General features: G+C 71.5%; 51 protein-coding genes, 1 tRNA gene and 1 pseudogene (2 of these 53 only partly in view). 26 read left to right on the forward strand and 27 right to left on the reverse strand.

Features of this window, described 5'->3' with window-relative positions; translation table 11 throughout:
- Positions 1-92, forward strand: the 3' end of a protein-coding gene (locus ABZU91_RS13255) for a phosphatase PAP2 family protein (RefSeq protein WP_355238593.1). 604 nt of this gene lie to the left of the window's left edge; the window shows 92 of its 696 coding nt (coding positions 605-696); its start codon lies off the left edge, out of view; it ends in the stop codon at positions 90-92.
- Between the two features lie 13 nt (positions 93-105).
- Here ABZU91_RS13255 and ABZU91_RS13260 read toward each other — a convergent pair whose 3' ends face one another.
- From ABZU91_RS13260 to ABZU91_RS13285, 6 genes are all read right to left on the reverse strand, one after another.
- Complete coding sequence (locus ABZU91_RS13260; RefSeq protein ID WP_355238596.1) at positions 106-1,284, reverse strand: MarP family serine protease; 1,179 nt, start codon at positions 1,282-1,284, stop codon at positions 106-108.
- Between the two features lie 64 nt (positions 1,285-1,348).
- Complete coding sequence (locus tag ABZU91_RS13265) at positions 1,349-2,041, reverse strand: CoA pyrophosphatase (RefSeq protein WP_355238599.1); 693 nt, start codon at positions 2,039-2,041, stop codon at positions 1,349-1,351.
- A complete protein-coding gene (locus tag ABZU91_RS13270; protein WP_355238602.1) occupies positions 2,038-2,748 on the reverse strand; it encodes a TlpA disulfide reductase family protein in 711 nt (236 codons plus the stop codon). The genes ABZU91_RS13265 and ABZU91_RS13270 overlap by 4 nt, the downstream gene beginning before the upstream one ends.
- A complete protein-coding gene (gene nth / locus ABZU91_RS13275) occupies positions 2,745-3,533 on the reverse strand; it encodes an endonuclease III (protein ID WP_355238605.1) in 789 nt (262 codons plus the stop codon). The genes ABZU91_RS13270 and nth overlap by 4 nt, the downstream gene beginning before the upstream one ends.
- A 41-nt stretch (positions 3,534-3,574) precedes the next feature.
- On the reverse strand, positions 3,575-4,744 hold the full coding sequence (locus ABZU91_RS13280; RefSeq protein WP_355238607.1) for a CapA family protein: 1,170 nt from the start codon (positions 4,742-4,744) through the stop codon (positions 3,575-3,577).
- Between the two features lie 56 nt (positions 4,745-4,800).
- The gene (locus tag ABZU91_RS13285; RefSeq protein ID WP_355238610.1) at positions 4,801-5,463 is read right to left on the reverse strand and encodes an adenosylcobinamide amidohydrolase; all 663 of its coding nucleotides are present in this window, start codon (positions 5,461-5,463) and stop codon (positions 4,801-4,803) included.
- A gap of 144 nt (positions 5,464-5,607) precedes the next feature.
- Here ABZU91_RS13285 and ABZU91_RS13290 point away from each other — a divergent pair, with 144 nt between their 5' ends.
- Both ABZU91_RS13290 and ABZU91_RS13295 read left to right on the forward strand, forming a co-directional pair.
- Entirely contained in the window at positions 5,608-6,285 is a 678-nt protein-coding gene (locus ABZU91_RS13290; RefSeq protein ID WP_007466162.1) for a Crp/Fnr family transcriptional regulator, read from the forward strand.
- Between the two features lie 140 nt (positions 6,286-6,425).
- Complete coding sequence (locus tag ABZU91_RS13295) at positions 6,426-7,169, forward strand: metallophosphoesterase family protein (RefSeq protein ID WP_355238614.1); 744 nt, start codon at positions 6,426-6,428, stop codon at positions 7,167-7,169.
- 83 nt (positions 7,170-7,252) lie between these two features.
- Here ABZU91_RS13295 and ABZU91_RS13300 read toward each other — a convergent pair whose 3' ends face one another.
- Entirely contained in the window at positions 7,253-7,675 is a 423-nt protein-coding gene (locus ABZU91_RS13300; protein ID WP_355238617.1) for a hypothetical protein, read from the reverse strand.
- A 491-nt stretch (positions 7,676-8,166) separates the two neighbouring features.
- Between ABZU91_RS13300 and ABZU91_RS13305 the strand changes: the two genes are divergently transcribed.
- From ABZU91_RS13305 to ABZU91_RS13340, 8 genes are all read left to right on the forward strand, one after another.
- Complete coding sequence (locus tag ABZU91_RS13305; RefSeq protein WP_355238620.1) at positions 8,167-9,234, forward strand: hypothetical protein; 1,068 nt, start codon at positions 8,167-8,169, stop codon at positions 9,232-9,234.
- Between the two features lie 85 nt (positions 9,235-9,319).
- The gene (locus ABZU91_RS13310; protein ID WP_355238623.1) at positions 9,320-9,925 is read left to right on the forward strand and encodes a TetR/AcrR family transcriptional regulator; all 606 of its coding nucleotides are present in this window, start codon (positions 9,320-9,322) and stop codon (positions 9,923-9,925) included.
- Between the two features lie 36 nt (positions 9,926-9,961).
- Positions 9,962-10,759, forward strand: coding sequence for a TIGR03084 family metal-binding protein (locus ABZU91_RS13315; RefSeq protein WP_355238626.1), 798 nt, complete (start codon positions 9,962-9,964; stop codon positions 10,757-10,759).
- The gene (locus ABZU91_RS13320; RefSeq protein ID WP_355238629.1) at positions 10,756-12,420 is read left to right on the forward strand and encodes an acyclic terpene utilization AtuA family protein; all 1,665 of its coding nucleotides are present in this window, start codon (positions 10,756-10,758) and stop codon (positions 12,418-12,420) included. The genes ABZU91_RS13315 and ABZU91_RS13320 overlap by 4 nt, the downstream gene beginning before the upstream one ends.
- The gene (locus ABZU91_RS13325) at positions 12,417-13,613 is read left to right on the forward strand and encodes an acyl-CoA dehydrogenase family protein (protein WP_355238632.1); all 1,197 of its coding nucleotides are present in this window, start codon (positions 12,417-12,419) and stop codon (positions 13,611-13,613) included. Before ABZU91_RS13320 ends, ABZU91_RS13325 begins: the two co-directional genes overlap by 4 nt.
- Positions 13,610-15,211, forward strand: coding sequence for a carboxyl transferase domain-containing protein (locus tag ABZU91_RS13330; RefSeq protein WP_355238635.1), 1,602 nt, complete (start codon positions 13,610-13,612; stop codon positions 15,209-15,211). The genes ABZU91_RS13325 and ABZU91_RS13330 overlap by 4 nt, the downstream gene beginning before the upstream one ends.
- 127 nt (positions 15,212-15,338) lie before the next feature.
- Entirely contained in the window at positions 15,339-17,336 is a 1,998-nt protein-coding gene (locus ABZU91_RS13335; RefSeq protein ID WP_355238638.1) for a biotin carboxylase N-terminal domain-containing protein, read from the forward strand.
- A complete protein-coding gene (locus tag ABZU91_RS13340; RefSeq protein WP_355238641.1) occupies positions 17,333-18,496 on the forward strand; it encodes an acyl-CoA dehydrogenase in 1,164 nt (387 codons plus the stop codon). The genes ABZU91_RS13335 and ABZU91_RS13340 overlap by 4 nt, the downstream gene beginning before the upstream one ends.
- Before the next feature lie 131 nt (positions 18,497-18,627).
- Here the strand turns inward: ABZU91_RS13340 and ABZU91_RS13345 are convergent, their stop codons facing one another.
- Together ABZU91_RS13345 and ABZU91_RS13350 are read right to left on the reverse strand one after the other, a co-directional pair.
- Positions 18,628-18,822 carry a DUF397 domain-containing protein gene (locus ABZU91_RS13345; RefSeq protein ID WP_355238844.1) on the reverse strand — a complete coding sequence of 65 codons (195 nt, stop codon included), beginning with the start codon at positions 18,820-18,822 and terminating at the stop codon, positions 18,628-18,630.
- A 12-nt stretch (positions 18,823-18,834) separates the two neighbouring features.
- Positions 18,835-19,698, reverse strand: a complete 864-nt coding sequence (locus ABZU91_RS13350; protein WP_355238847.1) for a helix-turn-helix transcriptional regulator — start codon at positions 19,696-19,698, stop codon at positions 18,835-18,837.
- Positions 19,699-20,166: 468 nt separating this feature from the next.
- Between ABZU91_RS13350 and ABZU91_RS13355 the strand changes: the two genes are divergently transcribed.
- Positions 20,167-20,445 (forward strand): hypothetical protein, encoded by a 279-nt coding sequence (locus ABZU91_RS13355; protein WP_355238644.1) that lies wholly within the window; start codon positions 20,167-20,169, stop codon positions 20,443-20,445.
- A 19-nt stretch (positions 20,446-20,464) separates the two neighbouring features.
- On the opposite strand, the gene ABZU91_RS13360 is transcribed toward ABZU91_RS13355, so the two are convergent.
- Positions 20,465-21,601, reverse strand: a complete 1,137-nt coding sequence (locus tag ABZU91_RS13360) for a hypothetical protein (protein ID WP_355238647.1) — start codon at positions 21,599-21,601, stop codon at positions 20,465-20,467.
- The gene (locus tag ABZU91_RS13365) at positions 21,598-22,539 is read right to left on the reverse strand and encodes a transporter substrate-binding domain-containing protein (RefSeq protein WP_355238650.1); all 942 of its coding nucleotides are present in this window, start codon (positions 22,537-22,539) and stop codon (positions 21,598-21,600) included. Before ABZU91_RS13365 ends, ABZU91_RS13360 begins: the two co-directional genes overlap by 4 nt.
- 169 nt (positions 22,540-22,708) lie before the next feature.
- On the opposite strand from ABZU91_RS13365, the gene ABZU91_RS13370 reads away from it, so the two are divergent.
- Positions 22,709-23,050: a hypothetical protein gene (locus tag ABZU91_RS13370; RefSeq protein WP_355238653.1), complete on the forward strand. Its 342-nt coding sequence runs from the start codon at positions 22,709-22,711 to the stop codon at positions 23,048-23,050.
- Here the strand turns inward: ABZU91_RS13370 and ABZU91_RS13375 are convergent.
- From ABZU91_RS13375 to ABZU91_RS13405, 7 genes and pseudogenes are all read right to left on the reverse strand, one after another.
- Positions 23,037-24,542, reverse strand: coding sequence for a protein kinase (locus tag ABZU91_RS13375; RefSeq protein ID WP_355238656.1), 1,506 nt, complete (start codon positions 24,540-24,542; stop codon positions 23,037-23,039). The genes ABZU91_RS13370 and ABZU91_RS13375 overlap by 14 nt on opposite strands.
- Positions 24,543-24,719: 177 nt before the next feature.
- Positions 24,720-25,118 (reverse strand): annotated as a pseudogene (locus ABZU91_RS13380) (hypothetical protein); the annotation flags it as partial.
- Positions 25,119-25,275: 157 nt separating this feature from the next.
- On the reverse strand, positions 25,276-28,851 hold the full coding sequence (locus tag ABZU91_RS13385; protein ID WP_355238659.1) for an adenylate/guanylate cyclase domain-containing protein: 3,576 nt from the start codon (positions 28,849-28,851) through the stop codon (positions 25,276-25,278).
- Complete coding sequence (locus tag ABZU91_RS13390; RefSeq protein ID WP_355238663.1) at positions 28,848-29,678, reverse strand: MBL fold metallo-hydrolase; 831 nt, start codon at positions 29,676-29,678, stop codon at positions 28,848-28,850. Before ABZU91_RS13390 ends, ABZU91_RS13385 begins: the two co-directional genes overlap by 4 nt.
- Before the next feature lie 114 nt (positions 29,679-29,792).
- Positions 29,793-30,254: a RidA family protein gene (locus ABZU91_RS13395; protein WP_266247012.1), complete on the reverse strand. Its 462-nt coding sequence runs from the start codon at positions 30,252-30,254 to the stop codon at positions 29,793-29,795.
- Positions 30,255-30,309: 55 nt separating this feature from the next.
- On the reverse strand, positions 30,310-30,465 hold the full coding sequence (locus tag ABZU91_RS13400) for a DUF4177 domain-containing protein (protein ID WP_007466198.1): 156 nt from the start codon (positions 30,463-30,465) through the stop codon (positions 30,310-30,312).
- A gap of 44 nt (positions 30,466-30,509) precedes the next feature.
- Entirely contained in the window at positions 30,510-30,983 is a 474-nt protein-coding gene (locus ABZU91_RS13405) for a hypothetical protein (protein ID WP_355238667.1), read from the reverse strand.
- A 779-nt stretch (positions 30,984-31,762) separates the two neighbouring features.
- On the opposite strand from ABZU91_RS13405, the gene ABZU91_RS13410 reads away from it, so the two are divergent.
- From ABZU91_RS13410 to ABZU91_RS13420, 3 genes are read left to right on the forward strand one after another with little or no spacing between them, the layout of a single operon-like run.
- Complete coding sequence (locus ABZU91_RS13410; RefSeq protein ID WP_355238850.1) at positions 31,763-32,344, forward strand: hypothetical protein; 582 nt, start codon at positions 31,763-31,765, stop codon at positions 32,342-32,344.
- A gap of 26 nt (positions 32,345-32,370) precedes the next feature.
- A complete protein-coding gene (locus ABZU91_RS13415) occupies positions 32,371-33,348 on the forward strand; it encodes an ArsA-related P-loop ATPase (RefSeq protein WP_355238670.1) in 978 nt (325 codons plus the stop codon).
- A 54-nt stretch (positions 33,349-33,402) separates the two neighbouring features.
- A complete protein-coding gene (locus tag ABZU91_RS13420; protein ID WP_355238673.1) occupies positions 33,403-34,554 on the forward strand; it encodes an ArsA-related P-loop ATPase in 1,152 nt (383 codons plus the stop codon).
- Between the two features lie 6 nt (positions 34,555-34,560).
- Here ABZU91_RS13420 and ABZU91_RS13425 read toward each other — a convergent pair whose 3' ends face one another.
- The gene (locus ABZU91_RS13425; protein WP_355238676.1) at positions 34,561-34,881 is read right to left on the reverse strand and encodes a WhiB family transcriptional regulator; all 321 of its coding nucleotides are present in this window, start codon (positions 34,879-34,881) and stop codon (positions 34,561-34,563) included.
- 402 nt (positions 34,882-35,283) lie between these two features.
- Here ABZU91_RS13425 and ABZU91_RS13430 point away from each other — a divergent pair, with 402 nt between their 5' ends.
- Entirely contained in the window at positions 35,284-37,719 is a 2,436-nt protein-coding gene (locus tag ABZU91_RS13430; RefSeq protein ID WP_355238679.1) for a transglycosylase domain-containing protein, read from the forward strand.
- An 87-nt stretch (positions 37,720-37,806) separates the two neighbouring features.
- On the opposite strand, the gene ABZU91_RS13435 is transcribed toward ABZU91_RS13430, so the two are convergent.
- Entirely contained in the window at positions 37,807-38,262 is a 456-nt protein-coding gene (locus ABZU91_RS13435; protein WP_355238682.1) for a GatB/YqeY domain-containing protein, read from the reverse strand.
- Positions 38,263-38,287: 25 nt separating this feature from the next.
- Here ABZU91_RS13435 and ABZU91_RS13440 point away from each other — a divergent pair, with 25 nt between their 5' ends.
- From ABZU91_RS13440 to ABZU91_RS13450, 3 genes are all read left to right on the forward strand, one after another.
- Positions 38,288-39,181: a metallophosphoesterase gene (locus ABZU91_RS13440; RefSeq protein WP_355238685.1), complete on the forward strand. Its 894-nt coding sequence runs from the start codon at positions 38,288-38,290 to the stop codon at positions 39,179-39,181.
- 232 nt (positions 39,182-39,413) lie between these two features.
- Positions 39,414-39,490, forward strand: a tRNA-Pro gene (locus ABZU91_RS13445).
- A 238-nt stretch (positions 39,491-39,728) separates the two neighbouring features.
- Positions 39,729-41,648, forward strand: a complete 1,920-nt coding sequence (locus tag ABZU91_RS13450; protein WP_355238688.1) for a hypothetical protein — start codon at positions 39,729-39,731, stop codon at positions 41,646-41,648.
- Positions 41,649-41,692: 44 nt separating this feature from the next.
- Here the strand turns inward: ABZU91_RS13450 and ABZU91_RS13455 are convergent, their stop codons facing one another.
- Positions 41,693-42,166: a hypothetical protein gene (locus tag ABZU91_RS13455; RefSeq protein ID WP_355238691.1), complete on the reverse strand. Its 474-nt coding sequence runs from the start codon at positions 42,164-42,166 to the stop codon at positions 41,693-41,695.
- Between the two features lie 119 nt (positions 42,167-42,285).
- On the opposite strand from ABZU91_RS13455, the gene ABZU91_RS13460 reads away from it, so the two are divergent.
- A complete protein-coding gene (locus ABZU91_RS13460) occupies positions 42,286-43,569 on the forward strand; it encodes an MFS transporter (RefSeq protein WP_355238693.1) in 1,284 nt (427 codons plus the stop codon).
- Between the two features lie 383 nt (positions 43,570-43,952).
- Here the strand turns inward: ABZU91_RS13460 and ABZU91_RS13465 are convergent, their stop codons facing one another.
- The 3 genes from ABZU91_RS13465 to ABZU91_RS13475 all read right to left on the reverse strand — a co-directional run bounded on the left by ABZU91_RS13465 (position 43,953) and on the right by ABZU91_RS13475 (position 47,417).
- Positions 43,953-45,680, reverse strand: coding sequence for a bifunctional metallophosphatase/5'-nucleotidase (locus ABZU91_RS13465; protein WP_355238696.1), 1,728 nt, complete (start codon positions 45,678-45,680; stop codon positions 43,953-43,955).
- 293 nt (positions 45,681-45,973) lie between these two features.
- Positions 45,974-46,627, reverse strand: a complete 654-nt coding sequence (locus ABZU91_RS13470) for a histone deacetylase (protein ID WP_355238699.1) — start codon at positions 46,625-46,627, stop codon at positions 45,974-45,976.
- Positions 46,628-46,637: 10 nt separating this feature from the next.
- Positions 46,638-47,417 (reverse strand): phosphodiesterase, encoded by a 780-nt coding sequence (locus ABZU91_RS13475; RefSeq protein ID WP_355238702.1) that lies wholly within the window; start codon positions 47,415-47,417, stop codon positions 46,638-46,640.
- Between the two features lie 168 nt (positions 47,418-47,585).
- On the opposite strand from ABZU91_RS13475, the gene ABZU91_RS13480 reads away from it, so the two are divergent.
- Entirely contained in the window at positions 47,586-48,995 is a 1,410-nt protein-coding gene (locus ABZU91_RS13480; RefSeq protein ID WP_355238705.1) for a sensor domain-containing diguanylate cyclase, read from the forward strand.
- Between the two features lie 229 nt (positions 48,996-49,224).
- On the opposite strand, the gene ABZU91_RS13485 is transcribed toward ABZU91_RS13480, so the two are convergent.
- Positions 49,225-50,286 carry an aspartate-semialdehyde dehydrogenase gene (locus tag ABZU91_RS13485; protein WP_355238708.1) on the reverse strand — a complete coding sequence of 354 codons (1,062 nt, stop codon included), beginning with the start codon at positions 50,284-50,286 and terminating at the stop codon, positions 49,225-49,227.
- Positions 50,287-50,291: 5 nt separating this feature from the next.
- Positions 50,292-51,557, reverse strand: a complete 1,266-nt coding sequence (locus ABZU91_RS13490; protein WP_355238711.1) for an aspartate kinase — start codon at positions 51,555-51,557, stop codon at positions 50,292-50,294.
- A gap of 268 nt (positions 51,558-51,825) precedes the next feature.
- Between ABZU91_RS13490 and ABZU91_RS13495 the strand changes: the two genes are divergently transcribed.
- Both ABZU91_RS13495 and ABZU91_RS13500 read left to right on the forward strand, forming a co-directional pair.
- Positions 51,826-52,611, forward strand: a complete 786-nt coding sequence (locus tag ABZU91_RS13495) for a hypothetical protein (protein ID WP_355238714.1) — start codon at positions 51,826-51,828, stop codon at positions 52,609-52,611.
- Positions 52,612-52,695: 84 nt separating this feature from the next.
- Positions 52,696-53,226, forward strand: coding sequence for a nitroreductase family protein (locus tag ABZU91_RS13500; protein ID WP_355238717.1), 531 nt, complete (start codon positions 52,696-52,698; stop codon positions 53,224-53,226).
- Between the two features lie 2 nt (positions 53,227-53,228).
- Here ABZU91_RS13500 and ABZU91_RS13505 read toward each other — a convergent pair whose 3' ends face one another.
- The gene (locus ABZU91_RS13505; RefSeq protein ID WP_355238720.1) at positions 53,229-54,215 is read right to left on the reverse strand and encodes a MarR family transcriptional regulator; all 987 of its coding nucleotides are present in this window, start codon (positions 54,213-54,215) and stop codon (positions 53,229-53,231) included.
- Between the two features lie 78 nt (positions 54,216-54,293).
- On the opposite strand from ABZU91_RS13505, the gene ABZU91_RS13510 reads away from it, so the two are divergent.
- Together ABZU91_RS13510 and leuA are read left to right on the forward strand one after the other, a co-directional pair.
- Positions 54,294-55,565: an MFS transporter gene (locus tag ABZU91_RS13510; RefSeq protein ID WP_355238723.1), complete on the forward strand. Its 1,272-nt coding sequence runs from the start codon at positions 54,294-54,296 to the stop codon at positions 55,563-55,565.
- A 237-nt stretch (positions 55,566-55,802) separates the two neighbouring features.
- A protein-coding gene (gene leuA / locus ABZU91_RS13515; RefSeq protein ID WP_355238726.1) for a 2-isopropylmalate synthase crosses the window boundary here: on the forward strand, positions 55,803-56,623 show its start. Its footprint extends 931 nt past the window's final position; only the first 821 of its 1,752 coding nucleotides appear in the window; its start codon is at positions 55,803-55,805; its stop codon lies off the right edge, out of view.

Consider the following 56,623-nt stretch of genomic DNA (forward strand, 5'->3'; position numbering starts at 1 on the left):
CCTGCGTGGCGATCATGGCCCGGGCGGTCCTGGACCGGGGACTGCACTGGGGGCGCGCGAAGCTGCCGGCCGCCGCCCCGGCCCGCACCTGATCCGGGGCGGCGCTCAGGTGCACTCGCCGGTGGCGACGGCCCGGTTGCGCTCGGCGCCGGCCAACGCCACCGGACGGGCCTCGGCGGCGGTCACCGCGAAGCCGGTGTTGGGATCGTCGGCCGCCGCCGCGAAGATGACGCCGAGCACGAGGCCGTTGGCGGAGAGCAGCGGCCCGCCGGAGTTACCACTGCGTACCAGCGCCCGGATCGTGTAGATCTCCCGGGTGACGTCGCCGGAGGAGTAGATGTCCGGCCCCTTGATCCGGTCGACGTCACGAACCCGGGCGGACTGCGCGTTGTACGGGCCGTCGAGCGGGAAGCCGAGCACGATGGCGTCCGAGCCACTGCCCGCGTTGCCGGCGGCGAACCGCAGCGACGGGCCGGGGAGCCCCGGGACCAGCAGCACCGCCAGGTCCCGGTTGGGGTCGTACACCACCACCTGACCGTCGTACCGCTCGCCGCCCAACTCCACGGCCACCGAGCGCGTACCGGCGACCACGTGGGCGTTGGTCATGACCCGGTCGTCGGCGTACACGAAGCCGGAGCCCTCGATGCGGCGCGAGCAACTGGGCGCGGAGCCGAGCACCTTGACCACCGAACGCTGACCGTTGACCACCACCTGGGAACCCGCCAGCGCCGGGTCGGGCGGGTCGACCTGCCGGGCCCGGGTGGGCGCGAGGCCGCCGAAGACGTCCGGGAAACCGTCGGTGTCGACGGTGTCCTCCAACGCGGTCGAGAGCCGGTGCGCCTCCTCCGGCAGAACCCCGTTCACCACACTGATCAGCGCGCTGTTGCGCACCGAGGCGGCGAGCCAGGGCACCGACGACGACCCGAGCGGTACGGCGACCAGCCAGGCCAGCAGGAGCACCGCGAACAGCGAGACGAAGGCGCCACCGATGTCGTCGATCCGCCGGCCCACGTCGCTGGTGATCGTCTTGCGCAGGTGCGAGCCGAGCCAGCCGGCGAGCGCCTGCCCGATCACCGCCAATCCGAAGATGGCCACCAGTGAGATGAGCACGCGGGTGCCGGCGTCGACGAACTGCCGGGCGAACAGCGGCCCGAGTTGCAGGCCGAGCAGGAGGCCCAGGAAGAAGCCGGACAGTGACGTGATGCCGATGACGAAACCCTGACGGTATCCGCTGATCGCGAACACGAGCATGAGCAGCAGCAGTACGAGATCCACGACGGACACGGGGTCCAGCGTACGGGCACCGCGCCCAGCGGATGACCATCGCTTGCGGAAGGTGACCGCGTGGTCAGCGCAGGGCGGTCTCGTCGACCTCGTCGGTGCCTGCCGAGGGCGCGGGAGCGGCACCCGTGGGCGGCAGGTCGACCAGCCGACCGGGCGACCACGGGCGGGCCCAGCCGCCCATCTCGAGCAGAGCCGCCAACACTCCGGCGGTGAAGCCCCAGACGAGCATGCCGCGCGAGGAGAACGCCGGACCCACCCAGCCGCTCGGGTGACGGACCCGGAGCCGGTTCGCCGGGTCGACCAGCTCGCGGATCGGCAGTCGTGCCACGTGCGCCACCTCGGCGGGCTCCCGGGGATGCACCGGATGCGGGTCGTGCCACCAGGCCAGCACCGGGGTGACCACGAAATCGCTGACCGGAATCCACAGTTTCGGCAACTCGGCCAGCACGGTCACGCTGGCCGGATCGAGGCCGACCTCCTCGTTCGCCTCGCGGAGCGCGGTGGCACGCGTGTTGGCGTCCTCCGGGTCGGCCGCGCCGCCGGGGAAGGCCGGCTGACCGGCGTGGTTTCGCAGGGTCGCGGCCCGTTGCAGGATCAGTACGTCGGGCCCGGTGTCGGCCTGCTCACCGAGCAGCACCAGCACGGCGCTCTCCCGCCCGCCCTCGGCCGGGGTGGTGAGGCGGGTGAAGTCCTCGACGCGGGCGGTGCCCAGCCGGCTCAGCAGGGGGTCGATCCAGTCCGGAGGTCGACGGGTCACGCCGGCACCGCCACGCCCAGGTGCTGGCGGACCAGCGCGGCGAGCTGGGTGTCGTCGAGCGCACCGGTGGAGTCGATGTGTCGGATGCGGCCCCGCGCGTCGACGAAGAGGGTCAGCGGGAAGGCGTTGCGCCTCAGCTCCCGTTGCAGCGCGTCGCCCTGGTCGACCAGGACCGGAAACCGTACGCCGAAGTCCTCGCCGATGGACTGGGCGCCGCTGCGACTGTCGCGGGTGTTGACCCCGACCACCCGGAGCTGGCCGCCGGTCCGCTCGCTCAGCCGCTGGAACGCGGGCAGTTCCTTGCGGCACGGCCCGCACCAGGAGGCCCAGACGTTGATCACGGCCGGCCCGGCCAGGTCTCGCAGCGCGACCGGCGCACCACCGGTGAAGCAGGCCAGGGTCAGCGCCGGCAGCTCCTGCCCACCCGCAGCCGTCCCGGTCGCGCCGGCGTCGGGCGAACCGGCAGCACCGGGGCTGGGCGTGCCGGAGGCAGCGCCAGCACCGGTCGAGGCAGCAGCAGGGCTGGACGACGCCGGAGGCGCTCCCAACGCGGCGCAGTCCTTGAAGGGCGACGGACGCTCGGCTGCGGCCGACCGCGGCGCGGCGTCGTCGGTCGGGCTGGTGGTGCAGCCACCCACGAACAGCGCCAGCGGCAGAGCGAGCAGGGCGATCCGCCGGTGGAGCGCACCCGTCAGAAGGCGGTTCACGGCACCTCCGCGGCGACCGCCTGCGGCGGCACCAGCTCCGGGTCGATCCCAGCCGCCACGGCCAGGTCACGCGCCCGAGGGCCCTTGAGCAGCTTGGCGGCGGCGGACGGCTCGGTGGGGCCGGTGCCGTACGAGGGGCAGAGCTTCGCGAGCGTGCACGCACCACAGGCGGGTTTACGGGCGTGGCAGACCCGCCGCCCGTGAAAGATGATCCGGTGCGACAGCATGGTCCAGTCGCGCCTGGGGTAGAGCGCGCCGATCGCGTGCTCGATCTTGACCGGATCGGTCTCGGTGGTCAGCCGCCACCGGTGGACCAGCCGCTGGAAGTGCGTGTCGACGGTGATGCCGGGGACGTCGAAGGCGTTGCCGAGGATGACGTTGGCGGTCTTGCGACCGATCCCGGGTAGCGTCACCAGGTCGGCGAGCCGGCCGGGGACCTGACCGTCGTACCGGTCGAGGAGGGCCTGCCCGAGCTTGAGCAGCGAGTCGGTCTTGTTGCGGTAGAAGCCGGTGGGCCGGATCAGCTCCTCCATCTCGCCCCGGTCAGCCCCGGCGTACGCGGCGGCGCTCGGGTAGCGGGCGAAGAGCTTCGGGGTGACCTCGTTGACCTTCTTGTCGGTGCACTGCGCGGACAGGATCGTGGCGACGGACAGCTCCAGCGCGTTGGAGTGGTCCAGCTCACAGTGCGCGTCGGGGTGCGTCTCGGCCAGCACCCGGCCGATCTTGCGGGCGCGGCGTGTGCGCCCGAGGTCGGTCTCGCTGGCACCGGGAGGGCTACTGGTCACGACGGTCAGCCTACGTCGCACCCCGGACGTTCCTCGTCGGGTCAACCGGCGGTCGGCGCGGTGATCCTGCCCTGCCCGTCGATCCGGGCCCCGTTCCTGGGGAAGTCGGTACGGCTCAGCTCGGTGACGAGGCCCAGGCCCCGGCCGTCCGGGTCCATCGTCGGCCTGCCGGCCGAGTTCATGTACGTCGAGGTGAACGAGCCACCGGCCCACGCGCCGTCGGGCTTGAGCGACACCTTCAGGACGCCGCCCCAGCCCAGCCGCCCGGCGTTGCTCAACGAGTTGCCGCCGCCGGCGAAGTTGCCGAGGCTGTACGCGATCAGGCGCCCCCGGTAGAACTCCATCCCGCGCAGCACGTGCGGCCCGTGCCCGACGATCAGATCCGCGCCGGCGTCGATCATCGCGTGCGAGAACCTGACCGGATCGCCCCGGTTCTCGCCGAGGAACAGCTCGGTGCCCGGCTTCACCCGGGTCTTGTCCGCTCCCTCGCCGCCCATGTGCACCTGCACCACGACCACGTCGGCCATGGTGGCGGCCTTGGCGACGACCGTCCTGGCCTTGGCGATGTCGACCAGGCTGTTGGACCAGACGTACGACGAGAAGCCGGCCACGGCGACCTTGACGCCCTTGACGTCGACCACGGTGATCTCGTCCGGCGCGCCGGTGTGCTCCAGGTCGTACTTCTCCAACGCCTTACGCGTGTTCTGGTAGCCCTTCGGCCCGTAGTCGTAGCCGTGGTTGTTGGCCTGGTTGAGCAGCCGGAAGCCGGCGTCGCGCAGGTGCGCGGCGTACTCCGGCGGGGCTCGGAACTGGAAGCAGCGGGTGGAGTTGGGCCCGCACTTGCCGGTGCCGGTGTCCACCGTCAGCGGCTCCTCCAGGTTGCCCATGACCAGGTCGGCCCTGAGTGCCCCGGTGACCGGGTCGAAGAACCCCTTGCCGCCGGCGGCGGGCAGCCGGCTCGGCGCGTTGCCCATGATGATGTCGCCGGTCGCGGAGAGCGAGATGGCGTCGCCCCCGCCGGACGTCGACGCGCCGCCGCTGGCCTTCGGCCCGGCCGTGCTCAGCGGCACGCCCGTGCCACCACCACCGGCGCCGGGCTGCCACACCGAGGCCTCCCCACTGTCGGCGCAGCCTGCGGCGAGCAGGGCGGCCAGCAGCACCACGAGGCCGATGGCGACGCGGCGGGGCGCGAGGGGGGCGGCAGCGTACATCGCTCGCGACCTTATCGAGCCCGGAACGCGCCGACGAGGGCCGATCGGTCGGAGTTTCAGCCGGTCAGCCGGTCTGACCAGGGCACGACCGGCCGCTCGCCGCCCGCCCGCACCGCGGCGTGCACGGCACGGGCCAGCGGGGCGCCCCACGTCGAGCGCGGCCCGCCGTACGCCGCGTCCGGCCCGTCCACCGGGCAGAGCACGGTGACCGCGTCGGTGGGGGTGCCCGTGCCCGGCAACCCCAGTTCGCCGATCGCCTGGGTCTTCGCCTCGGTGGCGGTGGCGACGGCGTTGACGAGCGCCGAGTCGGCGAGCCGGGCCGGCACGTACACCACGATGTTGACCGTGCCCACCCGCTGCGTGAGCGCGCCCGCGGCCGGTGCGGCGGCGGGCACCGGCGTGCCGAGCCCGACGGTCGCCCAGGCCCGCACACCGGTGTCCGTCCGGGCCACCACCTCGGTCACGTCGACGCCGGTCAGCAGGCCCACCCCGGGCCCGTCCAGGGCCAGGTCCGCGGCGACCGCGGCCAGGTGGGCGGCGGGGTCGTCCCGGTCGTACGACATGGGCACCGTCGCGTTCAGCACCCACCGCCGGACGCCGACGCCGCCGCCCAGCGGGCCGCTGCTGACCGCCCGCAGAGGGCCGTCAGCCCGCCAGACGAGCAGCGGCACGGGCCGGCCGCCCTCGATGCGGCTGGTCAGAATCGGGTCCCTCAGCACGTCGGGCAGGTTACGCCCACCGATCAAGATTCCAGGGGCGACCTCTGATTCGTGCTCACGTGCGCCTAGACTTGGCGGCGCGCGAGGGGATCAGCGGACGGCGGCCCCGGGCCGACGGACGGCACGCGCAACCGGAGGTGCGCGATGGATGAGGTACTGGCCCGCAGCGGGATCTTCCAGGGTGTGGACCCGGAAGCTGCCGAGGCGCTCGCCAAGGAGATGGAAACGATCGAGGTCCGCAAGGGCGAGATCGTTTTCAATGAGGGCGAGCCCGGCGACAGCCTCTATATCCTGCTGTCCGGGAAGATCAAGGTCGGCCGCCGGGCGGCGGACGGCCGGCAGAACCTGATCGCGGTGATGGGGCCGTCGGACATGGTCGGTGAGCTGTCGCTCTTCGACCCGGGTCCGCGTACGGCGACCGCCACCGCGGTGACCGACACCCGGCTGGTGCGGCTGCGCAAGCAGGCGCTGCGGCCGTGGCTCAACAACCGCCCGGAGATCGCCGAGCAGCTGCTCCGGGTGCTCGCCCGGCGCCTGCGTCGGACCAACGACTCGCTCGCCGACCTGATCTTCACGGACGTGCCGGGCCGGGTCGCGAAGAACCTGCTCCAGATGGCCGGCCGGTTCGGCACCCGCGACGGCGGTGTCCTGCGCGTGACCCACGACCTCACCCAGGAGGAGATCGCCCAGCTCGTCGGCGCCTCCCGGGAGACGGTCAACAAGGCGCTGGCCGACTTCGCCTCGCGCGGCTGGCTGCGACTGGACGGTAAGAGCATCATCATCCTGGACCCGGAGCGCCTCGCCCGCCGCGCCCGCGTCTGAGCCGTACGTCCCGTCCCCGCCCGCCGTCACCGACGGCAGGCGGGGACGTCGTCGTCCGCCTGATGTTGCGTCTGCCCGGGATACGTCTGCCCGGCGCAGAATCGCTGGCGTACCCGTGCCGGGCCAGCGAGGGTGGGGCCATGCTGAAGCGCGTTGCCGTACTCTCCGACATCCATGGCGTGCTGCCCGCGCTGGAGGCCGTCCTGGCCGAGCCGGACGTCGCCGCCGCCGACCTGCTCGTGCTGACCGGCGATATCGCGGCCGGTCCACAGCCGGTCGAGGTGCTGGATCTGCTCGCCGATCTCGGTGACCGTGCCTGCTGGGTGGGCGGCAACTGCGAACGTGAGCTCGTCGAGGCCCGCGCCGGGCGACCCGCCTCGATCGAGGTGTCGAACTGGGCCGCCGACCAGCTCCGGGACGACCAGGTGGCCCGGCTCGCCGCGTTGCCCGCGACCGTGACGCTGGAGATCGAGGGCCTCGGCCCGACGCTGTTCTGTCACGCGACGCCTCGCGACGACGAGGAACTGGTGCTCGTCGACTCCCGGATGGCTCGCTGGGCCGAGGTGTTCGCCGGCCTGCCGGCCGAGGTCACCACGGTCGTCTGCGGCCACACCCACATGCCCTTCACGCGGCTGGTCGACCGGCGGCTGGTCGTCAACGCGGGCAGCCTCGGCATGCCGTACGGGGGCGCGGGCGCGTGGTGGGCCATGCTCGGGCCGGGCGTCCAGCTCCGCCGCACCGCCTTCGACGTGGACGCGGCCTGCGCCCGGGTGGCGACCGAGTCGACCTTCCCGGACGCCGCCGCCTGGGCGGACGAATACCTACGCTCCCAGCACAGTGACGCCGACGCGCTCGCCGTCTTCGGCCCCCGCGACGGCCGCTGACCCGAGTGGCCGCGCCCACCTGGCTCCGGCCCTTGCGCCACATTGCGACGGAAGGGCCGGAGCCGGGTCGCCGGTCATCGGCGCTATGCCCGACGCCGTGATCGCGGATCGGTGCCGAACATGCGGGCGGCGACCTCGCCCGCGGCGAAGCCGCCGAGACCGGCGCCCGCGACGGCCTCCGTGAGGGTGGCGCCCTGCACGCAGATCACCCCGCCGAACGCGGCGACGGCGAACGCCACGATCATCGTGGGCAGCGGCCCCGCGTCGGCGACGATGCGCCGCGCGACCTGACCGCCGATGAGCGCCAGGCCGCCGGCACCGATCAGTGACTCGTGCAGGGTGTGGCCGGTCGCCAGGAGCCCGGCGGCACCGCCGAGCACCAGGACGACGACGGCGACGGCGGCCCACGTGCCGCCGTTGTGCTGGACCGGCGCGACCTGATCCGACACCCGGTCGCGCGGGGACAGGTCTTCTGTGCCCGCGGGCGGTTCCGTCATACTCGCCATCTGAGCCCCCTTGGGGTTCCGGCAGGGGCGTCTACCTCGATCGTGAGCGCGAGGCGGTAGACGCCCCTGAGCGTTGCCGACGCGTTTGCGGCTGGCCTAGAGATGGCACCACGCCCAAGTGGATCTCCAGAAGACGTGTAAGTTCGCCGATTCCGACTTCCCGACTTCCCTCTGGACGGACCGGAGTTCCGGCCTGTCGGAAGATCGGGAATTGTCGTCGGGACTCGACGCGGACCTGCCGGGATCTCGCCGCTGGCAAGAACACCGATCGATCAGGGCGGTCGAATTCACCCCCGGGCGGATATTCGAGAATCACTCAATTCCGATCGTCGGGAAAGTCACCCCTGCCGTCCGATCAGTCAGCGTCTCATCGACGACAGGTCCTTCAAGGGCGGAAGTTGTCCCTTATGGACCGATCGGCGCGCCGGCACACTTCCTAACAGCCGGAAGTTGACTGCCTTTATCCGGATGCCCCCTGTAAACATACGGTCGTGAGTACCCTCAGGCAGTCGACGAACCCATTGAGCGACGCCCTCCGCGAGCTGATGGAGATTCGACACGGCAAGGGATACGGCTCGATGCGACGCCTGGCGGACAAGGTCCGGGAAGCCACCAACGGCTCAGATCCGTACAAGGCAATCAGTCGGCAGCTCGAAGGTCGGCCCAAGTGGCAGCTCGTCGAGTGGGTGCTCGCTCACTGCGCTCCGGACGACGCCGAGGAGGGCTGGCACGAGCACCACGCCGAACGCCTTGCCGGCATCTACTACGTCCTGCATCGGGAGAGGCCGCCTCGCTACACCGGCAAGCTGATCGTCGACGGGACGACAGTGGAGGACGCGATCTCCTCGCCGGAGGAGGCTCGTGATCCCACCACTCGTGTACTACTGCTGCAGGAGGAGATCGGCCGGCTCCAGGAAAGCTTCGAACGCGGCGAGGAGCTCTCCGCCCGTCTTCGTGATCAGGTCGCCGGTCTTCAGGGTCAGCTCGACTCGCTGCAGAAGGACTACACCACCCTCGAATCGACCCACCAGGTCATCAGACAGACCAAGCAGGAACTCGACGGTCTGGTCGCCATGCTTCAGCAGCGTGTCCGCACCGCCGAAGAGACCGCGGAGTCGCTTGAGCGACGCGTACGTAGTGCCCACGAAGAGGCGATCTACAGTCAGGCGGCTCTGGAGGACAAGAAGCGCGAGTACCAGGAACTCGAGCAGCGGGAGATGCAGACGCGCCTCGATCTGGCGGATGCGCGCGACATCGCGGATCGCCGCTACCAGGAACTCGATCGGTACCGGCAGGAGTCCGATCAGGCCCAGCAGAGGCTGCGGACCCAGATCGTCAACCTCCAGCGGGACATTCTGGATATCCGCGAGCGGTTTCAGGGGCTCAGCCCTCCGACGCCGACCCCATCGCCGCCCGCGCCCCAGCCTCCGAAGAGGGACGCTCCGCCGTCGGCCCCACCTGCGGCCGCCGACCCACCGCGACCTCGGCCGGCGGCCCGCGATGGCCGGCGTGGTCCCGAGTACGACTGGATGGGCGACGACCAGGACTTCTTCGCCTGACGGCAGGAGAGCACGGCCCACGTCGGTCACCAACACCGTAAAAGTCAGTCTTGACTGTTTGTTTCGCGCCCCGCAGGCTGTTCCCGTGTCCACCGCATCGACGCGTGTCCCCCAACAACAGCGCAGTCGCGCCACCCAGGCCCGTCTGATGGAGGCGACCGTCGACTGCCTGATCGAGCACGGCTGGTCCGGCACCACGACCACCGTCGTGGCCGCCCGGGCCGGCGTCTCGCGGGGCGCACAGTTGCACCACTACCCCACGAAGGCCGCGATGGTCACGGCCGCCGTCGAGCACCTCGCGGAGCGTCGGGCCGACGAGCTGCGCACCGAGGCCGAGGCGTTACCGGCCGGCCCGCAGCGGCTGGATCGGGTGATCGACCTGCTCGCGGCGGCGTTCACCGGGCCGCTCTTCGTGGCCGCGCTCGAGCTGTGGGTGGCCGCCCGCACCGACCGGGAGCTTCGCGACGCCCTGGTGCCGCTGGAGGCGACCGTCGGCCGGGAGATGCACCGGCTCACCGTCGCCCTGCTCGGTGTCGACGAGCGCCGCCCCGGCGTCCGCGAGGCGGTGCAGGCCACCCTCGACCTGATGCGCGGCCTCGGGGTGGCCAACCTGCTCAGCGACGACTCGGCCCGCCGTACCGCCCTGCTCGTCACCTGGAAACGCCAACTCTCCACCCTGCTCACGCCCTGACCGCGGCCACACCGGCCCGCACCGACCGGAGGCACCATGGTCGACCTCAGTGACCTGCTCACGGATCTGGCCGACGAATCCGCGGACCTGGACGCGCTGGTGGCACCCCTGTCGGTGGCCGACTGGGCCCGCCCGACGCCGGCCGTGGGCTGGACCATCGCGCACCAGATCGCCCACCTCGCCTGGACCGACCACGTGGCGCTGCTGGCCGCCACCGACGCCGAGGCGTTCTACGCCACGGTGATGACCGCGCCGGACCCGACCCGCATGGTCGACGCCGGTGCCGAGGCGTTCCTCGCCCCACCCGTCGACCTGCTCACCCGCTGGCGGACCGGCCGGACGGCGCTCACCGACGCGCTCGTCGCGGTCCCGACCGGCGAGAAGCTGCCCTGGTACGGCACCCGGATGTCGGCCACCTCGATGGCGACCGCCCGGATCATGGAGACCTGGGCACACGGCGAGGACGTGGCAGACACCCTCGGTGTCGCCCGCGCCCCCAGTGATCGCCTCCGGCACGTGGCGCACCTCGGTGTGCGTACCCTCGGGCACGGTTTCGCCGCCCACGGCCGGGAGGCGCCGACGACGCCGGTCCGGGTCGAGTTGGTCGCGCCGGGCGGCGGCACCTGGACCTGGGGGCCGGAGGACGCCGCCGACCGGCTGAGCGGCCCGGCCCGGGACTTCTGTCTCCTGGTCACCCGGCGCCGACACCGGGCGGACCTCGCCCTGTTGGCCACCGGCCCGGTCGCCGACGAATGGCTCGACGTGGCGCAGGCCTTCGCCGGGCCGCCGGGCGACGGCCGCGAGCCGGCCGGCCGCGGCGGAGGCACGGCGTGATCCGCGTCGGCAACGCCTCCGGCTTCTACGGCGACCGGTTCACCGCCTGGCGGGAGATGCTCGACGGCGGCGAGTTGGACGTGCTGACCGGCGACTACCTGGCCGAGCTGACCATGCTGATCCTCGGCCGGGACCGGCTGCGTGACGCCGACCTCGGGTACGCGAAGACGTTCCTGCGGCAGGTGGAGACGTGCCTCGGCACGGCCCTCGACCGGGGGGTACGGATCGTGACCAACGCCGGCGGGTTGAACCCTGCCGGCCTGGCCGCCGCCATCGAGGCGATCGTCGGCCGCCTGGGCCTGACCGCGAAGATCGGGTACGTCGAGGGCGACGCCCTCCAACGAGCCGACGCGCTCACCGCGAACGCGTACCTGGGCGCGTTCGGGATCGCCGCCTGCCTCGACGCCGGCGCCGACGTCGTGGTGACGGGGCGGGTCACCGACGCGTCGCTGGTGGTCGGTCCGGCCATCGCGCGGTACGGGTGGGGCCGTGACGATCTCGACGAGCTGGCCGGGGCCACCGTCGCGGGGCACCTCGTCGAGTGCGGCGCGCAGGTCACCGGCGGCAACTTCAGCTTCTTCACCGAGCTGCCCGACGGAGGGCGTCGGCCCGGCTTCCCGATCGCCGAGGTGCATTCCGACGGCTCGGCCGTGCTCACCAAGCATCCGGGCACCGGTGGCGCGGTCACCGTGGAGACCGTCACCGCCCAACTGTTGTACGAGGTCGGCGGGCCCGCGTACCTGGGGCCGGACGTGGTCACCCGACTGGACACGGTGACGCTGCACCCCGACGGGCCGGACCGGGTACAGGTCACCGGTGCGCGGGGCACACCGCCGCCGCCCACGCTCAAGGTGGGCGTCAACAACCTCGGTGGCTTCCGGAACTCGATGACGTTCGTCCTCTGCGGCCTGGACATCGAGGCGAAGGCGTCCCTGGTGCGCGGGCAGATCGAGGAGGCGGTGGGCACGGACGGGCTGGAGTTCACCCTCGCCCGCACCGATCACCCGGACGCCGCCGACACCGAGGCGGCCAGCGCCCTGCTGCACGTACACCTGCGCGACAGCGACCGGACGCGGGCCGGGCGGGCGTTCTCGGCCGCCGCCGTGGAGCTGGCGCTGGCCTCGTATCCGGGTTGCACGCTGACCACCCGGCCCGGCGACGCGACACCCTACGGCGTCTTCACGGCCGACACCGTTCCGCAGGGCGAGGTGGGGCACGTGGCGGTCCTGCCCGGTGGCGAGCGGGTACCGATCGCCCCGCCCGTCCGCACGGCACCGATCACGCCGGACGAGACGGCGTCAGGCGGCGACGCGGCGGTCACCGGTCCGACCCGGCGCGGGGCGCTCGGTGAGCTGGTCGGCGCGCGCTCCGGCGACAAGGGTGGGGACGCCAACCTCGGCGTCTGGGCGCGCTCCGATGCCGGATACGCCTGGCTGCGCGCCTGGTTGACCGTCGAACGGTTGGCCGAGCTGCTGCCCGAGACGGCGAACCTGACCGTCCGGCGCTATGAGCTGCCGAACCTGCGCGCGGTGAACTTCGTGATCGAGGGCCTGCTCGGGGCCGGGGTCGCCGCATCCACCCGGTTCGATCCGCAGGCCAAGGCGCTTGGCGAGCTGCTCCGCGCACGGATCGTCGACCTGCCGGCAGGAGTCAGGCCATGAGCATCGCGAACACCCCGGAGCGCCGACAGCTTCGCGAGTTGACCCGGGCGTTCGTCACCCGGGAGGTGCTGCCGCACCTGGACGACTGGGAGCGGGCCGGCGAGGTCCCCCGGGCGCTGCACGCCACGGCCGCGAAGCTGGGCCTGCTCGGCATCGGCTTTCCCGAATCGGTCGGCGGCAGCGGCGGCGACCTGCTCGACTCGATCATCGTGACCGAGGAGCTGATTCGCGCCGGTGGGTCGTCCGGGCTGGTCGCTGCCCTGTTCACGCACGGCATCGCGCTGCCGCACATGGTCGCCGCCGCCGGTGCCCGTACCGGTGGATCGCTGGGCGGTCGACTCACCGGCGCCTCGTCGCCGGGTGACGACAGCTTGATCGAGCGGTACGTCCGACCCACCCTGGCCGGCACGATGATCGGTGCCCTGGCCATCACCGAGCCGGACGGCGGCTCGGACGTGGCCGCCATCCGCACGACCGCCATCCGGGACGGCGACCACTACGTGGTGAACGGGTCGAAGACCTACATCACCAGCGGTCACCGGGCCGACTTCGTGACGACGGCGGTGTGCACCGACTTCCCCGGCAGCGGTGAGCTGACCCTGCTCGTGATCGACAAGGACTCGCCCGGGTTCACCGTGGGACGCCGGCTGGAGAAACTGGGCTGGCACTGCTCGGACACGGCCGAGCTGTCCTTCGTGGACGTGCGGGTACCGGTGACCAACCGGATCGGCGCGGAGAACACCGGCTTCCTGGCGATCATGCAGCACTTCGCGGCGGAACGGCTGTCGCTGGCGACGCAGGCGTACGCGACCGCGCAGCGCTGCGTGGAGCTGGCGGTGCGCTGGTGTCGGGACCGGGAGACCTTCGGGCGTCCGCTGGTCGGCCGGCAGGTGGTCCGGCACCGGTTGGCCGAGATGCACACGCGGGCCGAGGCGGCCCGGTCGTACGTGCACGAGGTGGCCGCCCGGGTAGCGGCCGGCGAGCCCGTGGTGACCGAGGTGGCCATGGCGAAGAACGTGGCCGTGGCCGCCTGCGACCACGTCGTCGACCAGGCGCTGCAACTGCACGGTGGCTTCGGCTACCTGCGCGACGCCGAGGTGGAGCGGCACTACCGCGACGCGCGAATCCTCGGCATCGGCGGCGGCACCACCGAGATCATGAACGAGATCATCGCGAAGGGCATGGGCCTATGACGATTCTGGACAGCGTGATCGACCCGGCTGCGCCGGGCTGTGCGGCGAACCGGGCGGCCCTGCTGGAGCGGCTGGCCGAGTTGGATGCCGCGCTCGATCAGGCGCGCGCCGGCGGCGGCGAGAAGTACGTGAGCCGGCACCACGCGCGCGGCAAGCTGCTGCCCCGGGAGCGGATCGAACTGCTTGTCGACGCGGACAGCCCGTTCCTCGAACTGTCGCCGGTCGCCGCCTACGGCACGGACTTCCCGGTCGGCGCCAGCGTGGTCACCGGCATCGGCGTCGTCGAGGGCGTGGAGTGCCTGATCGTCGCCAACGACCCGACGGTACGCGGCGGCGCGGTCAACCCGTGGTCGCTCGCCAAGACCCGGCGGGCTGGCGAGATCGCCCTGGCGAACCGGCTGCCGATGGTCAACCTGGTCGAGTCAGCCGGGGCTGACCTGCCGAGCCAGGCGGAGATCTTCATCCCCGGCGGTCGGGTGTTCCGTGACCTGACCCGTCTGTCGGCGGCAGGCATCCCCACCGTGAGCGTGGTGTTCGGCAACGCGACGGCCGGTGGGGCGTACGTGCCGGGGATGTCCGATCACGTGATCATGATTCGGGACCGGTCGCAGGTCTACCTGGCCGGGCCACCGCTGGTGAAGATGGCGACCGGCGAGGTCACCGACGACGAGTCGCTGGGCGGCGCGGCGATGCACGCCGGCACGTCCGGGCTGGCCGACTACCTGGCCGAGGACGAGCGGGACGGCATCCGGCTGGCCCGACAGTGCGTACGCCGCCTGAACTGGCACAAGCACGGCCCTCCTCCTCGGACAACCGTGCCGACGCCGCCGAAGTACGACCCGGAGGAGTTGCTCGGCATCGTCAGCTCCGATCTGAAGGTGCCGTTCGACCCGCGTGAGGTGCTGGCCCGCATCCTCGACGGCAGCGACTTCGACGAGTTCAAGCCGGCGTACGGGGACTCGCTGGTCACCGGTTGGGGCGAGCTGCACGGTTATCCGGTGGGCGTGCTGGCGAACGCGCGCGGAGTGCTGTTCAGCGCGGAGGCGCAGAAGGCGGCCCAGTTCATCCAGCTCGCCAACGCCTCCGACACCCCCTTGATCTTCCTGCAGAACACCACCGGCTACATGGTCGGCACCGAGTACGAGCAGCGCGGCATCATCAAGCACGGCGCCCTGATGATCAACGCGGTGTCGAACTCGACGGTGCCGCACCTCACGGTGAACCTCGGGGCCTCGTACGGGGCCGGCAACTACGGCATGTGCGGCCGGGCGTACGAGCCGAGGTTCCTGTTCACCTGGCCGAACGCCAAGTCGGCGGTGATGGGCCCGGCGCAGCTCGCCGGTGTGCTGTCGATCGTGGCTAGGCAGGCTGCCGCCGCCCGTGGCCGGGATTACGACGAGGACTCCGACGCGGCGATGCGGATGATGGTCGAGCAGCAGATCGAGTCGCAGTCGGGTGCGCTGTTCCTCTCCGGCCGACTCTACGACGACGGGGTGATCGACCCTCGGGACACGCGTACCGTCCTCGGGCTCTGTCTCTCGGCGATCCACAACGGACCGGTGAAGGGCGCCGACGGCTTCGGCGTCTTCCGGCATTGACCCCTGAGCGCGAGGAATGCAGCGAAGCGGAGTCCCGCAGTCGCGAACAGAAAGCAGGCACCGTGAGCGCGAGGAATGCAGCGAAGCGGAGTCCCGCAGTCGCGAACAGAAAGCAGGCGCAGCGCTGATGATCACCAGACTGCTCGTGGCCAACCGGGGTGAGATCGCCCGCCGGGTCTTCGCCACCTGCCGGGCGATGGGCGTGCAGACCGTCGCCGTGCACTCGGACGCGGACGCCGACGCGCCGTTCGTCGCCGAGGCCGACCAGGCGGTCCGGCTACCCGGTGACACTCCCGCCGAGACGTACCTGCGGGTGGACCTGATCCTGGCGGCGGCCCGGCGCAGCGGCGCGGACGCCGTCCATCCGGGCTACGGGTTCCTCGCAGAGAACGCCGATTTCGCGGCGGCGGTGACCGACGCGGGCCTGACCTGGGTCGGGCCACCGGCCAAGGTCATCGCCGCGATGGGTGACAAGCTGGCGGCGAAGGCACTGCTCGCCGAGGCGGGCGTGCCGATGTTGCCGAGCTGGACCGATGCCGACGAGGTCACCGACTTCCCGGTGTTGGTGAAGGCGTCCGCCGGTGGCGGTGGCCGGGGCATGCGGATCGTCCGGGACGTCGCCGCGCTTGCCGAGGCCGTCGCCTCCGCGCGCCGCGAGGCGGCTGCGGCGTTCGGCGACGGCACGGTCTTCATCGAGCGGTACGTCGAGCGTGGCCGGCACGTCGAGGTGCAGATCTTCGGGGACACGCACGGGACCGTGCACGTCCTCGGCGTCCGGGAGTGCTCGATCCAGCGCCGCCACCAGAAGATCATCGAAGAGGCGCCCGGTCTCGTGGCGGCCGAGGTGCGGGAGCGTCTGCACGAGGCGGCCTTGGCTGCCGGGCGAGCTGTCGACTACGTGGGCGCGGGCACTGTCGAGTTCCTGCTGACGCCCGACGGGGCGATCTACTTCCTGGAGATGAACACCCGGCTCCAGGTGGAGCACCCCGTCACCGAGCTGGTCACGCCGGGCGGGCTGGACCTGGTCCGCTTGCAGTTGCTGGTCGCCGAGGGCGAGCCGCTGCCGGCGCAGCACCACGACTCCGACACCCGCGGCCACGCGATCGAGGTGCGGCTCTGCGCCGAGGAGCCGGCGCAGAATTGGCGGCCCGCCACCGGCACGCTGCACCGCTTTCACGTGCCCGGGGTCGACCGCGAGTTCCGCTGGATCGAGCGGGCGGGTCTGCGTCTCGATTCGGGAGTCGTAGACGGTTCGGCGGTCGGCGTCCACTACGACTCGATGTTGGCGAAGGTGATCGCCTGGGCACCCACCCGTGGCGAGGCGGTTCGCGCCCTGGCGGGCGCGCTGGCGCGGGCCGAGCTGCACGGGGTGGCGACCAACCGCGACCTGCTGGTCCGGGTGCTACGCAGCCCCGAGTTCGCGGCCGGCGAGATCGACACCGGTTTCCTGGACCGGCACCCGGAGGTCTTCGCCCCGCTGCTCCCCGCCGACCGACTCCCGGTCACCGCGCTCGCCGCCGCGCTCACCGGTGCCGCGCGGCGTCGGGAGGACGCTCCGGTCCTCGCCGGGCTCCCCTCCGGCTGGCGTAACGTGCCGGCCGTCCCACAGGTCACCCGTTTCGGCGGCCCGGACGGCGAGATCGGGGTGCGCTACCGCCTCGACCGCACCGGCCGGCTCGCCGAGTGGTCGGTGGAACGCGACACCGACGACCGCGACACCGGGGCGTCCACCGTGGAGTTGGTGGAGGCCACCGTTGACCGGGCGGTGCTCGACGTCGACGGGGTTCGGCAGGCGTTCCGCGTACACCGGGTGGGGTCGCAGGTCTTCGTGGACGGCCCGGACGGGGCGGCGAGCCTGGCCGAGCTGCCGCGTCTCCCGCTGCCGACGGTGGAGCTGGCGGCCGGGTCGCTGCTCGCGCCGCTGCCGGGCGCGGTGACCCGGGTGCACGTCGAGGTCGGCCAGCGGGTCGCGGCCGGCGATCCACTGCTCACGCTGGAAGCGATGAAGTTGGAACATCCCGTACTCGCCCCCGTCGACGGCGTGGTCGCCGAACTGCCGGTGCCAGCCGGCGGTCAGGTGCGGACGGGCGCCGTGCTGGCCGTTATCGAGGAGGACCACCGATGACCTTCGACCTCACCCCCGAACAGGACCAGCTGCGTGACGCCGTGCGGGCGTTGGGCCGCCGGTACGGCCACGGCTACTTCGTCGAGAAGGCGAAGGCCGGTGAGCACACCAGCGAGCTGTGGACCGAGGCCGGCCGGCTCGGCTACCTGGGGGTCAACATCCCCACCGAGTACGGCGGCGGGGGCGGCGGCATCACCGAGCTGGCCATCGTCTGCGAGGAACTGGCCGCGGCCGGGTGTCCGTTGCTGCTGCTGGTGGTCTCCCCCGCCATCGCGGCCACCGTGATCACCCGCCACGGCACCGAGGAGCAGCGCAAACGGCACCTGCCCGGTCTCGCGGACGGCTCGGCGAAGATCGTCTTCGCGATCACCGAGCCGGAGGCCGGCTCCAACTTCCACCGCCTCGGCACGGTCGCCCGCCGGGACGGCGACGACTGGGTGCTCAACGGCCGCAAGTGCTACATCTCCGGCGTCGACGAGGCCGGTCACGTGCTCGTCGTCGCGAGGACCGAGGACTCCTCCACCGGAAAGCTCAAGCCCGCCCTGTTCCTGGTGCCGACCGACGCTGCCGGGCTGACCCGGTCCAAGCTGGACATGGAGATCGTCTCCCCGGAGAACCAGTTCCTGCTCTACCTGGACGACGTGCGGGTGCCCGCCGACGCGCTGCTCGGTGAGTCGTTGGACGCCGGGCTGCCGGCGCTCTTCGCCGGGCTCAACCCCGAGCGGATCACGGTGGCCGCGATGGGCGCCGGCACCGGCCGGTACGCCATCGAGCGCGCCAGTGAGTACACCGCCACCCGCAAGGTCTGGGGTGGTCGGAGCATCGGCTCGCACCAGGGGGTGTCGCATCCGCTGGCCCACGCGGCGGTGCAGGTGGAGCTGGCCCGACTGATGATCCAGAAGGCGGCCACCCTCTACGACGCCGGCCGTGACCTGGAGGCCGGGGTGGCCGGCAACATGGCCAAGTACGCGGCCGGGGAGGCCGCCGCGCTCGCCGTGGACACCGCCGTGCAGGCCCTCGGCGGAGCCGGCATGACCACCGAGTACGGGGTGGCGACGCTGCTCGGCGCGGTACGGGCCGGCCGGATCGCCCCGGTCAGCCGGGAGATGATCCTCAACTTCGTCGCCCAGCACGTCCTCGGTCAGGAGAAGTCCTACTGAGGGCGACGGTTGAGCGCGGCCGAGGTGTCGTGTGGCACGACAACGGGCGTCGGAGCCCATGGGTGGCTACGGCCACGAAGCGCCACTCAGCCCGCGCCTCCCATCCACGCGGACGGGGGGCGTTCGGCCAGTCACCGACGCCTGAGCCCCTGGACGAACGACGACCAGGCGGCCGGGTTGAACGCCAGCACCGGTCCCTGCTGGTCTTTGCTGTCACGGACCCCGACCACGCCGGGCAGGTTGCCTGCCACCTCGACGCACGCGCCACCGTTGCTGTCGCTCCGTGTGGACTTCCGCCACGCCGCGTTAGTGAGGTCCGGGGTCATCATGGTCAACCTCTATTTGATCTCGTCTGCGATCCGCAGGATGAGCTTGCGGGACTCTACCGGCCCGAGGGCTGCCGCCTGGAGGCGATCCCATAAACGAGTGTATGCCCGGACGGCTTCGGGACTGTCAAGGTAGTCGGCGTCGGTGAAGGTTTCGACGTAGATAACGTCCGACGCCTCCCCGAACCGCAGAACGATGAAGTTGTATGACGAGGCTACGTAGGTCGCAGCGTTGAGTGGGAACACCTGCACCGTTACGTTCTTGCGGCGGCTGACCTCTGCGATGTGCAGCAACTGCTCTCGCATGGTCGCCCGGTCACCGAGGTTTCGCCGTAGCGCCGACTCGCTCAGGATCAGGCTCAACTCCGGCCCGTCCTCGCGATCGATGACCGTCTGTCGTTCAAGCCGCACTGCGATCTGTCGATCTACATCGTCACCGTCGATCATCGCTCGGATGTAGGACTCGACCTGAAGAATGCCGGGGATGACTTCGGGCTGGTACCACCGGATCTCTGCCGCATCGGCTTCAAGGTCGAGGTACTGCCGGAACCAGTCCGGGACGACGTTGCGGTAGCCGCTCCACCGCCCACGCTGCCGACCTGCTCGCGCGAGGTCACGCAAGGGCTCGGCTTCGTCGCCGGCCACCCCGTAGAAGTCGAGCAACAGCTTGAGGTCGGTAAGGCGGATGCCGGACTGGCCCAGTTCCAACCGGCTGATCTTGCTCGATGAAGAGTCGATCACGTCGGCGGCTTCATCTTGCGTCTTGCCCGCTGCCTCGCGCGCCCTGCGCAGCTCGTTGCCGAGCCGCCGCCGCTGAATCGTCGGATTGACCATCGCCCGAGTATGGCCGACCTGACGTCGCGTGACGTAGACCATCACGGCGTGTTCCCAAACCGTGACTCCATCCGTACGTTTAACTTGGACTTGCAAGTTAGAGAACCATCTCGGGAGTGCGGATGGGTCGGCATGTGACGTACAGGGAGTACCTAACGGCGGTAGCAATGACCTTGGCTCGCAGGCACAGGCCGGTGTGGTCATGGATCAAGTGGCGGAACGTCTGCAAATGCGGAAACGAGCTGCCCTGCCGCGCCAGACACAAGATCCCGATCAACCGGGGTCACTGGCCAGGTGAGAGCTGATGACGACGCACGGGCCGGTGCTGCCGTTGTGGCTATGTGAGGCGTGCGAACGCCCCTGGCCCTGTTCCACACGCCGCCTGGAGCTGTTGGACGAGTACGCCGCCTCGCCTGTAGCCCTCCGGACTCAGATGGGGTCGCACCTGGTGGCGGCTACGCAGGACATGACCTGGGCTCCTGCCGACGCCGTGTACCGCCGGTTCCTCGGATGGCTGGTGTGAAGCCGGGAGACGTCGTGCTGATCGGGGCGGCCTGCTCGCCGCAGTTCAGCGGGGACCGGGCGCTGATGCTGCGTGTGGTGTCCGTTGGCGAGCCCGACCCCTACCACGACTGGATCTGGGTCACCGGATACGTGCTCGACGCGCGGGGCGACGCCACCGCCAAGCGCGAGGTGTACGTCATGAGGGCCGGGCTGGTCATCCAACGGCGAATCGCCCCGGCGGGTGGTCAACCGAGGCGGTCCAGTTCGCGCGTACGGGTCAGGTAACCCGTGGTGTCGCCGGCGCTCAGCCGGGGGCGCGGCAGGCGGCGTCGATGCGGTGCACCGGGCGTACGCGGCGGCCCAGCCCTTCCAGCATCGAGTCCTCGACGTGGAAGTCGTGGATGCGCAGCCGGTGCCGGGGCAGCTCCTCCTCGCTGGGGCAGAGCACCTGCGCCCGCACGAGGCCGACCGGCACGTACCGGACCCCACCCCGTTCCTGCAGGATCACCATGTTGACGTCGTCGGTGGTCACCACGTGCCCGCGTACGTCCTCGGTCGGGCCGTTCTCGGCACCCACAGTGGTGACGGTGAGCGGCAACACCGGCGTGCTGATCACCGGCAGCGCGGCCCAGACCAGCATGGCCAGCACCGCCACCTCGGTCACCGACGCCAGCGGACGGATCACCACACCGGGCAGCGGCCCGGCGATGAACAGCGCCAGCACCGGCGGAAACACCAGAAGGGCCAGCACCAGCAGTTCACGCTGCGCGCCAGCGTCGCGCAGCGTGGGGAGCATCAGCCACCCGTACCCGGCGAACAGCGCGACGATCGCCAACAGCCGGGGTACGACCCATTCGTGCAACCGCTCCGGCCGGAGCTGGAACGCGGCCACGAACGCCGGCAGCAGCAGCGGCAGGTAGAGCAGGGGCCAGGTGAGCAGGGCCAGCAGGAAGCTCGCCAGCACGAACCACGCCGGGGTGAGGTCCGCCCAGCGGGCGAAGAGCGGGCGGCGTCGGGTGCCCGGCGGCAGGCGCTCCACGCTCACGGCCAGCACCGCGCCGAGCGCGAAGACGGCGACCAGCCCGGTGGAGAGCAGTCGGGCCGCGGTGGTCAGGAACCCCGCGAGCAGGTTGACCGTCCCGACGTTCGCGACCAGCAACAGCGTGGTCTGCAGCTCCCCGCCCGCCTCCACGCCGAGCCGGAGCACCGAGAAGATCGCCGGCACGCCCACGGCGGCGGTCCAGAACGACTGGCTGGCGCGCGCCCGCCGCTCCGTCGGGTCCGACCGCGCCGGCACCGCGTCCGTGGCCGATCCGACGGGTACGGCGCTCGGGCCCTCGTCGGCGTCCGCCTCGACGTGGTCCGGCGGCACGGACGCGCGAGGCGTCGGCACCGGGCCGTCGGCGCTCGCGTCACCGGTCGCGGTCCGCGCCGCGCTCACCGCCGGGGCGCCTTGTCGTCGAAGTCGACAAGCTCCGGTACCTCCAGCGGCTGTGGCTGGCTCTTCTCGACGCGCAACCACGGGCCCAGGGTCCGGTTGTACGCCGTCTGCCACGGGCTGGCCTGCCCATTGCGCCCCTGTAGGTAGCTCTTCTGCAGGAAGAACGCGACCAGGTCACGCAGTGCCGGGTCACCGATCGGCACACCGATGCCCAACAGCTCGCTCGTACCGAAGGGCAGGTCGACGATCTCGAACTCCTTCGGGTACGAGGCGAGGAAGCCCGCGAGGATCGTCTCGTCCGAGCTGACCGCGTCGTACCGCCCGGCGCGGATGCCGTTCACGCAGTCCCAGACGTCCTTCACCACCAACGCCTTGACCTGGCGCTTCTCCAACTCGGTCTCGGTGGTGGAGCCACCGCTGGTGCAGATCTTGTAGGCCGGGTTCCGCAGGTCCTCGATGGTGCGGATCTTGTCCTTCAGCCGGACCGGCACCAGCACCTCCTGCGTGGTGACGAAGTACGGCCCGGCGAAGCTGACCACCTCCTTGCGCTCCTCGGTCATCGAGAAGCTGGACACCACCAGGTCGACGGTGCCGCCCTGCAGGTACGGAATCCGGTCCTCGGTGGCCACCGCCACGAACTCCAACTGCTGCTCGCCCTCGTAGCCGAGAGAGGCGGCGATGAACCGGCCGATCTCGACGTCGAAGCCGACATGCTGGCCGTTCTGGAGGTCGCCCATCAGCGGCTCGTTGGTGGCGACGCCGATGCGCAGCTTCGACTGACCGTAGATGTGCGACTCGCGCATCTTCTCCTGCACGGAGGACAGGTCCGGTTCCTTGCGGCTGTCGCATCCGGCGGCGGCGGCAAGGGTGAGGGTCAGGGCGACCGCCAGCGTCGTCGCGACCGAGCGGAGCCGGGACTGGGGACTGCGTACGTTCATGGGCGACCTCGCTGACGGACCAGCCTGCGGAACACCGAGAGTAGCGAGAGCGGTCCAGTGCGTGTGCGTGCTGTTCGGTCACGTCGGCTCGTCCGTTCGATCAATGCCGATCGGCGTGGCGTATCGCCTCTCCGGTTGACAGCAGCCCGGGTCACGACATGCTGGAAGGGTGAATCGACTGTCCAGGATCGATGCGCGGATGGTGGCGGCGGTCGCGGCGCCGGGAGCCCTCGCGCTGCTCGTCCTGCTGGTCGTCCTGCGCCGGCAGGACCTCGTCGGGGTGGTTCTCGCGCTGCTGTGCGTGCTGCTGACCATGGTCACCGTGGTCGCCGTGTCGGCCGCCCGTCAGCGGAACGAACCGGAGCCGGCGGACCAGCCGAGCCCGACGGGACCGCCGGATCTGATGCCGTACGGGATCGACGCGGACACGCTGGACGCGCTGGACAGCCGGGACGCGTTGCGTGCGGTGCGTGACCGGGGTCGGACGCGCGGCGGGTTCAGCGACCGGTGAGCGTGGGGACGGTGAGCGCGTCGACGCCCCGACCCGCCAGACACCGGAAGACCCGGTCGACGTTGCCGTCCACGGGTGGCAGGACCTCCAGATGCCAGCCGGTCAGCTGGGTGATCTCGGTGGTCAGCCGGAACGTCGTCGCGCTGCACACCTGCCGTACCTGCTCGGCGGCGACCACCTCGTCGTAACCCGCGCCAACGAGCGGCACCGGCAGGATGCCCTCGGCGTACGTCTCCCAGGTGTGCCGGCCGTCGCAGGGGACCCGGGCCGCCTCGGCGCGGGTGCCGCGGATGCGTACCGGGCCGAAGCACTCCAGCTCGGGCAGGCACCGAGCGCCGCTGGGCAGCCCGGTCGGCGCGCCCGCGTCTGTCGAGCAACCGGGCAGCGGCCCGGTCGCCGGTGCCGCGACCTTGGTCACCGAGGGAGACGGGTCGGGCGGCGCGTCAGTGCTGGCGATCAGGGCACCGGTGGTGGCCGAGGCGGCGAGCGCCAGCACTCCGGCGCCTCCGAGGAACCAGCGCCGCCGCCAGCGGCGGCCACCGGGAACGCTGGGGCGGGAGTCCTCGACCGGGGGACGAAGGCCGGGCTGGCCGGTGCCGTACAGGCCGGGGCCGGGCCGGGTCGGGCCCCCGCTGACCGGGGCACCGCTCACCGGGGCGGCCGGCCCGCCGAACGGCAGTGTGGCAAGCAGGTCGTGCAGTTCGAGGGCGGACGGCCGGTCGCCAGGATCGTTGGCCATGCCGAGTCGCAGCACGTCGATCAGCTCGTCCGGCACGCCGGGCAGGCCGGGGATCGGCTGGTTGAACATCTCCAGCACGGTCACCAGGCTGGGATTGCGCTCGGACTGCCAACGTGGCGGTCGGCCGTGCATCACCGCGTAGAGGGTGGCGCAGAGCGCGTACACGTCGACGGCTGGCGACGGCGGGCTGTGGCTGAACATCTCCGGTGGCGCGTACGCCGGAGTGAGCACCTCCAGGGTGACCGACGCGTCCCGCGCCTCGGCCAGCACGGCCAGGCCGAAGTCGGCGAGCACGGCCGAGTTGAAGTTCGAGTAGAGGATGTTGGCGGGTTTCACGTCCCGGTGGAGCACCCCGGCGCCGTGCGAGTGGGCCAACGCGTCGGCAATCTTGATGCCGAGGTCCCGGGCATCCACCGGACCGAGCGGCGAGTTGCGCATCCGCTCGGCGTACGACCCGTCGCACAGTTCCATGATCAGGTACGGGTGCTGGTCGACGGTGACACCCACGTCGAACAGGTCCACCACGTGCGGGTGCGACGACATCCGCCCGGCCGCCCGCGCCTCGCGCAGGAAGCGGGCCTGGTCGCGCTCGCTGTCCAGCGTGCGATTTTCGACCTTGACGGCGACCTCACGGTCGACCGAGATCTGGGTGGCCTGGTAGACGGTCGCGTAACCGCCTCGGGCAAAGACCCGCAAATCGGTCAGACCGGGCACGATCGGCACCCGCAAGCCGCCGGTCGAGGTGTCGGTCACCGCTCGAAAATACCCAACCCCGCCGGTGGCTCAGCGCGCCGCATCCGCCGAAGCGGCACCGGTCGCACCGGAGGTCTCCGCAGCGGCTCCCGTCGACGTGTCGACGCCAGCCGATGCGGACCCGACGGGGGCGGCCGGCGCGGGGTCGGCCGACTCGGCAACGGGGGCGGTCGGCGTGGCCCGGCGGGCGTCCACGCGAAGTCCGATCGCGGTGGCCACGGCACCGAGCCCCTCCCACGCGGCGACGCCGAAGAACCGGTCGGGGGCGATGTCGGCCAGCACGGCGATCGTGAACACGGTGAAGGTGACCAACCGGAAGACCACCGTGAAGCGGTAGAACGGCCGCCACTCGGTGACCGTCGCGAGCAGGTAGTAGACGCCCATGTTGAACGCGGCCATCGACGAGGCCAGCAGGAACGTGCCGGTGTGGTCACCGGGGGAACGCGTCGCCGGCACCTCCAGCCCGAGCATGCGCAACTGCGCCTCCGGCCAGAGCAGCCCGACGGCGCCCATCACGAGCGCGAGAACGCCGAAGACCGCGATGGTCCAGCCGGCGACGGAACGCGGCAGCTTCAAGGTGAGCCTCCCCCAGGCACGGCGACGGTCACCACTGTGGACCACCGCGCGGTGGTGACACGCTAGCCGCTCCCCGGGCCAACCACATCCCCAGAACCGCCAAAACCCACCCAACTCCCAAACCCACCCACCCCGCACTGCGGTGCGAGAGGCCCGGTCAGGGGGTCAGGCGTTCCTGTAGGGCTTTGGCGGCCAGTCGTTCGCTGCGCTGTTCGGTGGCGTACGCCAGGCGGACCGCCTCGTCGGCGCAGGAACGGGCCTCGGCCGGGTAGCCGCAGGCCGCCAACGCCTCGGCGAGCACGCTCGCCGCGATCACCTGACTGCGTACGTCCTCCGCAGGTGCGGCGACCGCCCGTCGGGCCCAATCCAGCGCCTGCTCCCGCTGACCGTGGGCGAGCAGCGCCGACGCGTACCGGGCCATGGTCTGGCGGCGGGACAGGAGCAGGGAGGGCGCGTTGGCGGCGGCCGTCGCCACGGGCGCGAGCAGTCCGACCGCGGTCGCCGGGTCACCGGCCGCCAGTCGGGCGGTGGCCAGCAGCACCCGGGGCGCGACCTGCGCCGGCGCCTGCGGGTTGTGCGGTTCGACGGCCGTCAGCACCGCTCGGGCGGCCTGCTCGGCGGTCTCGTGGTCGCCCATGTCCAGCGCCACCGAGCCGCGCAGCGTGCCGGCCATTCCGGTGAGCAGCGGGTGTGAGGTCTGATCGGCGTACGCCAGGGCGTCGGTGAGCAGGTCGGCGGCGTGCTCCGGCTCGCCCAGCCCACGCGCCACGACGGCACGGACCACCAGCGCGAACCCGCGCCCCCAGTCGTCGGAGGCGACGGCGAACTCGCGGTACGCGCGGCGGGCTTCCCGGTCCGCCTCGGCCAGCTCGCCCAGCTCGGCGGTGGCGAATGCCGCGACCGCGCGCAGCGTGCCCACCGCCCACGCCTCGCCGACGCGCTCGCCGAAGGGCAGGAAGACCTGGGCCAGGCGGCACGCCTCCTGCAGCCGGCCGGCGAGCAGCCGCGCGAAAGCGGTGGTGCCGCGCAGCCACGCCCGACCGTACGGGTCCTTCAGTTCGGCGAAGAGCCGGGCGGCCCGGCCGAGCACCGCGTCGGTGCCGGCGAAGTCACCCCGGGTGGTGGTCACCCACGCCAGGTTCTGCAGCGACCAGGCCTGCCCACGCCGATCCTGCGCGCCGAGGCTGACCTGGTACGCGGCGGCCAACCTGCTGCTCGCCTGGCTCAGTCGACCGGCCACGAAGTCGCCCATGCCGAGCCGGCGCATGGCGGACGCGCGCAGCGTGGGCAGCCCTCCGGCGGTCGCCACCTGCAACGCCTCCTGCCAGGCGGCCTCCGCCCGGCCCTGGTCACCGAGGGTCTGCTGGGCCTGCCCGGCGAGCAGCAGCGCGCTGGCCCGGGTGGCGTCGTCCCCCGCGTTCGCGGCGATCTTCTCGGCGAAGGCGAGCGCGTCGACGACCCGACCGATCTGTAGCAGCGCGCGAGCGTGCACCACCCGGTCGATCGCCGGCACCCCGTCGCGGGACAGCTCGCTGGCGCGTTCTGCGTACTCGACGGCGAGTGCGGGCTCCCCGGCGGACAGCGACCGGCGGGCGGCCCGGCCGAGCGCGGCAAGACCGAGCGGGACCACCGCACGGGCCGGCGCGTCCGGTCGCAGCTTCACCGCGTCGGCGAGCGCGGCGGCCCGCTGGACGTGGGCGGCGACGAAGTCGTCGCGGGCCTCCTCGGTGAAACCACCCACCGCGCTCGTCGCGGCCCCCTCCACCGGCGCGGCCCAGCGGGCCAGCACGGCGTGCCGCTCGGCCAGTTCGGCCTTGCTCACCCCGGCGTACGCGGCCTCGCGCATGAGCGGGGTGGCGAACGCGTATCCGGCGCGGGTGCGGTGCAGCATGCGGCGTTGCAGCAGCTCCTCGACGGCGCGGTCGAACTCCACGGCGACCACCGCCGACGGTCTGCCGTCCCGGCCGGCCCGCTGCTCACGAAGCGCTTCGAGCGAGCCGGTCGGCACGGTGTCGCCGACGACGGCGGCGTCGCGCAGCACGGAGCGGGCGTCCGGTGGCAGCGCGTCGATCCGGGCGGCGAGGACGGCCGCGAGGTCCCGGGAGAGCAGCCGGCTGCCCAGCGAGCCGGGTACCAGCCGCCAGCCGGACGAGTCCTGGCCCCGCGTGCCGGCGGCGGTGGTCAACGCGCCGCGCTCGATCAACAGGGTGACCAGCTCGGCCAGGTAGAACGGGTTGCCCTGGGCGGTGGCGAGCAGCCGGTCCGCGTCGGCCGGCGGCAACTTCCCGCCGCCGAGGTAGCTGGTGAGCAGGCGGGCGGCGTCGGCACCCCGCAGCGGCGGCAGGGAGTGCACCTCGGCGTCCGCGACGCGGGTCAACGCACCGGCGGTACGGACCAGTTCGGGGCGCCCGAGCAGCAGGACGAGCACCGGACCGGTCAGTCGGGACAGGGTCAGCCCGAGGGCGCTGATGGTCTCGGCGGTCGCGTCGTGCAGGTCGTCCACCACGATCACCAGCGGCGCTTCCGCGGCGAGCCCGCTGAGCAGGTCGGCCACCGCGTTCGGCACCGCCTCGGCGTCGGCGGCGGGCGCGCCCCACTCGCCGTTGTCGGTGCCGCCGTGCGCGGGCAGTTCGGCGTAGCCGAGCAGGGCGAGCAGTTGGTCGTTGGCGATCGGTGCCGTCTCGCCGGTGCGGGCGAGCCGCTGACCGAGTCGTCGCAGCCGCTCCTCCACGGCCGGCCGGGTCAGCGCGGTGGCCGCGTCGCTGGGCAGACCGACCGCGGCGCGGACCAGGTCGGCCAACGGTGCGAGCCGACGCCGCTCACCGAAGGCGGCGCAGCGCACCGACAGCACCCGGGCGCCGGTGTGCGCCGCGTACCGGCCGGCGCCCACGTCGTACCCGGCCGCGAGTCGCTCGACCTCGGCGGCGAACCGGGACTTGCCGATGCCCGCCTCGGCGGTCATCAGCAGCACACGGGGATCACCCTGGTCGATAACCTCGGCGAGCCGGCCGGCGACCCGCCCGATCTCGGTCTCCCGACCCACGTAGGGCGCCTCGTCGCCGAGACCCGAGCGGGTGCCCGGCGCGTCCAGCAGGCCCAGCAGCTCGTACGCCTCGACCGGCTCGCGCTTCCCCTTGAGCCGCAGCGGGCGCAGCGCCCGCCACGAGGCGACGTGTCGGGTGGTGGCGGCGGTGCGTCCACCGGCGTAGACCGCGCCCACGGCGGCGGCGTCGGCCAGCCGGGCGGCGGTGTTCACCGTGTCGCCGATGACCGTGTACTCGATGGCGGCCTGGATGCCCGCGATGACGTCGCCGGTGTTCAGGCCGACCCGCAGGCCGAGCGGCGCGCCGCCACCGCGCTCGTCGTCGAGCACCCGGCGCACGGCCCGCTGCATCGACAGGGCGGCCCGCACGGCCCGTTCGGCATCGTCCTCGTGCGCCACCGGGGCGCCGAAGACCGCCATGATCCCGTCGCCGGTCAACTTGTCGACGTGCCCGCCGAAGGTCTTCACCGCGCCGGCCAGGGCCGCGAGCACGCGGTCGGTGACCGCGCCGACGCGTTCCGGGTCGAGGTCCTCCGACCAGGAGGTGAACTCGGAGAGGTCCCCGAAGAGAACGGTGACGACCCGACGCTCGGCCGCCGGCAACGTGGCGGCAGCCGGCAGCGCGGCACCGCAGTTGTGGCAGAACCGTGCGCCGGGGACAGCGACTGTTCCGCACACCGGGCAGGTCACATGTGCTCCAACCCACTGACCCCCGGCGCAGATTCCCCGGTGTCGACACCCAGATACTCCAACTGGGCACGTACCGACCATTCCGCCGCCCACCAGAGTGAGCGGTCGACGTCCGCGTAGACGGCCGCGACCACGTCGGTGGGCGTCCGCGCGCCGGCGGCGACCGCCGCGCGGACCTGGTCGAGCCGGGCCCGGCGGTGGGCGAGGTAGAACGACGCGGCGGCGGCGCAGTCGGCCAGCGCCGGGCCGTGTCCGGGCAGCGCGGGAATTCCAGAGTACGCGGACAGCAACTCCAGGCTGCGGAGGTAGTCGCCGAGGTGCCCGTCGGGGTGGGCCACCACGGTGGTGCCCCGACCGAGGATGGTGTCACCGGTGAGCACCACCTGCTCGTCGTCGTGCTCGACCAGGAGGCAGACCGAGTCGGCGGTGTGCCCGGGGGTGGGCAGCAGCCGGATGCCGAGGCTCTCGTCGAGCACGGTGTCGGCGCTCAACGGCGTCCCGCCGGTGGTGTGCGCCGGGTCGGCGGCGAGCACGGGTATGCCGCCGAGCATCGCGCCGAGCCTCGGGGCGCCCTCGGTGTGGTCCGCGTGGCCGTGGGTGATCAGGATCAGCCCGATCGGGCCGTGCTCCGCGATCCGCTTGAGGTGCCCCTCGTCGGCCGGCCCCGGGTCGACCACCACGGCGTACTCGGCCCGTGGTGCGCGCAGGACCCACGTGTTGGTGCCGTCGAGGGTCATCGGCCCCGGGTTGGGCGCGCGCAGCAGCGAAACCCAGGTCGGCAGCTCCTCGGCCAACGCCGCTGCCGCCCCCGTCGAGTGCCCGCTCATGGCAGCGATCGTACGACGCCGCCCCCCACTCCCCGCGATCTTGCACTTCCTGCTGTTCCTTCGTACCTTTTCACGGCATTCGTCGGGACAGAAAGTGCAAGATCGCGGGCGGGGTCAGGCGACTTCGACGATCAGTTCGATCTCCACCGGGGCGTCCAGGGGGAGTTCGGCCACGCCTACCGCGCTCCTCGCGTGACGGCCGGCCTCACCGAAGACGGTCCCGAAGAGATCGGAGGCACCGTTGATAACCGCGGGCTGGCCGACGAACCCGGGGGCCGAGGCCACGAACCCGGTCAGCTTGACCACCTTGACCACGTTCTCCAGGCCGACCAGCGAGTCGACCGCCGCCAACGCGTTGAGCGCGCACCGCTGGGCGAGATCCTTCGCCTGCTCGGCGGAGATCCCGGCACCGACCTTGCCGGTCGCCAGGAGCTTGCCCTCGGCGATGGGCAACTGGCCGGAGACGTACACGTGCTGCCCGGACTGCACCGCCGGCACGTAGCTGGCCACCGGAGGAACCACGTCGGGCAGCTCGAGACCCAGCTCGGCGAGCTTGGCGTGGGGACCGTTGCTCATCGCGTCACCTCTTCGTTCGCGATCGCGGAACGTCGCAGCGAGGGACTTCCCGCGCTCACGCCTTGGGCCGCTTCAGGTACGCCACCAGCTGATCCGGATTCGGGCCGGGGACCACGGCGACGAGTTCCCACCCGTCCTCACCCCAGTTGTCGAGGATCTGCTTGGTCGCGTGGACCAGCAGAGGGACCGTGGAGTATTCCCACTTCTGCATCGCTGGAGGGCTCCCTCATGGTGCGGACTTCGTCGAGGCACAGCCTACGGTCCGCTGGCCGGGCGAGGCGCGGGACGCTGCTCCGGCGTGGCCGGCAGCTCTCCACAGGGCCCGTCGTGCCCGTACCCCTGGGGACAGCGCGAACGGTCGGGCAGCAACAGGTCGCAGAAGACCCGGTGCCTGTTGTTCTGGTCGTCCGCGTTGGACACGGTCGTCTCACCGGCGTCCAGCTCCGGCAGGAAGCCCAGCGACACGGCGACCCGGTTGGCCAGCACGGTCGCCGCCGCCAGGTCGGGCACCCGGATCGGCAGGTGGATGACGAAGCCAGGCTCGTCGTCGTCCCGCAGTCGGTTCGACGCCCGGGCCATGTCCGGCGGTTCCGGAACCCGACGGTACGACCGCTCGTTGATGGGCAGGTTGCCGAGGTGCCCACCGGTGAACTCACCCGCGGACCCGAGCCGCCGCTGCCGGTCGTTCGTCGGAAACTGGGTGCGAGGGATGTTGTCCGCGTCGCGCATGAACTGCCTCCGGTCGTACCTCTCGGATCACGCTTCCGGTCGGGATCAACCAACCGTTCCGGTCCCCCGCACCGGGACGAAGGTAGGTCCGCGGGTGCGGTTAAGCCAACAGGGCGCGCACGATCAGTCACCCAGAGTCACATATTTGACAGACTGTGGGCAGGAATCCCGACTGCGGTGATGTCACTGGTCGCTTCTCCGGGTCGATTGATGACGTACGGCGCGGTAGGGGCGACACCGAACCCACGGCTGGCCGCTACCCTTCCGGTCGGACGGTCGCGCAGCGCCCGGCCGCCCGCTCGATCTCGCTCGGCGCCAGGGGTGGCGGCCGGGCGCCGCACCCCCGGGGGAACGAGATGACCCAACCGCCCAGCGGCGACCAGGCCGGCCCGCGCGCTCTTCCGCCGGCACACCCCGACGCCGTCGGCCAGCCCGAGGCGCAGGCCATCGAAGGGCAGTCCGGCCAGCCGGCCTCCACGGAGGAATCCGGCGCGCCGACCGGCCAGGAGCGATCCTCCGCGCCGAGCGCCCCAGGTCAGCCGGCCCTTCCCGCCCAGCCCGGCCCGCCCACCCAGCTCGGTCAGCCCGTCGGGTCCGGCCAGCCGGCTCTCCCCAGTCAGCCGGCCCTCCCCAGCCGGCCCGCCGAGTCCGGCCCGCCGACCCCCGCTGGGCAGCCCGCCTTCCAGGGCCAGCCGGCCTTCCCCGGGCAGCTCGCCGGGTCCGGTCAGCCCACCCCTCCCGGTCAGCCCGGGGCGGGGGCGCTTCCCGCGCAGCCCGGAATTCCGGCCCAGCCCGCCCCGCCCGGCGGTGCCCCGCAGACCGAGGACCCGGCCGGTACGTCTGCGGCCCCCGTCTCCCCGGGCGCGATCCCGCCGCCACCGCCGGGCTACCCGCCGTACGCGGGCACCGCCGAGCCGAAGAAGAAGCGCGGCCTGCTGATCGCGCTCATCGCGCTGGCCGTGATCATGGTGCTCTGCGTGGGCGGTGGTGTGGTGACGTTCCTGACCCTGCGCAACGCCGAGTCCGGCAAGGGTGCGAAGGAGCCGGCGGTCGCCGTGGACGAGTTCCTCACGGCCGTCTACAAGGACCGGGACGCCACCAAGGCCGCCGAGCACGTCTGCGCCGCCTCGCGCGACGACAAGAAGATCGCCGCCAAGGTGGCCGAGGTGCAGAAATACGCCTCCGCGTACCAGAACCCCCGGTTCAAGTGGACCACCCCGAAGGTCGACAACCAGACCGGCGACCGGGCCACCGTCTCCACGCGGATCACCATGACCACGGCCGACGAGAAGGTGGCCGACCAGGACCTGCGCTTCACTGTGGTGCAGAAGACGGGTTGGTGGGTCTGCGAGGTCGCCTAACCCGTCGCCCTGGATAGGCTCGACGGGTGCGTGCACCTGAGCGGCCGTCCGACCCGGCCGGTACCGGATGGTCGGCCCGCCTCCACGTCGTGACCGGCAAGGGCGGCACCGGCAAGACCAGCGTGGCGGCGGCCCTGGCCCTGGCGCTGGCCGCCGGTGGCCGGCGCACCCTGCTGGTGGAGGTCGAGGGCCGGCAGGGCATCGCCCAGCTCTTCGGTCTCGACCCGCTGCCGTACGAGGAGCGGCACCTCGCCGACGCGCCGGGCGGCGGTGAGGTGCGCGCGCTCGCGGTGGATGCCGAGGAGGCCCTGCTCGAGTACCTGGACATGTTCTACAAGCTCGGGGCGGCGGGGCGGGCGCTGCGCAAGCTCGGTGCCATCGACTTCGCCACCACCATCGCTCCCGGGCTGCGGGACGTGCTGCTCACCGGCAAGGTGAAGGAGGCCACCACCCGCACCTCGGGGCAGCGGCGCGCGTACGACGCCGTGGTGCTGGACGCGCCGCCGACCGGTCGGATCGGCCGTTTCCTCAACGTCACGGCCGAGACGGCCCGGCTCGCCAAGGTCGGCCCGATCAAGACCCAGAGCGAGGGGGTCTCCGCGCTGCTGCGCTCCCCCATGACCGCCGTCCACGTGGTCACGCTGCTGGAGGAGATGCCGGTGCAGGAGACGGTGGACGCCATCGCCGACCTGACCTCCCTCGGCTTCGGCATCGGGAAGGTGATCGTCAACGGCGCCCGGCCCCCGCTGTCGGCGGGCCCGGCGGTCACCGCCGCGGAGCTGCGGCGCGGCCTGGTCGCCGCCGGACTGCCGGCGGATCAGGACATCGTGGCCGGGTTGCACGACGAGGCACGGGACCAGCTCATCCGGCGCGAACTGGAGGATTCGCTCCGCGCCGACCTGGTGGAGCTGGGGCTGCCGATGGTCGAGCTGCCGTTGCTACCCGACGGGGTGGATCGGGCGGGTCTCGCGGCCCTGGCCCAGGCCCTCGTCAGCGCCGATTGACTCACACCTGAGCTCAGCACGGGCGCGTGGACCGACGCGGCCCGATACGCTCGAATGGTGCCTTCCGAAGACGCGGCGCCGCAGCTGGACGTCGACCAGATCCTCGCCGACCCGGGCGTGCGGATCGTCGTGTGCTGCGGTGCCGGCGGAGTGGGAAAGACGACCACCGCCGCGGCGCTGGCGCTGCGGGCCGCCGAACAGCACGGCCGCCGCACGGTGGTGCTCACCATCGACCCGGCCCGCCGGCTCGCCCAGTCGCTGGGCCTGACCGAGCTGGACAACACGCCCCGGCAGGTCAAGGGCATCGACGTCGAGGCCAGCGGCGGAGAGCTGCACGCCATGATGCTGGACATGAAGCGCACCTTCGACGACGTGGTGCTCCAGCACACCGACCCGACAAAGGCCGCGGAGATCTTCGCGAACCCGTTCTACCAGGCCATGAGCTCGACGTTCGCCGGCACGCAGGAATACATGGCGATGGAGAAGCTGGGCCAGTTGCACGCGCGCGGCGAGTGGGACCTGATCGTGGTGGATACTCCGCCGTCCCGCTCGGCGCTGGACTTCCTGGACGCGCCGGCCCGGCTCTCCCGCTTCCTCGACGGTCGGATGCTGCGCCTGCTGCTGGCACCGGCACGCAGTGGCGGGCGGAGCATGTTCAGCCTGGTGACCGCGTCGTTCGGGATGTTCTCGAAGGTGGTGCAGAAGGTGCTCGGCGCGCAACTGCTCACCGACCTGTCCGGCTTCGTGGCCGCGCTGGATTCGATGTTCGGGGGCTTCCGGCAGCGGGCCGAGCAGACGTACCGCATCCTGCAGGCGCGGGAGACGGCCTTCGTGCTGGTCGCGACGCCGGAGCCGGACGCGGTCCGGGAGGCCGCCTACTTCGCGGGCCGGCTGCGCGAGGAGAAGATGCCGCTGGCCGGCCTGGTGCTCAACCGCGTGCACCGACCGGTGGTTCCGCAGCTCGACGCCGAGCGGAGTCGGGTCGCCGCGGAGCGGCTGGCCGAGCTGGGTGGGCACGAGGCCACCGCCGACGTGCTGCGGGCGCACGCCGCGCTGGCTCGTCAGGCGGTACGCGAGCAGCAGGTCGCCGCGCGCTTCACCGAGGCGTTCCCGGCGGTGCCGGCGGTGTCGGTGACGGCGCAGCCCGCCGACGTGCACGACGTCGACGGGCTACGGACGATCGGCGCGGCGATCAGCCGGTCGTGATCGGCATCAGGTTGCCGAGGTGACCAGGATCTTGTCCTTGCCCGCCTTGTCCTTGCTGTTCTTCTTCATCGCCGCCTCGAACATCTTGCGCCAGCTCGTCACCTGGGGGTGACGACGCAGCAACGCCCGGCGTTCGCGTTCGGTCATACCGCCCCACACACCGAACTCGATCCGGTTGTCCAGCGCGTCGGCCAGGCACTCGTACCGAACTGGGCAGCTCCGGCAGATCCGCTTGGCCACGTTCTGTTCGGCGCCCTGTACGAACAACGCGTCCGGGTCCCCGTTCTGACATGCCGCCAGCGACGGCCAGTCAGTGATCATGCCCATGTGTACTCGTCCCCCCTTGCAGTACCTACCGACCTCGTTGCACGGCAGCCGGCAATTCCCCCCGATCGCCCGGCCCGCCTTCCCCAAGGCGGCGCGGACGACATGTGGCGCTGTCGCCGCCATCATCATGCTCTGTAGTCGACCGATTACGCAACGTTGTCGGCGAAATCCATCATTCCGGACACTCCCGGCTTCCCGGGCTCTCGACCGCCGGTTACCCCGCCGAGGTCGGCGAAAACGCTGCGAGGTCTCCGCCGAACGGAGGAGACTCACGCCAGTCACACGCAACCTCGTACCGGGGGTCATGCGTTTAGCACAACGAGGGCAGCGCGCGCAGGAAATGGGGAAAGACGCCCAGGCGCCCCTCGTTCCCTACTCGCGTACCATGCCGAGGTGACCTGGATGCGGAAACGTGACCACAATGTGCTGACCAACGCCGCATCGCTGCTCATATGTGGCCTACTGGCCGGCGTGGTGGTCGCTGCGGCGGCCTTCCCCGCGGTGGCGATGTCCGGACTGGCCGCGAAGGCCGGTGCCGAGACATTCGGCAACCTGCCCACCGAGCTGACGGTGGCCCGCGCGCCACAGATCAGCTATCTGCTGGCTTCGGACGGCAAGACACCGCTGGCGACGATGTACGACGAGAACCGCCGCGACGTGAAACTCGCCGACATCTCGCCGTACATGATCAAGGCCATCATCGCGGCCGAGGACCACGACTTCTACAAGCACAACGGCGTCGACATCAACGGCGTCGCCCGCGCGTTCGTCAACAACCAGAGCGAGGGCTCCGGTCGTCAGGGCGCCTCGACGCTGACGATGCAGTACGTCCGGCTGGCCATCGCCTACTCGGCCACCCACCCGGCCGACGTGGTCGCGGCGACCGAGGACACCAGCGCCCGCAAGCTCCGTGAGATGCGGCTGGCGTTGCAGGTCGACAAGGAGTTCTCCAAGGACGAGATCCTGACCCGCTACCTCAACCTCGCCTCGTTCGGCAACGGCGCGTACGGCATCTACGCCGCCAGCCAGGTCTACTTCGGCAAGGCGCCGAGCAAGCTCAAGGTCGAGGAAGCCGCGCTGCTGGCCGGCATGGTCAAGGCCCCGACGACGAACGACCCGACCACCAAGAGCGGTTACCCGTTGGCGTTGGACCGCCGTAACTACGTCATCCAGAACATGGTCGACACCAAGGCGATCACCCAGCAGGAGGCGGACGCCGCCAAGGCGGTCAAGCTGAAGGTGCAGGACAAGCGCACCCCCAACGGCTGCGTCGCGACCAACGTCAACAGCTGGGGCTTCTTCTGCGACTACTTCTACCGCTGGTGGATGCAGCAGGAGACGTTCGGCTCGACCTCGTACGACCGTGAGCGGCGACTCAAGAGCGGTGGCTACACCGTCATCACGTCGATCGACATCCAGGCACAGAAGGCCGCCGACAAGGCGGTCCGCAAGGCCAAGAGCGAGAACAGCAAGGAAGCCGCCATGGTCGCCGTGGTCGAGCCGGGCTCCGGCCGGGTACGGGCGCTCGCGGTGAACCGGCAGTTCAAGCTCGACGACCCGAAACATCCGAAGAACAAGATCTCCAGCGATCCGGCGAAGAGCAAGAGGGGCATCAAGGGCAACTACCCGGCGACGGTCAACCCCCTGCTCACCGGCGGCGACGGCATCGCCGGCTACCAGGCCGGCTCGACGTTCAAGATCTTCACGATCGTGGCCGCGCTGGAGAAGGGCATCCCGCTCAGCTACTCGATGAACGCGCCGCAGCAGTTCAAGTCGGAGTACATCATCGACAGCAGCAGCCCGGCGGCCTGCCCCGGCACCCACTTCTACTGCCCGACCAACTCCGGCAAGAAGGCCGGCGGCGTGCAGAACATGTGGACCGCGTTCGCCCAGTCGGTCAACACCTACTTCGTGCCGCTACAGCAGCAGGTCGGCGCGGAGAACGTGGTCGACGTCGCCAAGCGGGCCGGCATCCAGTTCCGGGCCAGCAACGACGCCAGCTTCGCCGCCACCAAGGACGCCGCCCACCAGTGGGGCGCCTTCACCCTCGGCGTCTCCGCCACCACGCCGCTGGACCTGGCCAACGCGTACGCGACTCTCGCGGCGGACGGCAAGTACTGCGAGCCGATCCCGGTGCAGGAGATCCGCGACCCCGAGGGCAAGAAGCTGGACATCGCCAACCCGCGCTGCGAGAAGCGGTTCAGCACCGACGTGGCCCGCGCCGCCGTCGACGCCGCCCGCTGCCCGGTCGGCGACAACTCCAAGACCAGCAAGTGCGGCAGCAGCCGTACCGCCTCCGCGGTGAAGGGCATCGTCGACGCGCCGGTGGCCGGCAAGACGGGCACCACCGACTCGGAGAAGACGGCCGCCATCGTCACGATGACCAAGCAGTACTCGGTGGCGGGCATCATGGCCGACCCGGACTGGCCGCAGACGAACGTCAAGATGAAGCACTCCGAGAAGGACGGCATCAACCCGCCGGTGTACGAGACGCTGCGGGACGCCATGAAGGGCAAGCCGCGCATCAACTTCGAACCCCCGGGCCAGAAGATCTCCGAGGGTGACCAGCGCAGCATTCCCGACGTGAAGTGCCAACCGGTGGACACCGCGAAGTCCCGGATCAAGGGCGCTGGCTTCGAGCCGGTCGTCTCCGAGGCGAAGGTGGCGTCCAGCTGCCCGGCGGGCACCGCCGCCGGCACCAGCCCCGACGGACGCACCATCAAGGGCGGTGTGGTCACCATCCAGGTCAGCACCGGCGCCGGCGGCACCCCGCCGGGCAAAAAGCCGGGCCAGCCCGGCCTCCCGCCCGGCCAACCTGGCAACCGTCCGGGCGGCTGAGGCACCGACGGCACACGCGAACGGGCGGGCACCCTCTGTGGGGGTGCCCGCCCGTTTCGACTGGTGGAACCCGAGCCGCGTGGCGGATCAGAGGCCGAGCTGTCGGCGTACCTCGGCGGCCACCCGACCACCCTCGGCCTGGCCGGCCACCGCGGCCTGGGCCGCCTTCATGGCCGGGCCCATCTGGGCCTTGCCGGTGAGGCCGCCCGCGGCGAGCGCCCCCGCGACCAGGTCGGTCAGCTCGGCGTCGGAGAGCTGCTTGGGCAGGTAGCGGTCCAGCACCTCGCCCTCGGCGGTCTCCTTGGCGGCCTGCTCGGTGCGGCCCGCGTCCGCGAAGGCGGTGGCCGCCTCCCGGCGCTTCTTGGCCTCCTTGGTCAACACCGCGAGCACCTCGTCGTCGGTGAGCTCGCGCTTGGCCTTGCCAGCCACCTCGGCGGTGCCGACGGCGGCCAGGGCCATCCGCAGCGTGGAGGTGGTCAGCTCGTCGCGCGCCTTGAGCGCGGAACGCATGTCGGCGGTGAGGCGGTCCTTCAGCGTGCTCATGGACGGTCAAACTACCCTGAACGTCATGCGAAAGCGCACACTATTCCGCCTCGCCGCCGGAACCGCAGCGGTCGGAGCGACCACCCTCGCGTACGCGTCGCTCGTCGAGCGCAACATGTTCACCCTGCGGCGGTACGACGTGCCGACGCTGCCGGCCGACGCGGAGCCGCTGCGCGTGCTGCACCTGTCGGACCTGCACATGATGCCCGACCAGGCCCGCAAGCAGCGTTGGGTGGCGTCGCTGGCCGCCCTGGACCCCGACCTGGTGGTGGTGACCGGCGACAACATGGCACACCCCGAGGCGGTGCCGGGGGTGCTGCGGGCGCTGCAACCGCTGCTGGACTATCCCGGCGCGTTCGTGTTCGGCTCCAACGACTACACCGGGCCGGTACTCAAGAACCCCTTCACCTACTTCCTGCCCGATCGGGAGTACGCCGAGGGTGTCGAGCTGCCCTACGAGGAACTGCGCCAGGTCTTCACCGGCGCCGGCTGGGCCGACCTGAACAACGCCCGCACGAGCCTCAAGGCCGGCGGCCGGGAGCTGGACCTCGTCGGCGTCGACGACCCCCACATCGACCGCGACGACTACCCGGCCGTGTCGGGCCGGGTGGCGTCCTCCGCCGACCTGTCCATCGCCGTGACGCACTCCCCCGAGCCGCGGGTGCTCGACCAGATGGCGGCCGACGGCTTCGGCCTCCTGCTGGCCGGACACACCCACGGCGGGCAGGTCTGCGTCCCAGGGTACGGAGCGCTGGTCACCAACTGCGGTCTGCCGCGTTCGATGGCGCGCGGACTGCACCGGTGGCCGGGCTCGGACTCGTGGCTGCACGTCTCCGCCGGCCTCGGCACCCACCCGACCGCCCCGATCCGCTTCGCCTGCCCGCCGGAGGCGAGCATCCTGACCCTGATCCCCCGCTAGGCCGGGGCGGGCGCGCTCGTGCGGCGCGCTCCCGGCGCGCTCGGGCCGCGCTCCCGGCGCGCTCCCGGTGCCAAGATCCGCGCAACTTCAGGGATGTTGCTGTTTTACGGCGCCGGGAAGCAGCAACAACCTCGAAGTTGCGCGGATCTTGGCACCGGGAAGCGCGGTTCGGGCGGCGGGGGTACCGAGTTTGACCATCGGAGCGGGTGGGCTACTATTTGTCGGCACGCCTCGGGGTGTGGCGCAGCTTGGTAGCGCGCTTCGTTCGGGACGAAGAGGTCGTCGGTTCGAATCCGGCCACCCCGACCAGAGGTAAGAGGGCACATCCACTCGGTGGGTGTGCCCTCTTGGTATTTGCCGAGGTTTTCTCGGCCTAGCGGGCCAGGGCGACGGACCGCCGCCGGGCGCCCCATCAGAAGACCATCGATCCGTTTGGACGGCTTCCTGCCTGCCCGAACGGAGGTTGCCGCCCCTCGACCTCCCAAGGTTTGATGCGCATGATCATCGGCTCAGCGGAGCGGATGGCGCACGGGGAGGAACATCCACTGTGATCAGATCAAGGCCACGCCGCGCCCTGGTCGGGGCGCTCGCGCTGACGATGAGCCTCAGCGGGCTCGGTCTCATCGCCACCGCGAGCGCCGCCGTCGCGGCACCGCACTACGACGATCCGCCGTCGGTGCAGGTCGGTTGGACCGACTCAGCGACGCCGAAGAAGGCGTACCCGGCGGACGGCAACACGAATCTTCCGCTCGGCACCTGGCAGGATGCCGCGGGCAGGAGCCACACCTCACGGGTGTACGCCACCTTCGACCTCTCCGCCTACGAGGGCAAGAAGATCTACGGCGGCAAGGTGTTCGTCGAGGAGCGCACCGTCGCCGACTGCAGCAAGCGCGCCGTGGAGATCTGGCGTACGAAGCCGGTCACCGCGACGCCCACCTGGAACCGGGCGCCCGAACCACTCGCCAAGCTCGGCGAGGTCCTCACTCCGGTGCAGTTCTGCCCGGGAGCGAGCATCACGTTCGACGTGGGCGCGGCCGTGCAGGACGCGGTCGCGCACCGGCAGCGTCACATCACGTTCGAGGTCCGGGTGCCGGAGCAGTACGAGAGCGACGCGTCCTACGGTCGGGGGCTGCACCCGTACCGCAGTGTCGATCTGAGCGTCCAGTTCAACTCGGTCCCGCAGATCGACAAAGCCCACCTGTACAACGGTGGTCTCCCCTGCACCCAACTCGCGCCCTACCCGCGCATCGGCGGCTTCGCCAAGATCCTGGAGGCGGTCGGCACCGACGCCGACGAGGACGACGAACGCGCGGTGAAGACCGAGGTCGCCATCTGGCCGAAGGCCGACTCGGACGCTCGTCAGGTGTTCACCGGTGAGCATGGCCTCACCGGTCGGGCCAACAAGGTGACCCTGCCCGACGACTTCCTCATGGACGGCAAGACGTACGTCTGGCAGGCCCGGGTCACCGACGGCGCCGACTACTCGCCCTGGTCGCAGAAGTGCTTCTTCACCTACGACCGCACCAGCCCCGACGAGCCCACCGTCACCTCGGCCAACTATCCGTCCGACACCACCGGCGAGTGGGGGCCTCCGGGCGTGTCGGGGATCTTCACCTTCTCCGGCAACGGCAACAAGGACATCGCGGGTTTCGAATACTCCTGGAACGGTCTCGGTGTCCACGGCTGCTCGGCAAGCGGTGACTACGGCCAGTGGGAGTGCCACCACCCTCTCGACTTGCCCGGATCGGTGCGGGCGAACACCCCGGGCGGCTCGGCGACCGTGACGCTCAACCCGCCTCGTTCTGGGCCGCAGCGCCTGAGCGTCCGCTCGGTCGACCTCGCGGGCAACGTCTCCGACACCGTGACGTACAGCACCTTGGTAGCGCCGAGTGAGCCAACGGTGCGGGTGGAGAGCGGTGTTCCCGAGTGGGGCCAGGAGGTGGTGCTGAAGTTCGTGCCGGCGGCCGGGGTCACCGGCGTCCGCGAGTACGAGATCACCCTGGACGGAGGGGAACCGCAGATGCGGGCCGCCCAGGAGGACGGAACCGGCTACTTCAGCTTCATCGCCACCAGCACGGACGGACCCAACGTCACGGTCCGCAGCCACAGCGACAACGGGTTCGTTTCGGCGGTGGGGCAGTGGTCGACGTACTTCGATCCCGGCCCCGGGGTGAAGTCCGACGTCTACTACTCCCCGGACGGTTCGGCCGTCGGCGGCGTGGGGGTCGAGGGCTCCTTCACCTTCTCCCCGCCGCCGGGCTGGACGGACACCAGGGCGTACCAGTACAGCTTCAACGGCGCCGAGCCGACCGAGGTGGCGGCCGACGCGAACGGCCGGGCCACGATCACCTGGACGCCGACCGAGAGCGGGTACGTGGACCTGACCGTCTACGCCGTCCGTGTCGACGGCACGATCAGCGACTACCCCAACTGGTACTCGTTCGAGGTGGCGACTTCCGCCTCCTGACCTGCTGAAACGGGGGCGGCCACACAACGGTGTGGCCGCCCCCGTCAGTCGTGCCGCTCGGTCCGCTCGATCTCGGCGAACGCGGCGGCCAGGTAGTCATCCAGCGGCGCGCCGGTCACCGCCAGCAGGTCGGCGACGAGCAGCGGGGCGTGCCGGGCCAGGGCGGACGCGTCCGGAGGTGCGTCGTCCGCCTCGGGGTCGTACACCCCCAGAGCGCCGGCCAACAGTACGAGCACCACGTGCGGATCGACATCACGACGCCAGCGCGTCGCGTCCTGCACGCAACGTGCCAACACCTGGCGGATGTCGTCGCCGGCCAACCCGTCCGGGTGGCTCTCCTCCAGCAGGAGACGGACCACCGTCCCGAGCACCAGGCCGGACCGCTCGTCGACCGCCAGGTCGGCCACCGCCTCCTCGTACGCCTGACCGTCGCGGGCCTGGGCGGCGGCGACGGCTGCCGTGGCGGTCACCGCGATGGCGCGGGCGGAAGCGGGCAGGTGTCGCCAGGTGCCGGTCATCGGGCCAGCATCGCAGACCGGGCCGACACCGACGCTCGTCGTGGCGTTGGTCACCGGGCACCCGGGCTCTCTGCAAAACGGTTCGCGCGACGTCACACCCACCGCACAGAATGCCGGACATGCTGCGCCGCGCCCTACCTCGCCGTCCAGAAGCCCGCCGGATGCTCGCCGGCACCGTGCTGTCGGCGATCGGGCGAGGCCTGACCCTGCCGTTCCTGTTCATCTACCTGACCGACGTCCGGGGGCTCACCGACACCCGCGCCGGTCTGGTGATCGGCTGGTACGGCGTCGTCACCCTGGCGCTGTCGCCGCTGGGTGGGACGCTCATCGACCGGTTCGGCGCACGCTGGGTGGTGGTGCCGTGCCTGGTGATCGAGGCGATCGGGACGGGTTCGCTGGCGCTCGTCCACTCGACCGGTTCGGCCCTGCTCGTGATGACGGTGATCGCGGTCGGTAGTTCTGCCATCTGGTCCGGGCAGAACACGATCCTCGCGTCGCTCACTGACGACGACGAGCGGCAGAGGGTCTTCGGGCTGAACTTCGCGCTGCTCAACCTCGGTATCGGCATCGGCGGTATGACCTCCGGGGCGATCGTCGACACCACGCGACCCGCCAGCTTCCAGACGATCTACCTGCTGGATGCGGTCAGCTACCTGATGCCGGCCCTGATCCTGCTGACCCTGCCGGGGGTCGGTCACCGGCTCGGCCACCGCTCAGCCGATACCGACCGGTCGAGCGGCGGCTACCTGACCGTGCTGCGGGACCGGCCGTTCCGCCGGCTCGTGATCTTCGGCCTGGTCTTGACCACCTGCGGGTACGCCCAGGTCGAGGTCGGCTTCGCCGCGTACGCCGTCCGAGTCGCCGAGGTGAGTCCGCGGGTGGTCGCCTGGGCGCTCGCGGCCAACACGGTGATGATCGTGCTCGCCCAGTTGCTGGTCATCCGTCGGATCGAGGGGCGCAGCCGTACCGGCGCGCTCGCCGTGGTCGGGGCGGTGTTCGCCGCCGCCTGGCTGGTCCTCGGCGTCGCCGGTGTGGTCAGCACGGGCAGCGCCCTGGTGGCCGCCCTGTGCGTGGTGGCCTGCTCGGCGATCTTCGGTTTCGGCGAGACGCTGCTGTCGCCGGTGATGCCGGCGCTGACCAACGCCCTGGCCACCGACGAGCTGCGCGGCAGGTACAACGCCATGAGTTCGATGATCTTCGGCATCAGCGGTGTGATCGGCCCGGTGACCGCCGGCCCGCTGATCGGCACGGCGAACGGCATGGTCTGGGTGGCGGTGGTCGTCGGCGGCTGCCTGGCCGCCTCGCTCATCGCGCTCTCACTGCGCCGCCTGCTCACCGTCGACCAGGACGGCCGCGCGACGGTAGCCCCGCCGACGCCGACGCCGGCACCCACCCCCGCCTGAGCCCCGCCCCGGCAAACCCGCCGACATCCGCGGCCGCCGGGACCCCATACCCCGCCGAACCCACGTTCCGGCGCCCGCCCGCGGCTCCCCACACCAACGCCGCGGAAAGCCACACCCCGCTGGGACCCCGGCCGTCGCGGGTGCTCGCGTCGCACCTCGCGCAACTTCCCCGATATTGCTGCCTCAGCAGCGCCGGAGACAGCAACATCCCTGATGTTGCCGGATCTTGCTCGTTGGTCGCCGATGGCGCCGCACCTCACTCGCCGCTTGATCGTGCTCGATCCCGGATGTAGTGGCAGCGCCAGGAGCCCGAGCAGCTGCGGGGACGGGTCGGGCCCCGGAGCGGGTGCTCCGGGGCCCGATCGTGGCGGGGTCGTCGTCCGTCAGGCGGCGGGGACCTCGGCGGTGGTGCGGATGCGGTCGAGCGTCGGGGCGGAGACCGGCGACTGCGCGGTCAGGTACGCCACGAACGCGTCCAGGTCGATCTGACCGGTGACCTGGTTGGTGCCGCCGGTGAGGGCGCTGAAGCCGTCGCCGCCCCCGGCGAGGAAGTTGTTCACCGTCACCCGGTAGGTGGCGGCGGTGTCGACGGTGGCACCGCCGATGGTGAGGCTGCCCCGGACCACCCGGGTGCCGGCGCACGCGTCCGCCGCAGGGGCGGTGGCACCGTTGAGGTCGACCACGTAGCCCACGGTCGACGACGGGTAGAGGACCCGACCGGTCACGAACTGCTGCTCCAGTACGCAGTAGAGCTGCGCGCCGGTCAGATCCAGCGTCACGAGGTTGTTGGCGAACGGCTGCACCGTGAACGCCTCCTCGTAGGTGACCGGGCCAGCGTCCAGGTTGGCGCGTACCCCGCCCGGGTTCATGAAGGCGGCGACCGCGTTCTGCTCGTCGTTGGTGGCGGCGAGCTGCGCGTCGGCAATCAGGTTGCCCAGCGGCGACTCGCCGCACGAGGCCGGCACCGCTGCGGAGCAGGTGTCGAGCAGGTTCTCCTGCGTCTTCGTGATCGCGGTGGTGGTCTCGCCGACCTGGCGGCCGGCGACCGGACCGAGCACCGTCTTGTACCTGTCGATCAGGGCGGTCTGCTTCGGGTCCTTGGCGACGTCGCGGGTGACCACGACGTTGTTCGCGGAGGCCGAGAGCACGTCCCCGGAGCGGCGGTCGATCTTCAGGTCGATGTCGGTGACCAGGCGACCGAACGAGCTGGCACTGGTGACCAGCTTGCCGTTGATGTTGCAGTTGTACGCCTGGTGGGTATGGCCGCTGACCACGACGTCGATCGACGGGTCCATCCGGTTGGCGATGTCCACGATCGGCCCGGTCATGCCGACGCAGTCGTTGATGCCGCCGGTCGCGGCCTGGGCGCCGCCCTCGTGCAGCAGCACGACGATCGTCTGCACGCCCTTGCGGCGCAGCTCACGGGCGTACCGGTTGGCGGTCTCCGCCTCGTCGGCGAAGGTGAGGCCGGCGACGCCCTGCTGGCTGACGATTTCCGGGGTGCCCTCCAGGGTCATCCCGATGAAGCCGACCTTGACGCCCTGCACCTTGTGGATGGCGTACGGCGCCATGAGCGGCTTGCCGGTGGCGGTCTTGAAAGCGTTCGCCGACAGGTACTGGAAGCCTGCGCCCCGGTACGGGGTGCCGTCGGCGCAGCCGTCCACCGGGTGACAGCCGCCGTTCTGGATGCGCAGCAGCTCGGCGGCGCCCTCGTCGAACTCGTGGTTGCCGACGCTGGCGTAGTCGAGACCGGCCATGCTCAGCGCCTCGATGGTCGGCTCGTCGTGGAACGCCGCGGAGAGCAGCGGGGACGCCCCGATCAGGTCGCCGGCGGCGACGGTAATGGTGTTCTTCTTCTTGGCGGCGGCACGCATCTCGGCCAGGTGGGTCGCCAGGTATTCGACGCCGCCCGCGGTCTGCCCGGCGATGGTGCCGTTGCTTCCGCTCGGCGGTTCGAGGTTGCCGTGGAAGTCGTTGAGAGCCAGCAGGGTGACGTCGACCGGCTTCGGTCGGGCGTCGGCCTGCTCGGGGGTGGTGGCGACCGCGCCGAGCGCTGCCACCGCGAGCGCGGTCAGGCCGACAGCGGCCCGACGCATCCCGGGTCTGGACATGGAACTCCTCGTGAGAATCGACGTTACGCCGCCCGGCCTGTGGGTCGACCGGGCCGTCGACCGACGCTGTCGAGAAGGGTCGGTCGCAGTTGGCGGGGGTTCGGGGTTGCCGCCCGCCTCGACAGCCTCTCATCCGGACGCCGGTCGGTCGAGTCGAGCAGCGGTTCGGTGCCGACGCGTGGGGCAGCCCGTCGGAGCTGCGCAGATGCTCGCCCGTATAGCGAGTCGGCAGGACGAACAGTCGATGACCGGTGGCGGAACATCGCCCGGCCGCACGTCCGGAGAGGACGATGTCACCCGAGCCTCGTGAGCGCCTCGGCGACCAGGGCCGTGACGTCGTCAGGCTGCCAGCCGCCCGCGACCCCGGGACGCCGCGTCAGGTAGTCGACGATCCGCTCGACCGGCCAGCCGTGTGACTCGTGCAGCCCTCGAGCGATCATGCCCAGGTAGGCCGGTGCCGGTGGCCGGTGCGGCACGGCCGACGCCGGTTCGGGGGCGGTGCAGGTGAGCATCGGGATGCCGTCGCGCCGACCAGGGCAGACAAGGGTCTCGTAACGTCCCGGACCGAGGGTCGCCCGCCCGTTCGCGACGGCCGCGTCGACGGCCGCGCCGGTCGCCGGGAGCAGATCGGCGGTGTCGCCCGTCGGGCGGTACATCTCCTGGGCAGCGATGTCGGTGAACTGTTCGATGGTCACCAGGTAGGCCCTCGCGGCGGCCTCGCCGGGCAGCGCCGGGTCGTAGAACGCCATGCCGCCGGTCCACGCACCGGACTCGCCGGCGAAGTAGATCCCACCGGGCATCCACACCGGCGCCGACCGGCTGGGTGGGCGGGGGTCACGGCAGCCCGGGTACGTCCGCCGACCGCCCGGCGGACAGCCGCCGTTGAGGTACCAGGCCAGCCGGGCGGCGTGCATATTCGAGCCGTACGCGACGTACCAGACGAGCACCGCGACGCCGTCAGAAGCCGCAGGTCTGGCCGGCCGAGTGGCTGACCTGCACGCTGTGGGTCACGCAGCCGTCCGGATCGATGCGGTGCAGGAGGAAGGCGGTCGGCTCGGCGACCCAGCCGATCATCTCGTCCGTGGCCATGGTGAGGGTGCTCTGCTTCCAGGTGCTGGGCGCCACGGTGAGCACCGTGCCCGCGTACCCCGTGGTGACCGTGCGGTGCAGGTGCCCGGCGGCGACCCGCACGACGTGCCGGTGCCGGCCGATCACCTCGGCCAGCGCGGGCCCGTCGGCGAGCCGGATGGAGTCCGCCGCGGGGATGCCGACCGCGACCGGCGGGTGGTGCAGGCAGAGGATGGCGGGCACCTCCGGCCGACCCGCGAGGACCCCGTCGAGCCAGCCGAGCTGCTCCTCGCCCAACCGCCCGGCGTCGCTGCCGGGGACGAGCGAGTCGAGCACCACGATGGTCGCCGCCTCGTGGTCGACGTGGTAGTAGGCGGAGAATCCACCCCCGAGCCAGGGAGTACCGCCGAACGCGTCGAGCAGCGACTCGCGGTCGTCGTGGTTGCCGGTGGTCAGGTAGACCGGAAGCGGGAACTTCCCGATCAGTTCGCGCAGCGCCGCGTACTCGTCGGGTCTGCCGTGGTCGACCAGGTCGCCGGTGATGACCACGCAGTCCGGTCGAGGACGTAGGGCGAGCACCCGGCCGAGCGCCCGGTGCAGCCCGGCGGCGGGCTCGGCGGCGAGCAGACCAGTGGTCAGGTGCGGGTCGCTGATCTGTGCGATGAGCATGCGGGCACCGGCCTCCTCGACGGGGAACCCTCACGCTATCGCCCGGCTCCTTCCTCCACAGCCCCTGTCCACAGCCTGTGGATAGCACATGTGTACGAAGCAACGAGAGCGCTCCGCAGGAGTGAGTACGCTTGATCGAACCCCTCCCCTACCTGGAACGACGTGCGAGTGGATCATCAGCGAATCATCCGTGACGTCACCGTCCGCCTCTTGATGGCGTCGAGCGCGCCGGAAGCCTGTCGGTGGACGGTGGGCGCACTGTCCCACCACACCCCGGCCACCATTTCGGTGCTGCTCGAGGCCCACGACCGGCTGCGCTGCGTGGCGGCGACCGGCGCATGGCAGGTCTTCGCGACCGTACCGGCGCGCACCGGGATCGTCGGCCGGGTCTACGCCTCCGGCACCGCCGCCGCCGTCCCGGACGTCACCGTCGACCCGGACTACCTCCCGGTACGCCCTGACGTGACGTCCGAACTGTGCGTGCCGGTACGCGACCCCGCCGGCCGGGTGATCGGCGTACTCGACCTGCAGTGGAGTGACCCGGTCGACCTGCGGCCGTGGCGGGAGACCGCGCAACGGCTGGCCGCCCGCCTCGGCGCTCGAATCGCCACGTTGGGTGGCCCTCCGTCGGAGAGCCGCAGCGAGACGTTGCTCCGGCACGCCGCGGCGCTGTCCGCCGCCCCGACCGAGGCGGCCGTGATCAGCGCGGCGACCGACGCGGCTCGGGAGGTGTCCACCCTCTCCACCGCGGTGTTGATGATCGACGGCCAACCCGGCCCGTCCCCGGGGACGCCGGGTGACCTGGAAACCCGTATCCGCGCCGAGCTGACCGGGGCGGGCCCGGCGGCCCTGGAGAGGATGGTCGACCGGGCACACCGGTACGGCGCCGGATACACGTTGGGCGAGACCGGACACCCTCCGACCGAGGACTACCAGCCGCTGACCCGTGCCGGGGTACGCACGCTGGTCGCCGTGCCGGTCGGGCCGGCGGACGCCGGTGGCGTGCTACTGGTCGCCGACGAACGCGCGCTGCACCCGGACCCGACCACGGTCAGCCTGATGGAGTTGCTCGCCGGACAGGCGTGGACCAGCCTGGACCGACTGCGTACGCTCGCCCGACTCCGGGAACAGGCCAGCTCGGACCCGCTGACCGGACTGCGGCACACCGGCCCCTTCGGGCAGCGGATCGCGGCGGCCACCCCGGGGCGTACGGCTCTGCTGGCAATCGACGTGGACGGCTTCAAGACCGTCAACGACACGTACGGTCACCAGGCGGGCGACCAGGTGCTGGTCGGGCTGGCCCGGGCACTGGAGGGCGCGCTGCGGCACGGGGACGAGCTGTACCGGATCGGCGGTGACGAGTTCGTCGCGGTGATCGAGGTGAGCCGCCCGGAGGAAGCGGTCCGCATCGCCGAACGGTTGGCCGAAGCCGCGCGCCGAACGGGTCGCACGATCAGCGTCGGCGTCGCGCTACCGAGACCGGGCGAAACCCCCGACCGCACCCTGAAGAGAGCCGACCAGGCCCTCTACGCGGTCAAACGCCAAGGCCGAGACGGCGTACACCTCTCCGCAGCCTAACCCCGCCCTCACGCCCGCCCCCACGCCCGCCCCCGCGCCCGCCCCCGCGCCCGCGCCCGCGCCCGCGCCCGCGTCGATCTTGCACTTTCGGTTGCCGTTTTGCCCACCTTCACGCCTTATGCCGCGACAGAAAGTGCAAGATCGACGAGGCGCGGCGGGGCGCGGCGGGGCGGGGCGGGGCGCGGCAAGGCGGGGCGGGGCGGGGCGGGGCGGGGCGGGGCGGGGGTTGTTACGGGGTGCGGAGTTCTTTGGCCAGGAGTTCGGCTATCTGGGCCGTGTTGAGGGCTGCGCCCTTGCGGAGGTTGTCGCCGGTGACGAAGAAGTCGAGGGCGCGGGGGTCGTCCAGGGCGCGGCGGATGCGGCCGACCCAGCTCGGGTCGGTGCCGACCGCGTCGATCGGCATCGGGAACTCACCTGCGGCGGGGTCGTCGACCACGATCACACCGGGTGCGTTGCGCAGCGCCTCGCGGGCGCCCTCGGCGTCGACCTCGGTGGCGAAGACCGCGTGCACGGCCACCGAGTGGGCGGTGACCACCGGTACCCGGACGCAGGTGGAGCTGACCTTGAGGTCGGGCAGGCCGAGGATCTTCCGCGACTCGTTGCGGATCTTCATTTCTTCGGAGGACCAGCCGCCGTCGGCCGACGAGCCCGCCCAGGGCACCACGTTGAGCGCCAGCGGTGCCGGGAACGGGCCGAGGTCGTCGCCGACCGCCTGACGGACGTCACCGGTGCGTGAGCCGAGCGCCCGATCGCCGGCGACCTTGGCGAGTTGGTCGTGCAGGATGTCCACGCCGGCCTGGCCGGCGCCGGAGACCGCCTGGTAGGAGGCGAGCACCAGTTCCCGCAGGCCGTACTCGTGGTGCAGCGGCGCGACCGCGATGATCATCGCGAGGGTGGTGCAGTTGGCGTTGGCGATGATGCCCCGGGGACGGTTGCGGACCTGCTCGGGGTTGATCTCCGGGACAACCAGCGGGACGTCCCGGTCCATCCGGAACGCGCCGGAGTTGTCCACCGCGATCGCGCCTCGCTCGACCGCGATCGGGGCCCATTCGGCGGAGACCTCGTCGGGCACGTCGAACATCGCCACGTGGACCCCGTCGAACGCCTCCGGGGTCAGCGCCTGGACGACCATCTCCTCGCCCCGGCAGCGCACCCGCTTGCCGACCGACCGTTCGGAGGCGAGGAGCCGGATCTCGCCCCAGACGTTGCGACGCCCGGTGAGCAGCTCGCACATCACGGTGCCGACGGCACCGGTCGCTCCGACCACGGCGAGGGTGGGCAGCGCCGTCATCGGCGCTACCTACCCGTCCCGGCGTAGACCACGGCTTCGGTGTCGCCGCCCAACTCGAACGCGTCGTGGATGGCGCGTACGGCGGCATCGAGGTCGGTGTCCCGGCAGACGACGGAGACCCGGATCTCGGAGGTGGAGATCATCTCGATGTTGACCCCGGCAGCGCCGAGCGCGGCGAAGAAGCCGGCGGCGACGCCGGGGTGCGAGCGCATGCCGGCGCCGATCAGCGAGACCTTGCCGACGTGGTCGTCGTAGAGCAGGCCCTTGAACTTGACCGGTTCCTGGATCTTGCTGAGGGCGGCCATCGCGGTCGGGCCGTCGGCCTTGGGCAGGGTGAACGAGATGTCCGTGCGGCCGGTGCCCTCGGTGGAGACGTTCTGCACGATCATGTCGATGTTGATCTCGGCCTCGGCGACGGTGTCGAAGATCCGCGCGGCGGCACCCGGCTCGTCGGGCACGCCGACAATCGTGATCTTGGCCTCGCTGCGGTCGTGCGCGACCCCGGTGATCAATGCCTGCTCCACGGAAAGGTCCTCCATCGATCCGGTGACCATCGTGCCGGTGTTGGTCGAGTATGACGAACGGACATGGATCGGCAACCCCGCCCGGCGGGCGTATTCCACGCTACGCAGGTGCAGCACCTTCGCGCCGCAGGCCGCCAGCTCCAACATCTCCTCGTAGGTGATGTCCCTTATGTGCCGGGCGTTGGGCACGATCCGCGGGTCGGCGGTGAAGACGCCGTCCACGTCGGTGTAGATCTCGCAGACGTCGGCGTGCAGGGCGGCGGCGAGCGCCACGGCGGTGGTGTCCGAACCACCGCGACCCAGCGTGGTGACGTCCTTGGTGTCCTGCGAGACGCCCTGGAAACCGGCCACGATGACCACCGAGCCCTCGTCGAGCGCGCCCTTGAGCCGCCCCGGGGTGACGTCGATGATGCGCGCCCGGCCGTGCACCGACGTGGTGATCACGCCGGCCTGCGAACCGGTGAACGAGCGGGCCTCGTACCCCAGGTTGTGGATGGCCATGGCCAGCAGGGCCATGGAGATCCGCTCTCCGGCGGTGAGCAGCATGTCCAGCTCACGGCCCGGCGGCAGCGGGCTGACCTGGTTGGCCAGGTCGAGCAGCTCGTCGGTGGTGTCACCCATCGCGGAGACCACCACCACCACGTCGTCGCCGGCCTTGCGGGCGGCGACGATGCGCTCGGCCACCCGCTTGATCCGCTCGGCGTTGGCGACGGAGGACCCGCCGTACTTCTGCACCACGAGTGCCACGACGGTGCACTCCCTCCCAGCGACCCTGAGCGTGCCGACGCCGCCGGAACCGGGGCCGGCGGCGCGTGTCAGACCCCTTGAGGGTATCCGGCGGGTCACGGCGACGGGTCGGGTGATCCCACCATCCGGCCCGCGCGGCCGTCCGGCCGACGCGGGTGGCCAGGTCCGCGAGGGGCCGGGGGTACGCGGACAAGCTGCCACGACACGCCGGGAGGCGCCGCCTGTGCGCCGTTGCCCACAGGTCGCCCGTACCCACCAGAATGAGCCGGTGTCCGCCCTCCTCCGCTCGGCCGGCCGCGTGCTCGGGCCGCTCGTGCTCGCCCTGCCGGCAGTCCTGGTCGCCTGCGACAGCGCGCAGCCCCCACCCCCGCCGCCGGCCGATCCCGGTCCCGTCGAGGTGGAGGGCACGCGCGACGAGCTGGCCGCGCTGGCCGCCGCCGCGCAGGATCGTCACCTGGTGGCGCAGTACGTATTCAGCCGGGGCGGCCAACCGGACCGCACCATCGTGTTCATCAGCGCGAACGACGGCAGTTGGCGGGTCGACGTCCCGGGTGGGGCGCTCGGCGGCACCGCCGACGTCTCGCTGGCCGCCACCTCCGACGGGCTGTTCCAGTGCGCCCTGCCCTCGACGGGTCACCCGGAGCCGGCGCGCTGCGTACGCCTCGGCGAACGCGACGACGCCATCCCGCGCCGGCTGGACCCCCGCGTTCAGCATCCGCTCACCGACTGGCTGGACGTGCTGACCGACCGGCGGGCGCCGCTCGCGGTGGCGCAGGCCGCCACGCCCAAGGGCCTCACCGGCGCCTGCTACTCGGTGGACTCCACCTCGGCCTCGCTCAACGCGCCGCTGGACGTGGGCATCTACTGCTACGACCCGGACGGCACGCCGACCGGTGTCCGGACCGAGGCCGGGACGCTGCGGCTGGCCGCCCCGCCGGGCGCGGCACCCGCCACCGTGCAGTTGGCCGGGCCGGTGGTGGACGCGGAACCACTGGACACCGCGGCCCCGCCGACTCCCGACCCGTCACTCAGCCCGAGCGCGGGAACGTCGTGATCTTCGTACCGTTACGGGTGCTCTTGCCCACATCTGGATAACCCGACCCAGGGCACTAATCGCCCATAGGGGACGATTCATGGCATGGCTGACCTGACCCCACTCCTCGCCTTCCGCTGGAGCCCTCGGGCCTTCGACCCGAGCGCCACGCTGACCACCGAGGAGGCGGCCTCGCTGCTGGAGGCCGCGCGGTGGGCGCCGTCGACGGACAACAGGCAGCCCTGGCGGTTCGCCCTCGGGCACCGGGACGACGAGAACCACAAGCGCATCCTGATCAACCTTCCGGACGACGACCAGGGCTGGGCCCGGCACGCCGCGACCCTGGTGGTCGGCGCGCACACCGGCGGCGACGCCGAGCGGGCCGCGTACGACCTCGGCCAGGCGATCGCCCACCTGACTCTCCAGGCCACCGCCCTCGGTCTGCACGTCCGCCAGCTCACCCGCTTCGACCGGGCCGGCCTCGCCACCGAATTCGACCTCCCGGGCGGTGTCCGACCGCTGGTGGTCGCCGCCGTCGGGCGACTCGGTGACCCGTTCGCCCTGCCGGCCGAGCTGCGGGCCAGCGAGACCGGTCTGCGGCACCGCCGCCCGGTCGCCGACCTGCTGCTCGCCTGACCTCAGCCGCCCCGGCTGGCCCGGAGCAGCACCGCTGCCGCGTCGGTGTTGCGGTAGAGGACGTGCCGACCCTGCCGAGCGCGATCGACCAGGCCGGCGGCGTGCAGCGCGGTCAGGTGGGCCGAGACGTTCCCGGCGGACATCCCGGTGCGTCGGGCCAGGTCGGTGGTGGTGGTCGCGGTGTCGAGCAGGTGCAGTAGCGCGGCCCGGCCGGAGCCGATCACCCGTGCCAGCGGGTCACCCGGCGGCGGCGCGGCCGTCTCCCAGAGCGTCCCGACCGCCCGGACCGGATACGCGGCGGCCGGCAGCGAGTCCTCCAGCAGATTCCACAGCACTCGCCGCTGGCTGAACACCGTCGGGTTCAGCGCCAATCCACGGTCCCGGAGGTCGAAGTCCCGCTCGAACGGGTCGTCGCTGACCACCCGGTCGCCGAGCCAGCACAGGCTCGGATGGAGCTGTTCGAAGAACCGACCGGCGCCGTTCTCGGCGAGCTGGGCGGCGCGGTACGCCACGTCGGCATCGAGCAGCGCCCGCATCCGCGACCAGTCCGGGGCGATCGCCTCGTCGTACCAGACCCGCATCGCGTCGACGAGCTGCGGCAGCAGCCCGCGGGGGTCGGCGAGCAGCGCCTGCCCGAACGGACTCAGCGGCCGACGCCCGGTGGTCGACAGCAGGTCCTGGACCACCACGGCCGGCGGTGTCGCGGCGATCTGGTCGAGTTGGTCGGCCATCTCCACGTTCGGCCGGGCCGCCGGGGTGATGAAGTCGGGCAACGGGCAACCTCGCCAGGTCAGCTCCACAAGCGGCCGGACCCGGGCGGCCACCTCGGGGCGACGCAGGGTCACCCGGGCGCGGTCGATCCAGGGCAGGTGCACCGCATGACGGACCGGGCTGGCCAGCGCCCACATGCTCATGACCGTCTCGTTGACCGGCGACACGGCGAGCCGCACGCCCGCCACGTCGGCCAGGCTGAACCGCAACTCGGACACGCGCCCTCCCGGGAGCAGGATTCGGTCCAGCCTAAAAGGCTCGACCGTCCTCGTGGGGGCACGGTTCACTCCCCTGCCATGGGGACCAGAGACACCATTCGTACCGCTGTCGCGAACGTCGTACCGCCGGCCGGTCTGACTCGCGCGCTGGCCGTGCAGGCCATGGTCTACGCCGTCGGCAGCGGCCTGTTCCACGCCGGCAGTGCCGTCTTCTTCACCCGGGCGCTGGGGCTCAGCGCCGCTCAGGTCGGGCTGGGCCTGTCCATCGCGGCGGGGGTGTCGTTACTGGGCACCGTGCCGCTGGGCGGGCTCACCGACCGGTACGGGCCGCAGCGGGTCTGGGTGGTGGGGTTGGTGCTGGACGCGGCGCTCTTCGCGTCGTACCCGTTCGTGGGCGGCTTCGCGAGCTTCCTCGCCGTGGTGGTGGCGCTGGCGGCGGTGGACGCGTCGACGGGCGTGGCCCGGCAGGTCTACTCGATCAACGCGCTCCCCCCGGCCGAGCGGGTCACCGCGATGGCGTACCAGCGTTCCTCGTTGAACGTCGGCTTCGGTCTGGGCGCGGTGATCAGCGGCCTGGTGCTGGCCGTGGACACGATCGAGGCGTACCGGGCGATGGTCTGGTTCATCGCGACGGTGATCCTGGTGACGGCCCTGTTCGTGCGGCGGCTGCCCCGGTTGCCGCAGGTACGGAGGCCGGCGGAGCCGATGGGGCGGCTCGCCGTGCTGCGGGACCGGCCGTTCATGGCGGTGTCCCTGCTGTCCGGGCTGCTCACCGCGCACGGGGTGCTCTACCTGACGGTCATGCCGCTGTGGATCCTCACCCACACCGACGCCCCGAAGACGGTGATCGCCGCTCTGGTGCTGCTCAACACGGTCCTGATCGTGCTGCTCCAGGTACGCGTCAGCCGGGGCGCCGACACCGCCGCGGGGGCGGCGCGAGCCTCCCGCCGTGGTGGCCTGCTGATCGCCGTGTCCTGCCTGGTCCTGCCGATCTCCGGGGTCACCCGGGGCGCGCTCACCGTGGTGGTGCTGGTGGCCGCCGCGACGCTGCTGATCCTGGCCGAGCTGATCCAGTCGGCGGGCGCCTGGGGGTTCACCGCCACCCTTCCGCCGGACGACCAACGCGGCGCGTATGTGGGGGCGCTGCGGCTCGGCGAGCAGGTGCAGTACCTGATCGCTCCGGCGGGGTTGACCGCGCTCGGCGTCAGCACCGGCGGGTGGGGGTGGTTACCGACGGCAGCGATCTTCGTGCTGCTCGCAGTGGCGATCGTGCCCGCCGTGGCCTGGACCGGACGGACGCCGAGGCTCGGTGCCCAGGCCCCGGAGCCGACGATGACATCGATCCCATAGTCCGGACCAGCCTTTGCACCCTTCGTCCCATCACGTAGGGTGACCTGGTCATGTGGCAGGCGCTTCTCCTCCTTAGCCGCCGCGACGAGGCCTGACCGGCCGGCACCTCGTCGCGGAGTTGCATCGCGCCGTCCAGCACATCTGATCTTCCTCTCGGCACCGCCGCGCACCGTCGCCCGGCAGCTCGCCGACACCTTCCGATCTGCTGACGCCACATGTTCCAGGGAGCATTCCGAGATGGCTCAACCTGTCACCGACGCCGAGACCGATCCGATCGCCCGGCAACGCCCCAGCCGGATGCCGTACCACCGCTACCAGCCGTACCAGGAGCAGTTCCGGGTCGACCTGCCGGACCGCACCTGGCCCACCCGCACGGTCGAGGCCGCGCCGCGCTGGTGCGCGGTGGATCTGCGCGACGGCAACCAGGCGCTGATCGACCCGATGTCGCCCGAGCGCAAGCGGCGGATGTTCCAGCTGCTGGTGCAGATGGGCTACAAGGAGATCGAGGTCGGCTTCCCGTCGGCCAGCCAGACCGACTTCGACTTCGTCCGGCAGCTCATCGAAGACGACATGATCCCGGACGACGTCACCATCCAGGTGCTCACGCAGTGCCGGGAGCACCTGATCGACCGGACGTTCGAGTCGCTGCGCGGCGCGAAGCGGGCCATCGTCCACTTCTACAACTCGACCTCCACGCTCCAGCGGCGGGTGGTCTTCGGCCTGGACCGGGACGGCATCGCCGACATCGCCACCTCCGGGGCGCGGCTCTGCCAGAAGTACGCGGAGATCCACACCCCGGACACCGAGATCTTCTACGAGTACTCGCCGGAGTCGTACACGGGCACCGAGCTGGAGTACGCGCTGGAGGTCTGCTCCCGGGTCATCGACGTGATCGACCCGACGCCCGACCGCCCGCTGATCATCAATCTGCCGGCCACCGTCGAGATGGCCACGCCGAACGTGTACGCCGACTCGATCGAGTGGATGCACCGGCGTCTGCCGCGCCGCGACAGCGTCGTGCTGAGCCTGCACCCGCACAACGACCGGGGCACCGGGGT

The organism is Micromonospora sp. NPDC005174, assembly GCF_040608495.1.
Classification (GTDB): Bacteria; Actinomycetota; Actinomycetes; order Mycobacteriales; family Micromonosporaceae; genus Micromonospora.

What these genes read in the sequence shown, in the direction of transcription:
- ABZU91_RS13280 (WP_355238607.1), bottom strand. Translation starts at nt 4,744, where the DNA reads ATGTACGCTGCCGCCCCCCTCGCGCCCCGCCGCGTCGCCATCGGCCTC.
- ABZU91_RS13290 (WP_007466162.1), top strand. Translation starts at nt 5,608, where the DNA reads ATGGATGAGGTACTGGCCCGCAGCGGGATCTTCCAGGGTGTGGACCCG.
- ABZU91_RS13295 (WP_355238614.1), top strand. Translation starts at nt 6,426, where the DNA reads ATGCTGAAGCGCGTTGCCGTACTCTCCGACATCCATGGCGTGCTGCCC.
- ABZU91_RS13300 (WP_355238617.1), bottom strand. Translation starts at nt 7,675, where the DNA reads ATGGCGAGTATGACGGAACCGCCCGCGGGCACAGAAGACCTGTCCCCG.
- ABZU91_RS13315 (WP_355238626.1), top strand. Translation starts at nt 9,962, where the DNA reads ATGGTCGACCTCAGTGACCTGCTCACGGATCTGGCCGACGAATCCGCG.
- ABZU91_RS13325 (WP_355238632.1), top strand. Translation starts at nt 12,417, where the DNA reads ATGAGCATCGCGAACACCCCGGAGCGCCGACAGCTTCGCGAGTTGACC.
- ABZU91_RS13330 (WP_355238635.1), top strand. Translation starts at nt 13,610, where the DNA reads ATGACGATTCTGGACAGCGTGATCGACCCGGCTGCGCCGGGCTGTGCG.
- ABZU91_RS13335 (WP_355238638.1), top strand. Translation starts at nt 15,339, where the DNA reads ATGATCACCAGACTGCTCGTGGCCAACCGGGGTGAGATCGCCCGCCGG.
- ABZU91_RS13340 (WP_355238641.1), top strand. Translation starts at nt 17,333, where the DNA reads ATGACCTTCGACCTCACCCCCGAACAGGACCAGCTGCGTGACGCCGTG.
- ABZU91_RS13345 (WP_355238844.1), bottom strand. Translation starts at nt 18,822, where the DNA reads ATGACCCCGGACCTCACTAACGCGGCGTGGCGGAAGTCCACACGGAGC.
- ABZU91_RS13350 (WP_355238847.1), bottom strand. Translation starts at nt 19,698, where the DNA reads ATGGTCTACGTCACGCGACGTCAGGTCGGCCATACTCGGGCGATGGTC.
- ABZU91_RS13355 (WP_355238644.1), top strand. Translation starts at nt 20,167, where the DNA reads ATGGCTGGTGTGAAGCCGGGAGACGTCGTGCTGATCGGGGCGGCCTGC.
- ABZU91_RS13365 (WP_355238650.1), bottom strand. Translation starts at nt 22,539, where the DNA reads ATGAACGTACGCAGTCCCCAGTCCCGGCTCCGCTCGGTCGCGACGACG.
- ABZU91_RS13390 (WP_355238663.1), bottom strand. Translation starts at nt 29,678, where the DNA reads ATGAGCGGGCACTCGACGGGGGCGGCAGCGGCGTTGGCCGAGGAGCTG.
- ABZU91_RS13395 (WP_266247012.1), bottom strand. Translation starts at nt 30,254, where the DNA reads ATGAGCAACGGTCCCCACGCCAAGCTCGCCGAGCTGGGTCTCGAGCTG.
- ABZU91_RS13400 (WP_007466198.1), bottom strand. Translation starts at nt 30,465, where the DNA reads ATGCAGAAGTGGGAATACTCCACGGTCCCTCTGCTGGTCCACGCGACC.
- ABZU91_RS13405 (WP_355238667.1), bottom strand. Translation starts at nt 30,983, where the DNA reads ATGCGCGACGCGGACAACATCCCTCGCACCCAGTTTCCGACGAACGAC.
- ABZU91_RS13420 (WP_355238673.1), top strand. Translation starts at nt 33,403, where the DNA reads ATGGTGCCTTCCGAAGACGCGGCGCCGCAGCTGGACGTCGACCAGATC.
- ABZU91_RS13425 (WP_355238676.1), bottom strand. Translation starts at nt 34,881, where the DNA reads ATGGGCATGATCACTGACTGGCCGTCGCTGGCGGCATGTCAGAACGGG.
- ABZU91_RS13430 (WP_355238679.1), top strand. Translation starts at nt 35,284, where the DNA reads ATGCGGAAACGTGACCACAATGTGCTGACCAACGCCGCATCGCTGCTC.
- ABZU91_RS13435 (WP_355238682.1), bottom strand. Translation starts at nt 38,262, where the DNA reads ATGAGCACGCTGAAGGACCGCCTCACCGCCGACATGCGTTCCGCGCTC.
- ABZU91_RS13440 (WP_355238685.1), top strand. Translation starts at nt 38,288, where the DNA reads ATGCGAAAGCGCACACTATTCCGCCTCGCCGCCGGAACCGCAGCGGTC.
- ABZU91_RS13455 (WP_355238691.1), bottom strand. Translation starts at nt 42,166, where the DNA reads ATGACCGGCACCTGGCGACACCTGCCCGCTTCCGCCCGCGCCATCGCG.
- ABZU91_RS13460 (WP_355238693.1), top strand. Translation starts at nt 42,286, where the DNA reads ATGCTGCGCCGCGCCCTACCTCGCCGTCCAGAAGCCCGCCGGATGCTC.
- ABZU91_RS13465 (WP_355238696.1), bottom strand. Translation starts at nt 45,680, where the DNA reads ATGTCCAGACCCGGGATGCGTCGGGCCGCTGTCGGCCTGACCGCGCTC.
- ABZU91_RS13475 (WP_355238702.1), bottom strand. Translation starts at nt 47,417, where the DNA reads ATGCTCATCGCACAGATCAGCGACCCGCACCTGACCACTGGTCTGCTC.
- ABZU91_RS13485 (WP_355238708.1), bottom strand. Translation starts at nt 50,286, where the DNA reads ATGACGGCGCTGCCCACCCTCGCCGTGGTCGGAGCGACCGGTGCCGTC.
- ABZU91_RS13500 (WP_355238717.1), top strand. Translation starts at nt 52,696, where the DNA reads ATGGCTGACCTGACCCCACTCCTCGCCTTCCGCTGGAGCCCTCGGGCC.
- ABZU91_RS13510 (WP_355238723.1), top strand. Translation starts at nt 54,294, where the DNA reads ATGGGGACCAGAGACACCATTCGTACCGCTGTCGCGAACGTCGTACCG.